Here is a 57,671-nt window from a genome sequence, read left to right on the forward strand (position 1 = left end):
GGGTGGTGTTGAGTCCGCGCGAGCAGTTCGCCTATCTGCAGCGCCGTGCTGCGGTGCCCAGGGTGGGTTGGCTTCGGCGGGCGGAGTTGTCGGCGGCGGTGCGAGAGGCCGGTTTTCATCGGCTCACCGACGATGAGTTCGCGGGTTTGGTGGCTGCGGTGCGGGATTGGGCGGGTAGCGGTTGGCGGGGCGTGTTCGGGGATACGTTTGCATTGTTGGTGGGTCATGCGATGGGGGTTCAGGTCCACCAAGTCGGTCATCTATCCCCTCAGGCGGGTCCGGAAGGTGCTGAGCGCAGTGTCACTGTGTTCTACAACGGGGACAATCATTACGACGCGTGGGCGCCAGTCCAGTGGTCCGACTCCCTCGGTGCGGTGGGGGTGGCAAACCTGGATTCGGACGAAAGCTCCGCGATTTCGAGAACCGACCCTCGGAACTCGGGTGGGACGGAGCCGTATCGGAGGCGCGAGTCGGCGAGGGTTGGACGTCATGACCATTTGCGGCAACACATTTCGAATCCGCTGGACGAGGCGCTGTCGGGCGACGCCGATCAAGTGGTGCATCCAATGCCGGGGAGTTGGACATTCGGTGATCGGGGCGGATCTGCTGTCGGTGCGTACGTGGGGGCGCGTGATTCGGTGACTGGACCGTCGTCGAACAATCGCGATGTTCGCGAGCGGGCCTTGGGCGCTGGGCATGGGATAATCGACGAAAGTTTCTTCACTACAGCAGATGTCGACGATGGCGGACCGGGATCGGCAGACGCGGATCTCCACTCGGAAGAGCCCGCAATGCCCGGAGCCTATCCGTTGGCGGCGGCGCATCGGTCAAGCGGGCAGGGCTCGGGCGATCGGGATTCATCGGCGTTGGCTTCGGTCGGTGATGTAGAGGCGCAGGAGCCGACGTCGATTGCGCGGTTCCCGGGCACCCTTGCGGGGATGGCCGAGGTGGCCAAGGCGTCCCGGGAGCGTCACATCGACCTCAACGCGATCGCTGCGCTGATCAACAAGCGGCCTTTTGGGCCGCGCGCCCTGCATGCCGGCGAGCAGGTCAGTAGCCACGATGAGGTGGCCAAGGTGTTCGACGGCGACGACGTAACGACTTTCATGCGGGCGGCGGGTTTGAGCGATCACGACATCGACGAGGTGAAGTCGACGAGCTACAAGTCTGGGGTGGTGTATCCGAGCGCTACATTGCTGGGCACTGTCTTGCAGTACGTCGTGGTTCCTGTCATCGGACTGACGCACGGGTCGACTGCCTCGTTCGGGGCCAGTGCGGGTTTCGTGGTGGTCCAGATCGGCAGTGCCGCGGCTGCCCAGCCGGCGGTGATCACCCTTTCCGAGCACCTCGCCAAGGGCAACGGCCCGTTCATTGAGGTCGATAAGGACACCATCAACTACAAAGTGCGGTTGACCCAGGCCGCCCGGGAGGCGCAGGAGGCCAGCGAGACCTACACCCTGAGGGTTGCGGAGTTTCAGCAGCTGACCGACGGGTTGGCGGCTATGTCTCCAACCCAACTCGCGGACTATCTGGCGAGCGTATCGGCCCAGAAGCGTGAGGAGCTGCGGCAAGCCAGTACCGCAGTGACCACCGGCAGGTCGACCGTGCATGCCAAGCAGCAGCAGCTTTTTACCGTCCAGGGCGGGCTGCAGCGGCAGCAGGAGGGCGCGTTTTGGCAGATGCCGGTACGGGTCTTCAGGGCACCGATATCGACGCTGCTAGGCCTGTTCTCCGGTGTTTCATCGCAATCGGCTGCCGATACGGGGTTGCGCGCCCAGACGTTGTCGCCGCTGAATCTCTTCGGGCTCCAGGCCGGGGTCAACATGCTGCTGCAGGGCTTGGGGCATGGCGGGGCCTCATGGGACGAATACAACAAGGTCAGGTTCAAGACTCAGCTCAACGTCATGTACGCCGATCTGTTCAACGACATCGGTCGCGACCAGTGGGGGCGTGGAGAGCCGGTCACCGCGGCCGGGATCGACGCGGGCAAGGTTCGAGGCTTGTTTTCTTCACCGCCCGAGGCCATCGGCAAGGTGGTGCGTAACTTGTACAAAACCGATGTCAAGACGCTGCCTGCCGAGCAGGGTGAAGTTCTGCAACGCGAATTGGACCTGCTGCAAACGGGCCAGTTCGACCAGTTGGACCCCCGGGGTGCGGTCGCGCGAACCATGATCGCTGCCAGCGGCCGTTGGGGTTGGCTGCATGTGGTGGCACGCGAAGCGCTGAGCAAGTACACATGGCCTGAGTTGAAAGCTCAACTCGTACAGCGCTTCAACCAGACCTTTCATGGCGGCGTATTCGGATCAGGAGTGGCCACGTTGTTGCCCCGCGGGGTGGCCGCGCACTTCGGTGGCTCCTCTCACCTCACCACCCCTGCGATCAGTGGATTGGCCGTGGCATCAACCGCTTTGGCCGCCGTCGGGGCTATTTCGCAGTCCAAGAGCACAGTGCAGAAAAACAACAACAAGGAGGGTGAACCCGCCTACAGCCTGAGCAGACAAATCGGGGAGGGCATGAGTGCCGGCTATCTGATGGTTGCGGAAAACCGTCAAGCCACCAGCGCTGGCCAACTAGCCGCTGCAGCCCTGATCGAACACCGAACCACAGCCCAATACGCCCAAGACCTGGTCGACCACCTCGACAACCTCGAACAAACCATAAGACACTTCCAAGAACTCCCATACGCAATCGAAGACCTCCGCGCCGCGGGATTCCATGGCGGCCAGGCGTCACGTGACGAGGCTGCGTCGCATGTTGCAGGCCAAGCCCGTCAACGGGTTTCGAGCACACGACACGACGTTGCGGGACAGCGCCCACCGTCCGCGTCGGAACCGCCGCCGAGTCGCGACGCAGCGAAGACAACCGGCGAAAGCGATGGCCGCAGTTCGGGGGCAAAACAACCCGACCACGGGGGTAGTCGCGAATCAACCAGTGATAGCAACCTCATTGGTGGTCCGGGGCAGCCGGACGGGGCGGGATTAGAGGCATCGTTTGGTCCAAGGGCGTGGATTTCGGAACTGGCGGGTGGCGTGCCGCAACGTATCGCTTTGCCCGTTGCGCGGAGCGTCGAGGCCCTGCGCGATGCGCAGGACGCGCAACTTCGGGATGAGTTCTCCCCGCGGGGACGCCGCTGGTCGCGATGACATCGCCAATTCGATTCCTCGTCGAGCGTATGACGTGAGAGCGAGACCGGCGCGTGTCTCTGCGTGAGCGGCGCCTCAAAGCGCGCCGCCCGACAGGTTCAAGAACGGGCCGCAGCCGTCCACAGACTAAGGATTTAACTTCTGCGACAGCCCAGGACATGAATAGAAGCGAAGCGGGTCACGAGAGCTTCGGTGGTTCACCGCCACCAGAAAGGCATATCCGATGTTACGAAATCTGGATCTGGTTCAGCCGTGCCTAAAGTGACCCGCTCCGGCTGTTCATCGACGACGGCTTCGTCGAGTCTGCGGGTGGCGATTACCTCGACGCCACCAACCCAGCGACGGGCCGGGTGTTCACACAAATTCCGGATGCCTTGGCGCCGACACCGACCGGACCGGACCGCTTCGCGGATGGCCTTCGAAGGGGAGTGGGCCAACGGCGCGCGTCTGCTCCGACGTCGAAGCCCATCGTTTCAGTGAGGGTCGGTTGGTGCGCGCAGCCGCGAAAATTTCTCGGATACGGCGCCGGCGAGGTCCAGAAAGGCCTGCAGTGTGGCCGGTCTAAGCAGACTGAAGTCGAAGTCGGCGCCTTCGGCGAGATGGGGCTCGAACGGAATCACGTGGATCGATCCGCACCGGGTCTCGAAGTGCTCGTAAACCTTGTCGAGTTTCACGGTCGCCGAACTCGGGTGTGACTCGCTGAGCACCACGTGCGCTTCGCGGACCAGATCGGCGTGATCGTGCTGGTCGAGCCAGTCCAATGTGGCGGACGCGCTTCGTGCGGCATCGATCGCCGGCGAACTCACCAACACAATGGCATGCGCCAGATCCAGCACACCGGCCATCGCGGAATGCATGATTCCGGTGCCGCAATCGGTGAGGATGACGTTGTAGTAGCTGCGGAGGATCTCCACCGTGCGTCGGTAGTCTTCTTCACCGAAGATCTCTGCCACCGCGGGATCCTGTTCACTCGCCAGCACCTCGAGCCTGCTCGTCGCCAGTCGGGTGTGATGGCGCACATCGGCGTAGCGCCTGATGCTCGGATCGCGAAGTAGGTCGCGCACGGTCGACATCGTTGACGTGTCCGCCACGCGTTCGGCGAGGGTTCCGCGGTCGGGATTGGCGTCGATCGCGATCACACGATCAGCGCGAACCATCGCCAAAGCCGAGCCCAAACCCAGAGTGGTCGTGGTCTTTCCGACGCCGCCCTTGATGGAGAGCACCGCGATCCGGAAATCGCCTACTATAGGCTGCCGGATCTGCTCGAGCAGGTCCTGAAAGTCACCCTCCTTGCGCGACACACCGGGATTGAGCCGCCCACCGGTGGCTCTGTGCACGAAGCGCCGCCAACCGGATTTCGGTACGTAGTGATCGCGACTGAGGATCTCGGCGTCATCGAGTGACGATGGTTCCTCAAACATCTCCGGCATAGAGAAATCATCGGGAGGCGGATAAGGCTGCGCGCCCGGCTGATGGACGGAGTGGCGACCTCCAGCGAGTGCGTCCCCGGCCTCCCGTGGACCGTATTCGGCGCCCGGTTGCGGCATACGGCGTGGTGAAAGGCCTGGCCAGCCCTGTCCCGGCGGCGGAGGCATCCACGGCGGCGGTCCCTGCCAACCGGGCGGCATGGGAGGCGGAGGCATCATCGGCGGCCAACCTGGTTGTGGCGCTTGCCAACCAACGGGTGGCGGCTGCATCCCGGCCGGCCACCCCGGCCGTGCCGACGCCGCGGGACCGGGTGCTTGCTCGGTGCCGGCCTCTGATTCCTCACCGTCATCCCCGGAGTCGGCGTCGTTCAGTCTTTCGACAAAGTCAGGACTGGCGTGGACGGGCCGGCTCATCGAGGTGCCCGCGGACTGCCACGGGGGCGTTGCCATGCGGCGTGTCGAACGATGCCGACCCCGGGTCTCCGATATCGCGTCATCATCACGCTGCGGCGTCTCAGGAATGATCGATTCGTCGGCTTCGGTGCCAGTGCTATCGGCAACGACCGATTCGCTGGGGTCGAGATCGACCGCCTCGAAACTCAATTCGTCGTCCGCGGCGCGCGGGTACTCGAACTCGGACTGTTCATCCGTGTGGATAGCTTCATCCGGTTCGGCCGGCGGTTCAGCGACCGGCCTGCGCGCCCGTCGCGACGCCATCTGGGCCATCAATCGCGCCGCCCTGCTGTCGATGTCGTCAAGTTCTCGTCGCACGACTTGCGAATCTTCCTCGGGCCACTCATGTGTCGCCACTGTCGTACTCCTTCTCCGCCATCATCATTGAGCCGGTTTCTTGATCACCGCGACGGCGATGGCTGCCAGTGCCACACATGTACTCACTGCGACGAGCACGATATTGCGGAAGCGGGAACTGCTCGGATCCTGCCTCGGCGACCCGGAAATCGGCTGCCCCCCAGGGGGAGCGTCCATGCTGGCCGCGGGCGGTAGCTGATATGTCAACGCCGCGACCGGGTCGACGACGCCGTATCCGGTCTCCGCGTTGGGGCCTGCCTGCGGTGTGTGCGCGGTTCGCTTGATGAGGTTCATCACCTGCGCTGCCGACAGTTCCGGGAACCGGGAGCGAACCAGGGCGACCACTCCGGAGACAAGGGGCGCGGCGAACCCCGTGCCATTGAGCGGCACCATCCCGCCCTTTCCGTCTGGGAAGGCGTTGACAAGCCCGACACCGTTGGGGTCCAGCGAGGAAACTTTCTCCCCCGGCGCGGCGACATCGACCCACGGGCCATGGAGGGAGAACTCACTGGGCCTGGCATCGGGCGTAACAGCACCGACGGCGAGAACATAGTCGCCGAACCACGCGGGGCTGGCGATGGTGCGCGCCGTGCGCCAACCGTCTGCGAGGGGAAGGTTCGGATCGCGGACTTCATTTTGCGCGCTGCACAATCCTTCGGAGGCGAGATCGCCTGTGGCGGCGACGACGACGACATTCCTCTCGAACGCGTAACGCACGGCTTGGCCGACTGCGGCGTCATCCATACCAGCGCCGACCGCTGCGCAAGCCACGTCGGAAATGTTGATGACCGTCGCCCCCAGATCGACGGCATGCACTATCGCCAGCGCAAGCGTCTGCGTACTGCCGTAGCCAGGCGAGGTGGCGTTCGGGTCATTCTGCCGCGCACCGGTTCCCTGCGCCCCGTAGGCGCCGCTGGCCTGCCGGATCGACAGAATGGTGGCGTCGGGTGCCACTCCTGCGAACGCATCGTCGGTGCTTGGGGCCGCGGCGATGAGTCCGGCTACCAGCGTGCCGTGCGCGTCGCAGTCCACCAACCCGTTCGACGCTGACACGTAGTCGCCGCCGGGCTGAAGTCCTGGAAGCCGGGGATTCGGCATCACTCCAGTGTCGATGACCGCGACCTTCTGCCCGGCGCCGCGCGAAAAACGCCATGCCGCCTTGTAATCGAGCAGTGTGTCGGCAATCGTCCGGTTTCTGAATTGGGTATTCGGGAACACCGTCCCCATCCCGCAAACCGCCTTCTGCTCGGTCGGTCCCGGGGGGGCTACCGGACCAGCCGGGGGTGGACCCGGGGGTACCTGGGGAGGCTCGATCGCCACCGCGCACGCGGGCGCCATCGCCCCGCCTACGACGAGCAGCATGACGAGCAGCAGCGATACCCAGCGCGTCACGAGATGCCCAAACCTGCGAAAGCGCCCACCGCCCAGAGAGCCAACGGAATCACGGCGGCCGTCGCGAGATACGTCATGTAATCAACGGCTTGCCGAGTCCGCCTGGCCAATCGCTCGGTCGGCGGCTTCACCGCGATGAAGGCGGATGCGACCGTCGAGACGAGCAGAACCGCGAACGCGACAGGCGGCATGGGCTGACGACCCGACTGAGCAACCGCACAAGTCATCACGGTGACGGCGAAGGCGGGTACTGCCAGGGCCGCCCGCTCGACCGCCGTCGTGGCCCGTTGAGCGTAGATCCCCAGTGCTGCCGCGCAGGCCGAAGTGAACGCCACACTCGGCCAGTCGGTTTGAGGCGACGACGTCAGGATGGTTGAAGCCCCGACAACGGCAGAGCTGGCCAGGCCGGCATAGATTCCTGCGCGAGTCAAGGTTGTCGTCCGCACGCGCTCCCAAACATTCGTCGTAACCGCAGGTGAGTCTGCAACGGCCTGTTCGGGTACGTCCTGTTCGTCTGGCAAGAAGGGGTCAGCGGACTGTCGATTGCCTCGCGGCTCGCCGACCGATGGGCCGAGACGTGCTGATCGCGTTTTCAGCATGGGCACGGCAAGGCAGCTCAGCGTGGCGATGGCCGCGGTCGCAGCGCCGACGACGGGCGCACCCACACCGACGGCGTGCGCGGCAAGCGCCCCTGAACTGGCTGCGAAGAACAGGCCGGCACCGAGGTAGCCCCAGTGGCCAGTGCCGATCGCCCTGAACACCGCATAGCAGACACCCACCATGCCCGCGCTGCCAGCCGCCAACCCGTAACCGCCGACCCCCGACAGTCCAGCCCAGACGACACCGGAGAATATCGGGATCGAAGCCCATCCCATCGCTGCTCCGACGTCCGACCGCCCGTACGAACGGCATGCCAATGCGCCGACGCCAACCAAGGCGACGGCCACCACGACCGAGAGACCTACCAAAGCTGGACGATTCGGGCGCAGCGCCCGAGCGACCAGAAAATACACCCACATTGCGGATGCCAGGTAGACACCGGCGAAAGCCATCCATCGCGCGGCCGTAGCGTTCCAACTCGGATATCCAGTTTTGTTCAAACGGGCGGCCGCATCCACGACATCGTCGTAGAGCGTGGGCGCTGACAGGGCCCGCTCAGATGTCAGACGCAGCAGCTCACCGTCTACAATTTTCTCCTGGCGCAGGGTATTTGACAGTTGCAGGGGCGTTCGTTCCCGAAGGCGGATCAGCGACCAGACGATCCGATTGGCGTCTTTGGGGAATTCTCTCTCGGAGACAGGGGCGTCGATTGTTTCGCGAGACCGCACCAGCCTCATCAGGTCCGGCAAGAGGAGGCCGATTGGCACATCCTGCGGCAGCGAAACGTCCACCTGGGTACGAGCGCCCAACACGGACAGGCGCACTCGATCCGGGACAGCGGAGACTGTCCGGGAATCGTTCAGGTCGACCACTTCTCGTATGCCAGTCATTGGTCGGGCATGTAGCTGAGTTGAATCACGTCACTTGCCAAGGTCCGGGAGATGAGCATGCCGCGTCCGACAGGCATTGGTTGAGCTCGATAGCCGAAGATCGACCCTTCTTCCTTCGATCCATTCATCACCAGGCCGTTGCACGAAAGATCCTTGAGTCGCCCGATGATTGGATCCATCAAAGCCCGTCCTGCACCGCCGATTCGGCGGGCGATGACCACGCGTAAGCCGATATCCCGCGCCTGTGGGAGGTATTCGATCAACGGCTGAAGCGGGTTGCTGAGCGAGCCTCCGGAAACCAAGTCATAGTCATCGATCAACACATACAGATCCGGCCCGCTCCACCACGATCTTTCCTTGAGCTGCTGCTGTGTGATGTCGCTCGGTGGGAGGCGCCCCTTCAACGCTTCTGCGAGCGAGGTCATCAGTTCGGTGCATGACGGTGCTGCGGTGGCGTAGCCGCCGAGATAGTCGTTGTCCACGACTCCAAGTAGGGTGCGGCGAAAGTCGACCAGGATGATCTTGCAGTCTTGCGAGGAGTTGTTCTCCATCAAGCCGGCGGTGATGTTGCGCAGCAGGCCGGTCTTGCCGCATTCGGTGTCACCGAACACCACCAGGTGGGGTTGGATGTCAAAATCGATCACCACAGGCGCCAGATCCGCCTCACCGATGCCGATCGCGACCTTCGCGCTTCCGATGGTGCCCGACTCGCGGGCAGTCTCGACGACGACGGTCCGGTCGACCTTGTGTGGCAGCATCCTGACAGGCGCTGCTCGGCGGTCACCATATTTCTCTCGCACCGCCTCGCAGGCGGCCGCCACACCCGTCGGGAGACTCTCGATATCGGAATTCGAATCCAGGCGCGGTAACCCGATCAGGATGTGCAGATGTTGTGGGTTCATTCCGCGGCCGGGCCGTCCGACGGGGACGAGTTCGGCGAACCTACGCCCGATTTCGCTGTCGATGGGGTCTCCCATCCGCAGCTCGATACGGCTACCGAGCATGTCTTTCACCGCGGGGCGAATCTCCATCCAGCGACTGGCCGTCACAGCGAGGTGGATGCCATAGGAGAGGCCACCGATAGCGATAGCCTGCAACGCGGGCTCGAGCATGTCGAAATCACTTTTGATCGATGCCCATCCGTCGACGACCAGCACGACATCGCCGAACCTGTCCTCGCTCAACGGGTCTCGGGCCGCCTCGTCCGGTGGCATCGTGGCCAACCTGGCCTTGCGCTGACGGAAGTCGCGCATCGATTCGATCGCCAGGTCGCGAAATCGGAGTTCACGTTCGCGCATCAGGCCGGTGACCTCGGCCACGGTTCGACGAATCCTGTCAGCATCCATACGTCCGGCGACACTGCCGACGTGGGGCAGGTTCGTCAGGCTGGCGAGCGTACCGCCACCGAAGTCCAGGCAGTAGAACTGTAGCTGTTCGGGCGTGTGGGTAGCGGCCGCAGCCATGATCAGTGTTCGAATCGTGGTGGACTTACCCGACTGCGGACCTCCGACTACCGCGACGTTGCCACTGGCCCCGGACAGATCGACCATCAGCACATCTCGACGCTGATCGTACGGGCGATCGACCACGCCGATCGGAAGTCGCAAACCCCAGTTGAGAATGTCTTGATTCTGCCAATTTTCCTCCGGCAGGAGAGAATTGACTGCCGGGCTGGCATCCAGCGGCGGCAACCACACTTCATGGGCACCCCTGCCGTGTCCGCGTAACCGACCGGCAACCACATCGAGCAGCGTGGTCTTTGTCGGTGAAGACGAGACCTCGGGCTCTTCGACCTCGTCGTCGTCGATGGTCGGCACGACCGGTGCGGAATCCTTTTCTACAGGAGTGGCGGTGAACAGTTTGGGCGCCAAAACACCTAACTGCGAGGTCCGGCCCGTACGCGGCGCCACCCTGGGTTTGACGTACTCCCCGGAGACGTAGGACGCGTTGAAGCGGATGGGTTCGTCGGCGTCACATTTCAAAAATGCGGAGCCAGGAATGCTCGGCAAGTGGTATGCATCAGGAACGCCGAGCACGCTGCGGGACTCGCCGGCTGAGAAAGTCTTGAGGCCTATCCGGTACGACAGATGCGAGTCGAGACCGCGGAGCTTGCCCTCCTCCAGCCGTTGGGACGCAAGCAACAGATGGATGTGCAGTGAGCGGCCGAGCCTGCCGATCATGACGAACAGCTCAGCGAAATCAGGCTTTTGCGAAAGCAACTCGGAAAACTCGTCGACGACAATGAAAAGTGCGGGAAGAGGATCCAGGGCCGCCCCGTTGGCGCGAGCACGTTCGTACTCGGTCACGTTCGGAAAGTTGCCCGCCGCGCGCAGCAGCTCCTGTCGGCGGTTCATTTCACCCGCGAGTGCGTCCCGCATACGGTCGACCATCGTCAACTCGTCTTCGAGGTTGGTGATGATCGCGGCGATGTGGGGCACACCTTCCAAACCGAGGAACGTCGCGCCACCCTTGAAATCGACCAGCACCAGGTTCAGCATCTCCGGTGAATGTGACGTGATCATCGCCAACACCAGGGTGCGGAGAAACTCTGACTTCCCCGAGCCGGTCGCTCCGATGCACAGACCGTGCGGACCCATGCCGCCCTCAGCCGATTCCTTGATATCCAGTTCCAGGGGCTGACCGGACGGGGTGTAGCCGACCGGGACCCGCAGCCGGCTACGCGGGCTGGGTTTGCGCCATACTGTCTCAGGAACGATCTCGGCAGCATCGGGGATCTTCAGCAACGCCATCAAACCTGGATCACTGGCGCGGGTTTCAGATTCCAGGTTCATGATATGCGCGGCACCACCGGGACGAAAACGACTGAAGGCCCGTGCGGTCGCCTCGGCCTCGACAAGTGTCATGCGATCAGGGCTGGCGAAACGCTCGGTACCCGCAGCGGTGCGTGCCCCGATGTCATCGCCTTCGACCACGAGTTGGAGACCGCGGCCCGCCGCTGTGGCCGCCGGCGTGCCATTGAGATCGAGGACTGTGACGCTGTCCAATCCCGCGTCGGTGACGAGTCGTTCGCTGCCGGTGACGTAACCGTCGTCGATGACGACGACGAGTTGCTTGACTCCCTGCGTCGGCTGGGCGTTGCGGGCGAACCGGCCGCGTTCGGCGAGATCCGCTGCCAACGAATTCTCCAGTAGCTCCAGCGATGGGTAGAGCATGCGCATAGTCCCGCAACCGTCCTGCGTCGACGCGTGCTGAGCGTGTGGCAGCCACTTGACCCAATTCCAACTCTCCCCGTCGGGGTCTGCCGTCACCAGCGCGACCTGGAGGTGGTCCGGACCGTGAAATGCGCACAGCTCCAGAATCATCGACCGAACCAGTTGCTGACTCAGGTCACGGTCACCGTTGAGCCAGATCGCTGGAAACGCACGTAGTGACACCGCCGTAGGAAGGGCATGGACCACCGAATGTGCCGTGACGAACCGCCGTAATGCGACGGTCGATACTGGCTCCAAGTCTTCCGGTGGACCGGTCTCAGGCGCCATGAGCCGGGTAGCGAGCCGATGAGTCCCGACGCCGACCCGGACATGGCAGAAGTCGTGGTCCGTCGGTCGGCGCTCCCACATTCGGCGGGTCGCCGCTACTTCGATCAGGGTTCGTGGATCTGGGTGGCTCCACTCCAGGGCCGCGCGTTGCGCTTCGGCGGTGTCGTTGGCGTCGCTACGCAAGGTGGCCAAGTAGCTGAAGAAATCCTTGCGCTCTTCGTCCAGTTCGGCTGCGGCTTTGCCGCCTCTGCCACCGCCTTGGGCGAACATACCTGCCAGGGACATCACCATCATCATGGGGAAGATGAGAAAAGTGGGGTTACGCGTGACGTCGCGGCCTCCCACCGTGAGCATCAGAGCGACCATGCCGACGACGGCGACCAGCATGACAATCGGCAACAACTTGCCCAAGAGGTTGCCCGGAATGATGCGCGGCACTTCGGGAGGAGATTGCAGCGTTACTTCGCCACCGGGCATGCGTGGCGGTGCTACTCGAAGCCGCCGGGCGAATCCCTGCCTAGCCAAGGCGCCTCCCGCGTTGATGTGGACTTCGATGTCGAACCGATATGGCCCTCCGCATCAAATGCAAACTCATTCGACTGCGCGAGTGGTCGATCACAGAAATGTGATCCTGGTCATACTTGCGATGTAACACGGAGATGCGCCCGCGTGCATCCCTCATCGCCGAACGGTCAACTCGGACAACGGTACTGTCGCATCGTGGCAATTGCGAAGAGGATGGGCGAGGTCTGGTGACGGCACCCGCAGCCCGCCCGGGAATTGATGCCGAGCCCGATGACGAACTCGAGTTGAGCAGGATCACCGTTCTGGTAGGGGGGGTGCTGGTCGACGTCGGGGTGCCATCGCGGGTGCGTATCTCGGCAGTCGTCAACGATGTCATCGATCTGGCAAACCAGCAGCTGGCCGCGCGGGAAGATGAGCCTGAGTTCGAGAATGCCGAAGGCCGAATGACTTTCGCCCGATTGACCGGAGCCGCGCTCGACCCTGGTCGGTCCCTCGCCGAACTGGGCGTATACGACGGTGAGCTGTTGGTCATTCACGAGATCGGCGCGAATGAATCGTCGGTTCTCATTGACGAATTGAAAGGCACGGCGAGTGCTGCCGACCGCCACTTGCAGTGTTTCACCGGAAACGGTTGGACGGCGGGATGGTTCGCACTCGGCATCGCGTTATCCGTCGCAGCGGCGGTACTACTGCCACGCGTCGCGGTCGCGTCCGTGGCGGGTATTTCCAGCGCCGCGATCGCCGCTCTCCTCGTCGCGCTCGGTTGTGTTGCTGCAGCATGCATCATTCCGTACCGATCCGGTAATTCCGGTGTTGCGGCCCTGCTCGCAGGCATTTCGCTACCGTTGAGCTTCGGGGGGGTACTGGACATCTTGCCCGGTGGACATGAGTTGCAAGCACTCCCGATGGCCTTTGCCGTTGTGGCCCTTGTTGCGCTTGTTCAGCTATTGATCACCGGTCGGGGCCGAACGCTGTACAGCGGAGTGATCGCCGTAGCGCTTCTCGGCGGATCGGGCGCCTTGGCGCATGGGGTGTTCGGAGTGAGCGGGCGCTCGGTTGCGGTGGTCCTGACGACCGCTTCGGTGATCGTCGTCTATTTGGCACCAAGGGTCACCATCTTGCTGTCCAGCGTGCCTGTACCTCGGGTTCCGACGGCCGGTGAACCTCTGGGCGATATCGAAACCCAAGGCGGCACGGCCGTGGAGGGGGTGAGTGCGATCGGCAAGCAGGTAATTCCCAACGAAGAGGCGATGACCGACCGGGTGTGGCAGGCGACGGAGTATCTGACCGGGATCATGGCTGCGGCTGGGCTGACGGCGGCTGCGGGTTGTTATCTCGTGGCGGATGTCGACAACGGCTTCTATTGGCAGGGAACAGCGTTCGCGTTCGCTGTCGCAACGGTGTTGTGTCTGCGTGGGCGTAGCCACCACGGGCTGGTTCAGTCGGCCGCGCTGATCGGATGTGGTTTGGCGGTTCCATTGTCGGTAATCGCCAAGACGGCCACATTCGTGACCAGTTGGCAGGTCAACGCCGCGGTGACGTTGATTGCCCTGACCGTTGTCGTCGTCCTTTGCGGCATCGTCGCGCCCGCTCTGGACTTCTCGCCGACGATTCGGCGCCGTGTCGAGATCGCTGAATACATCGCGGTTGGTTTGGTGTTTCCTTTGGCTTGCTGGATTCTCGGTGTGTACGCGTACTTCCGAGGTCTACGTATCTGATGTCAGCTCGCCGGGACCACAACCTTCGCTCCGCCAGGGTCAGCCGGCATCCCGTCATGGGCGATCATCGCAGCTTCCTGCGACAGCTTTGGCCCCGCGGGCAACAGGGACAACACCGGCCACGGAGCGGCCTGGGGAGCGTCGTTCTCCCCGGGTCTGCGAACTCCGACGACACCGAGCGTCGCCGCGGTGGGGAGATCGCTGATCTGGTAACGCAGACCGACGTCACTGACGTAGAACAGCTGGCCTGCGGCACGGCTATCCGGCGCGTCGCCGGTTGCCTGAACGAACTCTCCCGTGCCAGGCTTCACGTACACATTGTCGAGCCGTGGACCGCTGCCGTCTGCGGATGCCAACTTCACGGGTTCGGCATCGCTCGGTATCGGAAGACGGTGACCTACCACGAGGCGGCTATCCGCTTCAGCGGCGGAGCTGCCTCGTAGCCATGACATGCACACCACCTCATTGGATTCCGGTCGAACGAAGCTCAGTGAGGTGGTGGGGTAATGATCAACCGGCAACAAGTGCACGATGGGGGCGGCGCTGATAACCGTAGGAGCGACGTTCATCGGCCCTGCAGTGCTGGCCGAACGTGGGTCACCGTACCGAATGATGTCCGCTGTAGCTTCGGAAACAGGCTGCAATCCGGTCTGTAGTACGACATACGTGTGGCTGCCACGCGAATCGACGGTTTTCAACAGCGAACCGACTGGATACATGGACGGAAGGTAGTCTGTGGGCACGCCGGTTCCCTGAATCTGGATCGGCACAATCGGGTCGACCATCGGGAATGAGTTCAGCAGGCCCGGCGACATTTCACGGACCTCGCCGTCATCGAGTTGCAAAGCGCCTCGCAAGACTGGATCGGCCGGATTGATCGGGGCGCGCACTCCGTTGTAGAGGAGGTACACCGTGCCACCACCGCTCGTCGCGAGGACAGCTTGGTCGGGTGATGCGGCATGCATATCGTTGCCGAGTACAGGGTCGTTGGCCAAGACCGTTGTCTCGATGCCGGGATCGCCGGCCTGGGGGTCACCGGATGGCTGGCGTGTGGTGTCGCAAACCGTCCACGAGGACATCGACATGTCGTCTCCGCCGTCGATATTGTTCGGAGCTCCGACGATGCCGACGGTAGGGCCGAGGGGGACGGTGTTGAGAAACTTGTCATCGACCTGCTGTGGAGGATCGGCCTTTCCGGCGACCAATCGTGCCGATGCCAGGTTGAGCGCAGGGTGCAGATGGTCGCCGATCCGCACGAAGAGGCCGCCGTTGGTCTTGCTCGTCATGATCGCCGAATGGCCGAAATCAGGGGCGGGCTTGAAGAATGCAAGTATTGTCGCACCACCCGCAACGAGCATCGAGATGACCACCCCCACGAGAAGCGCGCGAATCTGACCGCGCATCGGGTCATGAATCATCCGCGAGTCACCCCGGATGAGTGCATGTTCCAGTCGACGGATGAGAAAACGGTACCCGTTGACCTGTGCGCGCGTTGTCACTTGCGCTGGCATGCTTGCCCCCTATCGACGTCCGATGGATGGACACGGCCACAATCAGCGTAACTGTTAGTAGGCAGGTGAAAACTCACCCGAATGAACGATATGCATTTCCGACCGCGAAAGGGCGGTAGCGTTGACTCGTCGTGGAAGTGCCCGGCTTCTAACGTCTTCCGCGTCTGCGGCATCTCCTGGATTTTCTAAGACGGCCGCCATCCTTCCGCAGCGCGCGGTACCGATCGCCGGTCTTCTCGCGTTGGAATGTCTTGGAACCAGTGGACTGGCGATTGCGTTGTCGCTTGGCCGGCGCGGGTGGTACGGCGTCGTAGCCGGCATCTGCGTGGCGTTGACCTTTGTGCTGCGTGTCCGCGGCCGGACAATCGCGACGCTGCTAGTGAGCCGGTTTCGCTTCTGGTGGACACGGCGCCAGCGCACCCACACGGCGCAACACTTCGAGCCGTTCGACTTCCAGCTCAGCGACGGGTCGTTGATGGGGTTTCATTGGGACGGCAGGGTTCTCACGGCGTCGATGCGCATACAGGAGAAGCCACACGCCCTGACTGTGATGGATCGAGCGGGAATAGTGTCCGGCGAGGTGATATCGGTGCGGATGCTCGCGGACTGCCTCCGGCAGTTCGACATAACACTCGATTCCATCGACATCATCAGTCAGGGAGCCAGATCGCGCGGCCACGGCCAGCTCGCTGCGACCTACGATGCGCTGCTGGGGCCGCTGCCCGCCATCGCGGTCCGGTCGGTGTTGGTGACGGTGCGGCTGGACCCGACGCTGTGCCCGGAAGCAGTGCGCAATCGTGGCGGTGGATGGGACGGCATCCTACGAACTGCGGTCATCGCCACCAGGCGGGTGGCGAACAAGCTTTCGGACACCGGGCTTCGACCTCAGATTCTCCCGGCACGCGAGGTGAGCCTGGCCACGGATGAACTACTAGACGGATTGGGGCTTGCCGCTCTCGAAGAGAAGTGGTTGGTTTGTCGGAGGGGGCGGTTCCAGGTTCGCTCGTTCGCCCTCAGGCCGGCGTTGTTCACAACAGCAGGTCTGGCTCGCTTATGGGCGGTGCCGAGTTACTCAACAACCCTGTGTGTTTCGCTACGCCGGGATGAACACAGCGGTTTCGTCGCACTTCGTGGGCTGACGCGGTTCAGCAGGCATGGACGAGTTCGAGTGCCGTTGCGAGGACTCAGTGAATTGCGGGGCGCACAGTATGCGGCACTGGTGTGCAGTCTGCCAGTGCCGTCGCCGCGACGATCTATCCAACAATGGTTCGTCGGCAAGACCGAGGACGCAGTCGAAGGCCTTGTGTTGCCCGCCTATGGATGCGGTCAGTTGCTGGGTGCCGACGAGCACGACCGAGCGGTTGCGCTGACGCTGTTCGGGCCGAATATCGGCCGCGTGGAGATGTACGGCACGTTGCATCTGGCGCAGCAGGTGGTGTTGCGAGCGTTAGCGCTTGGCGCTCGAATTCGGGTTCACACCAACCGAATAGACGGATGGTCTGCGATGGTCAGGCAGGTCGGCGACGAGAGTTTCCTGCGAATCGGTGCCGGCGGCCGCAGCGCCTCGTCTGAATATTCGGTGGAGATGTTCGACGGCGTCGCTGAACACTCTGTCAGGCCCGGGGTCACCACGATGGTCATCAATCCATCGCAGGCCAGACCGTCACAGCAGCCAGATGTCACCATGCGTCTGCTGGACGAGGACCGCGACACTGTGCACGTCGAGACAAACTCCGGATCTACCATAGTGACTATGGTCACGACTGACGACGAAATGCGTTATTTGCGACCATCATTCACCATGGGTGATTGAGATCTTGTTCTTGCTCGCAAGTATATCCGGGCGGGAATCACGCGGACGATCAGGGAGCAGCCATGTCAGCAGATCTAAATCACACACATAATCCCGACTACGGTATGCCGGCCGACAGCTACAACTGGTACGCGCCCTCGGTCGAAGGTTCCACCGAAGCGACGAACCGGGTCGGCCGTTCGTTGTGGGGAATCGTAGCCATCTTTGGCGCGGCCACCTTCGGGGTCAGTGTCGGCTCACCTTTGGGCACAGGGTTTTTGGTCCGCCTGGCCGTGCTCGCAGCGGTGATTGCCGCCGTCGGACTACTGCCGCGGCAACCCGGCCGGGGTTGGATCGTGGTGGCCTTCGCGGTCACCGGCTTCCTTGACGCTCTGGCCACCTGGCTTTCGGCGAGCAATTCGGGTTGGATGCTGCCCGTAATTGCCGTTCTCAACGCGTTGCAATCCTTGGCCGCGGTGGGAGCGCTACTCAGCGAGACGGGCACGATCCGCTCGCGGGAGGAAAGCACGCAGACGTATTCGGCGTATGCCGATTTCGTCGCTGCCTATCAGGGCTATGTGGCCCACTACCAACAGGCGCCCACGCAGTACTACGCGTCCGGGCAGGCGGAGCCTGCTGCCCACGCCGGGGCGGAACAATCGGCTGAGCGCTTCTCCGACGCAGATCAGAAGGCAGAGGCGTTGCGCGCCAAATACGCCCAGTACGACCCACTCTCCGCTGAAGCGACCGGCGCCGGTGGGTTACGCGATGGATCGATATCGCAGACACCTGGCGATCCTCGTGTGCCAGGGGCGATCCGCGCGAAGCCGAGAAATCACGCTCAGCGTCGTCAGCAGGGACGCTCCGACGGGAGGTCATCGACAGAGCCGGGCCGCTGACTTCCGGAATCAGTGAAGGCCAGTATCGCTGTCGCCGAACGCACCCGCCACTGACGAGGCAAGGGTCATGTACGCCTGACGCGCTTTCCGGCTGATCAGCTCGAGTGAGATCTCGCCGCCTTCTGCGAGGTGACCGTCGTAGGGAATGACGACGACCGACCGGACACGCTCCTGAAAGTAGCCTGCCATCTTGTCGATGTTGATCGACGCCCCGCCTGGGCGAGCTGAACTGACAACGACTGATGCCGTAGAGGCCAGTCGGGCGTGCCCGTGATGCCGCAGCCAGTCGAGTGTCGCCAGCGCACTACGTGCAGAGTCCACCGCGGGTGCCGCGACCACAACCAGCGCGTCAGCGGTGTCGAGGACGCCGTTCATCGCCGAATGCGTCAGCCCCGTACCGCAGTCGGTCAGGATAATGTTGTAGAAGCGGTCAAGGATCTTGTGGACAGCAAGGTAGTCGGTTTCCGAGAATGCTTCAGAAACCGCAGGATCGCGCTCCGAGGCGAGTAACTCGAGCCGACTGGAACTCTGCGACGTATGCCTGCGGATGTCGGAGTAGCGATCGATGTGTTGATCAGCGAGCAGATCACGGACTGTCGAACGAGTTTCATTCGGCCCTCGCTGAGCAAGCGTACCGAAGTCCGGGTTGGCGTCTACCGCGATCACGCGGTCACCTCTCCAAGAGGCGAACGTGGCTCCCAATCCGATTGTCGTCGTTGTCTTACCCACTCCACCCTTGAGCGACATCACGGCGATGCATTTCGCTCCGCCACCATGTCTGTTGGTTCGGTCGGCGAAAGACACGTCGATCGGCTCTGACGTCGACGATGGCATGGTGCCACCGCTGAGGTTCTTAAGCGTCTTACGCCAGCGCTGGCGTGCGAGCGGCTTCGAACGGCGTTGCAGGCCCAGTTCCTTCGCCGTGGGCGTGTTCAGCAGTTGCTGCCAGTTTGGCGTACCAGGTTCTGTCGTGGTGAAGCTTGTGTCGGCTGGCACCGAGGTCGTCGACGGCGTTGGACGCAGTGCGCGGATGGGCCTCGTGATCGGCTCACTTGACACGTCGGCTTCTTCGAAAATGCTCATACGGCCTCAACTCCTGATGGCAGGCTGTGGGTGGTAAGAATCCGCGTCAAGTCAAGTTGAGTGTCTGCAAGATACTACTCAGTGCCGCCTTCACATCGCTGGCTTCGATGAGTCTCAACGCATCATCGTCGAGACTGTTCAGTGATTCCCCGTTGGTCTCTGTGAGTCGGAATGCGCGTTCCTCCTCGGCGGCTTCAATCACGTTGCGCACAAAACGGCCATTACCGGCGAGGTCGATACTGCTGCGGACATTGCCCTCCCGGTCTTCCGACTTGTCGTCGCAGAGTCGTGTACACACGCCGACGAGGGTGTCATAGGCGTCAGACGTGAGTTCGGAATCGCGGTACCTAGCCGTCAACCGGGCGATATCGCCGAGCTCAGCTGGTGTGTAGGAGGGAAAGCGAATTCGCTTGGTGAACCGCGACGAGAGGCCTTCGTTCGATGAGAGAAAGCGATCGATCTCGGCGTCGTAACCGGCGATGATCACCACCAGCCGATCACGGTCGTTCTCCATCCTCGCCAGCAGAGTGTCAACAGCCTCACGACCAAATGCGTCACCACCGGACAACCCGGTCTGGATCAAGGTGTACGCCTCATCGATGAACAACACCCCGCCAAGGGCGGTGTCGATCAACGCGTCGGTCTTGATTGCCGTGCTACCAAGGTGCTGACCGACGAAATCCTGCCGTTTCGCTTCGACGACGTTTAGCGTTTCCAAAAGTCCCAGGCCGCAATAGGTCTGCGCAACGATACGAGCGATGGTTGTCTTACCGGTTCCCGGCGGTCCGGTGAACGCCAGATGTAGACTTCTCGACGCCGTACTGAATCCCTTGTCTTCGCGGAGTTTCGCCAACCGAACCGCCGAGCGCAGTTTTGCCACCTGCATCTTGACGTCCACGAGGCCGACCTGGCGGTCGAGTTGCTCTTGAGCGGCGCGTAGGTGCTCGTTTCCTCGCTCGGCCGCACTGACTGCGTCGACGCTCGCCGACGTCGGTGCACTGGCTGGATCCCATTTGTCTAAACGGGATTCGATGACTTCCTTAGTGGTGACAACGAGCCGGTAGTTGAGGTCGCGCAATGCCGAGTAATTGGCTTCGAAACCTGGGTCTTCGCTGTAGATACGTTCGAAGATGCTACGGGCTTCGTCTTCGTTGCCCATTTCCCGCAAGGTCAGCCCCTTGCAGAACTCGGCTGCTCGGCGAGCGGCCGGGATCGGGCCCGTGAGGGCCTGGTCAAGTCGGCGCAGCCCCTCACCGAATAAGCCCATCTGCGCGCAGGCAGAGCCCACCATGAGATGCGCACCCGCTGCGATGTACGGATCCACGAAAGATGCGGAATTGGCCAGTGCCGTAAGCACATCAGGCCAGCGCTGGGTGGTGAAGTGCAAGATGCCCCGAACGTATGCGCAGATCTCCTCGCCGGCCGCGTCGCCGCCCTCGGCCGCCAAGTCGTCAAGGATCCGTTCACTTTCGTCGTAATCCTGGCCTTGGATCAGGCTGGCTGCGTACGCCAACCTGATCTCAGTGCTCGAGCTGAGGGTGTAGTCCAGATAGAGACCGGTTTCGAAACGGCCCGTGAGTGAACGTGGGGGTAGCCCCAGTCGCCGCTGCTCGCGGCCGAGAAACTTGCTGGTCCGGTACAGGTGGTGCACAACCTCGGAGGTGTTCTCACCCGCGGCAGCGCGACCGAGCCATGCATCACACATGTCTGGGTCATACTCAGTTGCTCGCCTGAAGGCCATTCCGGCGTAGTCGATGTCGCGTTCGACCTCCAACCCGTCGAGCGGAATCCCCAGAGAGAGTACACCAGCGTCGAATACGTCCTGCGCATCCACGTTGACAACACCCATCAAGCAGTCAACCTCTTCCATCGGGTATCGACCGCTGGGGCTTTGTCGCTCAAGCGGTTCTTGCCGGGCCGATCACTAGAGCCGGATTCTCTGCATTGTATTAAGTTCGGAATCAGACATTTTCGTTCGTTTGGTGAGGATTGATCTTGGAAGGAACGCTACGCTCCCGCGACGCGGGTATATACGTTCGGGCGACAGAACGTGGTCTACCGATCGGCCTCGAACTGCACCAGAGTGAGTTATCCAAGGCGCCAACAGAACTAGCGCGTGAGATCCTGTTGATGTGTCAGCTGATCGCCAAACGTGCGCAGGTCGCCAGGCGGAAGGATCTGGTTGCTCGCGGCTTCAGCGCTCAGGTCATACGTGGCTTGAATCTGAGTACTGAAGAAGAAGTGGCAGAATTGGAGGCAGAACTGAACGGCCGCGACCCGAGCGGGCTCCCTGATACGTGGATGAGGCCAGTGTGAATGGCGGCCTGGCCGATTCGGTGGTTGCGCGCATGGCACTGCAGCGTGATTTGCTGGCGGCAATGCACGAGCATTGTCAGTCCATTTCCGCGCGTGTGACGACTCGGGACAGGTCGGTGAGTGTCGAGGTGAACGGCCTCGGGGCGATGACCGGATTATGGTTGGGCGACTCTGCGTACCGCAACGGCGCAGATGCACTGTCGAAGCTGATCGTCGACACCGCCGATGCGGCGGCGAAGGTTGCGGTGGCGCGGCAGAGCTTCTTGGTCAAAGAATTCAACGAGCGTTTGACCGCGTTGCAACAAAATCCGCTGACGGATCAGCGCACTCAGGATTCCGCGAGCGCCGACAACTCCGGTCCTGACACCCGGTAGGTGATCCACTCGCTCTGCTGTCGCCCACCGACGGCGTCGTAGAGCGCGATGGCGTTGACGTTCCAGTCCAGCACCGCCCACGACAGCCGGCTGTAGCCGTTTTCGACGCATTCACGGGCCAGCGTCGACAGCATCTTGCGGGCCAGTCCGCGGCGGCGGAACTGCGGGCGCACGTAGAGGTCCTCGAGGTAGATGCCCGCGACGCCGTCCCATGTGGAGAAGTTGAGGAACCACAACGCGCCCGCCGCGGCCCGGCCGTCGACCTCCGCGATGTGGCCGTATACCGTCGGGTGGGCGCCGAAAAGTGCGTCCGCCAACTGCTTTTCGGTCACCGTGCAGTCGTCGCTGGCGCGTTCGAACTCGGCCAGTTCGTGGATCATCGCGGTCAGTTCGGTCTCGTCGCCCGGCCGGACGCGCCGGATGGTCTCGCTCATGGCTGCACTCCCAGCGCCGACAGGATTGTCTTGAATTTCGTTGTGGTTTCCGCGACTTCGTCATCAGGATCGGACTCGGCGACGATGCCACCGCCGGAGTGCGCGTCGGCGGTGCGGCGGTCCGCGGACAGTTGCGCGCCCCGGATCGACACCACCCATCGGCCGTCGCCGCGCTGATCGCACCAACCCACCGCGCCGGCGTAGAAGCCGCGGTCGCCTTCCAGTTCGTTGATCAGTTCGGCCGCGCCGCTGGCGGGCACGCCGCCCACCGCGGGCGTCGGATGCAGCGCAATCGCCAAATCCAAAGCAGTAGTCGCCTTTTCGCGCAACATGCCGGTGATCGGGGTGTACAGGTGCCACACCGCCGCAGTCTTGCTCAGCTGCGGCTCCGGTGCGATCTGCAGTTCGGTGCACAGCGGGTCCAATGCCTCGCGCATCGCGTCCACCACCAGCCGGTGTTCGTGACGGTCCTTGGCCGACGCAGCCAGGGCCGCGCCGCTGGCCTCGTCGGCGGCGGGGTCAGCGAGCCGGGGTGCCGACCCGGCGAACGGGCGGCAGCTCACCTGATCGCCGCGCCTGGCGACCAGCAATTCCGGGCTGGCGCCCACCAGTGCGGTACCGGAGTAGCCGCCGCCCGCGGCGGTCAGGTCGACAAGGTATGCGTTGGCGGTGGGATCGTTGGCCACCAGCCGCGACACGATCGTGCGGGCGTCCAGCGGTCCGTCGGCGATCAGTCGCAGCGCCCTGGCCAGCACCACCTTGTGCAGGTCGCTACCGGGGTCCTGCAACCGGCGCAACGCGGCGCCGATGCGGGCCCGGTGCTCCTCGGGATCGGGCATGGTCTGGGCGATCTGCGTCGTCGGCAACTCGCGCACCGGCCAGTCCGGCAGCGTTTCGGTGAACTGCACCGTCTGCGGACGGATCAGCGCTGCGGGCTTCGTGACATCAAAAGGCAACGCGCCCAGGATGATCGGCGCACTATGCGAGGCAAGGGCGGCGCGGGCGTCACCGAGCCGGGGGAAGGCGGTGTGCACGCCCTCGGCGACCACCACGCCGGTGCGCCCGGCGAGCACGAAGGCCGGTTCGCGGGTCACGTCGGAAGGCACGGGTGGCGGTGACCCGTGAGGCCCAATGCGCTGATCTGGCGCTCGCCGTGCTCGAAGCCGCACACCGCGATGGATGCGGCCACCATCGCGAACCTGATGCCCTCGGAGATGTCGAGTTCGACCCAGCGGGTCACCACTGCGCGGGAGAAGTGCCCATGCCCGACGAACAGCACATCGCGCGACTCCATCTGCGTCAGCGCGTAGCCGATCACCTCGTCGGCCCTGTCGCTGACCTGCTGCAGGCTTTCCCCACCAGGGCAGCCGTGCGTCCACACCAGCCAGTCGGGCACCTGTTCGCGGATCTGCTGGGTGGTCAGTCCTTCGTAGTCGCCGTAATCCCATTCAGTCAGAAGGGGAGACACCTCGTCGACTTTCAAGCCTGCCAGTTTGGCGGTGTCAAGGGCGCGTTGCCGCGGGCTGGACACCACCAGCGGGTTGTGCAAAGTCAGAACCGAGAGCGCGTCGGCAGCCAGCTTGGCCTGCTCGCGTCCGGTTTCGGTCAGTTCGAGTTCGGTCCGGCTGGTGTGCTGGCCGGACTTCGACCACTCGGTTTCGCCGTGACGGAGCAGAAACAGCCGGTGCTGCAGAAGGCTCACGCAGAAAGATTGTGCCGCACGTCGGCTGTCGCGTGGGTACCCGTGCAACGATGAACACCGTGACGCGGGTACTTGCGGTCGCCAATCAAAAGGGTGGGGTCGCCAAAACGACGACGGTGGCGTCGCTGGGCGCGGCGATGACGGAGAAGGGCAATCGGGTCCTGCTGGTAGACCTGGACCCCCAGGGGTGCCTGACGTTTTCGCTGGGCCAGGATCCCGACAAGCTGGCCGTGTCGGTCCACGAGGTGCTGTTGGGTGAGGTCGAACCCGACGCAGCGCTGGTCGACACGTCGGAGGGGATGACGCTGCTGCCTGCCAACATCGACCTGGCGGGCGCCGAGGCGATGCTGCTGATGCGGGCGGGCCGCGAGTACGCGCTGAAGCGGGCGCTGGCCAAGATTCGCGACCGCTACGACGTGGTGATCATCGACTGCCCACCGTCGCTGGGCGTGCTCACCCTCAACGGGTTGACCGCCGCCGACGACGTTATCGTGCCGCTGCAGTGCGAAACGCTGGCGCATCGCGGTGTCGGGCAATTCCTGCGCACGATCACCGATGTACAGCAGATCACCAACTCCGACCTCAAGCTGCTGGGCGCGCTGCCGACGCTCTACGACTCGCGCACCACGCACAGCCGCGATGTCCTGCTCGACGTGGCCGACCGCTACGAGCTGCCGGTGCTGGCGCCGCCGATCCCGCGCACGGTGCGCTTCGCCGAAGCCAGTGCGTCGGGGTGCTCGGTGTTGGCGGGGCGCAAGAACAAGGGCGCACACGCCTACCGCGAGTTCGCCAGCGCGCTGCTGAAGCACTGGAAGAACGGCAAGGCGCTGGCCACCTTCACCCCGGAGCTCTAGCGATTGATGTGCGTTTCGGAGCGCTCGCCGCTCTCGCACGCACACAAATCGCCACTTAACCGAGCGCGACGAGTTGGTCGCCACGCTGCTCGACGATCATCGAACCCGCGACCCCTGGCACCACCGCCACAGAACCCGGTGGACGTTGCACCGGAATGTGTTCGATGCCCGCGCCTGTCGCCGGGTCGAAGACGTCATAGCCGCCGGTGACGGGCACCAGCAACTTGCCCGCCATCATCGTCGCGGGCCCGAGCGGCCTGTTGGCGCCCGCCGAGCTGACGCTGTAGCGATAGCGAAGTCCGTTGGCGGAGAACACCATTACGGTGTCGCCCGTCCACCATGTGATCAGGTCGCCTGCCCGCGACATCACCGCGTCGGGCGACGGCGGCGTCGGCACCAGCGTGCTCGCGACAGTGGCACCGGTCTCGTCGACGATGTTCACCGTCGGCTTCGGGACGGGGACGTACACCGCGGTGGTGGTGTCCGACACCGCTACGACGCGAGCCCCGGAGTTGTCGGTCACCCCTGGCTGCGGAACGTATTTCAGCTCCGGGGTGTCCTCTTCGTCGGAGGGCCGCAGCAGCGTCAGTCGCAGGTCGGCGTGTTTCGGGCAGGCCTCCAGCACCGACACTGCCGTCGAACTCGACTGTGCATCCACCAGTCGGCAGAGCGGGTACGTCGGCACGCCCGGCTTGATCCGCGCGTCGAGCTGGCCGTAGGACAGCATCCGCACCATGTCCGAGCGCCACAATTCCAGTCGGCTGTCGCCGGCCGACAGCACGACGGTGCCGTCGGACGACAACCGCACCCGGGGATCGGCGTAGGCGCTGCGACTGGGCCCGCGCTCGCCGGTCTTGGCGTCGATGGTGCTGACCTGTCCGCAGCCGCGGACGTCCGGATACACCGCGACGGCGTAGTTGTAAACGTAAGTGACACCGCACAATTCGAGGTCACGGGCGTAGCTCCACCGCGTCTGTCCGGTAACTGGATCCCGGCCGTCGACCTCGCGGCCGTCACCGGTGACGACATTGCCGCCGATCACCAACGGCATGGCGGTCTTCGGGCTGGCCGCCGTCCACAGCTGACGCAGCGTCTTCGGCACCGCCTTGGCGGTGGGCAGCGCCTGCGCCGGCGCTGCGGCGGGCTGGCTGAGCGTGGCCCTGGCATCGCTGGTCCACCAGATCAGGGCCGCGACGATGACGACCACTGCCGCGATCACCGCGGCCGCCACCATGTCGCCCCTGGTGCGGCGTTCGGGTTTGACCATCTCCGTCGGAGGTGACCCTCGGCTAGCCGGCGTTTGCGGCCGCGGTCTTGCGCGGGCGGCGGCGGCGACGGCGCTTGGCCGGCGACGCCCCGTCTGCGGGGGTGTCGTCCGACGCAGGTTCGGGCTCGGTCGCCGACGCGGGATGCCCGGTGGTCGGCTTGCCGCCACGGGTCCGCCGACGGGTCCGCGTGCGGGCGGGACGTTCGGCCTTCTTCGCGGGGGCGCGCTTGACCGGCGCCTTGGGCGGCTCGCCGACCGCGCCGCCGGCATCGGTCGGAATGTCGAGCTCCTCGTAGAGATGCGGCGAGCTGGAATACGTCTCCGCGGGATCCGGGCAACCGAGGCCCAGCGCCTTGTCGATCATCTCCCAGCGGGTCAGTTCGTCCCAGTCCACCAACGTGATGGCGACGCCGGTCTTGCCCGCGCGCCCGGTACGGCCGATGCGGTGCACGTAGGCCTGCTCGTCCTCGGGGATCTGGTAGTTGACGACGTGGGTGACGTCGTCGATGTCGATACCGCGCGCGGCGACGTCGGTGGCGACCAGGACATCGATGGCGCCGGTGCGGAATGCCTTGAGCGCCTTCTCGCGGGCACCCTGGCCGAGATCACCGTGCACGGCGCCGACCTTGAAGCCGCGCTCGGCCAGTTCGTCGGACACCTTCTGGGCGGTGCGCTTGGTACGGGTGAAGATCATGGTCGCGCCGCGTCCCTTGGCCTGCAGTACCCGGCTGACCAGTTCCACCTTGTCCAGCGCGTGGGCGCGGTAGACGAACTGCTCGGTGGTGTCGTGGGTGGCCGCCGAATGCGGGGCCTCGGCCCTGATGTGCGTCGGCTGGTTCATGAAAGTGCGGGCCAGCGTGATGATCGGGTCCGGCATCGTCGCCGAGAACAGCATCGCCTGCCGCTCGTCGGGGATCTGCTTGAGGATCCGCTCGATGTCGGGCAGGAAGCCAAGGTCGAGCATCTCGTCGGCCTCATCGAGCACCAGCATCGACAGCCCGCCAAGCTGCAGGTGGCCCTGCTGCGCCAGGTCGAGCAGGCGGCCGGGCGTTCCGACGACTACGTCGACGCCCTTGGCCAGCGCCTCGATCTGCGGCTCGTAGGGCCTGCCACCGTAGATCGACGTCACGGTCAGCTTGCGGTCCACTGCGGTCAGGTATTTCCCCGCCATCGCCAGGTCGCCGTAGACCTGCAGGCACAGTTCGCGGGTAGGGACCACGACCAACGCGCGGGGGATGCCGGTCAGCGGGCGCGACTCGTCGGTCGTGATGCGCTGCAACAGCGGCACACCAAAGGCAAGCGTCTTGCCCATACCGGTGCGCGCCTGACCGATCAGGTCGTCGCCTGCGAGGGCGAGCGGCAGTGTCAGTTCCTGAATGGCAAAGGGATGCTCCTTGCCGTCTTCGGCCAATGCGCGCACTATTTCGTCGCGGACGCCGAGTTCGGCAAACTTCGGATTGAGATGAGTCATGCTTGTGGTAGGTAGCCTTTCTGGGTCGAACCTCGTATGACCTCGCGGATTCCACACGCGCGCACGAGTTCGACGGAGCTACGGCCGAGGGCCCGGCGTTGAGGTCGCGGGCCGACTGCGTGCACGCACATTTCTTCGGTAGCGGCTGTCTCGAAATGCCGCTGCCGGTACCCATGGTACCTGGTCGGGTTTGCCCGGCGGTTCACGCCGCGGTCGGCGTCTAGAGTTGGGCCATGACTTCGACGCCCCACGCCACTTCTCCCGAACAGAGCACCTCGGGCGTGTCGGCCAACCATCCCGGCGTCAACGAACTCTTCGCACTGTTGGCCTACGGCGAGGTCGCGGCGTTCTACCGGCTCACCGACGAGGCGCGGATGGCGCCCAACCTCCGCGGCCGGATCAACATGGCCAGCATGGCCGCCGCCGAGATGAACCACTACGAAGTGCTTCGGGATGCGTTGGAGCGCAGGGGCGTCGACGTCGTGCCCGCAATGACGAAGTACGCGTCGGCGCTGGAGAACTATCACCGGCTGACAACGCCGAGCACCTGGCTGGAGGCACTGGTGAAGACGTATGTCGGCGACGCGCTGGCCGCCGACTTCTACCTCGAGATCGCCGACGCGCTGCCCGACGCGGTCGCCGACGTGGTGCGCGCGGTGCTGTCGGAGACCGGGCATTCACAGTTCGTCGTCGCCGAGGTGCAGGCCGCGGTGACGGCGAGCGAGAAGCAGCGCCACCGGCTGGCACTGTGGTCGCGCCGACTGCTCGGCGAGGCCATCACGCAGGCCCAGTACGTGATGGCCGACCACGACGAACTCGTCGACCTGGTGATGGCCAGCGGCGAGGGGCTGTCGCAGATGACCGAGTTCTTCGACCGGCTGCAGCAGACGCACAGCACGCGGATGCGTGAGCTCGGCCTGGCCTGAGCCGGCACCCCTACTTCGTGCAGTTCGCGATCATCGTGTTGTTGTTCTGCACGGCGACCAGCGTGCCCGCCGCATCGGTGATGCTGCAGTTCAGCTGACCCGTCACGCTCGTCGCGGTGACCGAACCCAACGTCACACCGGGATCCAGCGTCACGGTCTTGGCCCACGGCAGCGCGACGTTCACGTCGGTCTGCAGTGCACCCTGCGAATCGGTGTAGATGACCGTCACCAGGTCGAGCAGGCTGCGTTGACCGGTGACCCGGTAGGTGATGGTGTTCGGCGCCGCAGCGGGCGCGGGAGCCGCCTGGGCGGGCGTATCAGTCGGTGTGGCGACGGCCGTGGGCGTCGGCGTCACCGTCGTCACGGTCTCCGGCGGCAGCGTGGCAGCGGGCGGCGGCGCCGCTGAAGTGGTGACCGGCGGCGCCGACGTGGTGGCGGCCGGCTGGCTGGTGGTCACGGGCGGAGCGACCGTGGTCGACACCGAGCCACTGTCCCCGCCGCCCAGGATGACGACAGTGCAGATCACCGCGACGAGCAGGATCACGCCTGCGACGGCGGCGATCCAGATCCACCGCCGATCGATGGGCTCGTAGTACTCCTCGATGTCCTCGTACTCGTCGGGCCCCTCGTCGTCGTCGTAGCGATCGCGGTCGAGATCGACCGTCTCGCTGCCGTCGTCCCACTGACTCGGAATCCGTTCGGTCGGAGTCAGGGAGTACGGCGAATATGCGGTATATGGCCTGTTCATGCAGCTGTCCCGGGTCGTTTCGTCCAATGCCTGCCTGATGCTATCGAGACTGGTGTGACGAATGAGGTTGACCCGCTGGCCCTTTGGTCACGGTCCGGACTCGGTTCGGTCGCGGTCGTTTCGCTATTCGCGAAGGGGCGCGCGCGGCGTCGGCCCGCAGTCGTCCACTAGCCTTCTTGGCGAGGAACACACGAACGGAAAGGGTCAGCGTGGAGGTCAAGATCGGTGTCACCGACAGCCCGCGTGAGCTGAGCTTCAACAGTGCGCAGACACCCAGCGAGGTGGAGAAGTTGATCGCCGACGCGTTGGAGAAGGATGCGGGCGTGCTGGCCCTGACCGACGAGAAGGGCCGCCGTTTTCTGGTGCAGGCGAAGAAGATCGCTTACGTCGAGATCGGCGCCGCCGATGTGCGCCGCGTCGGGTTCGGTGTGGGCGTGGTCGGTTCGGAGGCCGTCAAGAGCGGGTGAGCGGCACGTGGGACAGGCCGCCCCAGATGAACTGCACCGTGCCCTCGACCGCATCCTCCTTGGAGATCGGCCGGTCGTTGTTCAGCCAGTATCGGGCTGAATCGACGCTGATGGCGACGAGACCGACGGCGATCATCCTGGCGCGGTGCGGTTCCAGCCCCGAGTCGTGGCTGATCAGGTCGAACACGGCGTCGGTGCATGCTTCGGTGGCGACCTTGACCTGCGCCGATACCTGCGGCTCGGTCACGTAGTCGTTCTCGAAGATCAGCCGGTAGCCCTGACCGTCGTGCTCGATGAAGTCGAAGAAGGCATCCACCGCGGCCCGCACCCGCTGACGGTTGTCGGTGGTAGTGCGCAGCGCTTGGCGCACACCGGAGACCAGGTTGTCGGCGTGCCGTTGCAACACGGCCAGGTACAGCTCGAGCTTCGACGTAAAGTGTTGATACAGAACGGGTTTGCTCACACCCGCCCGGTCGGCGATTTCATCCATTCCGGCCGCGTGATAGCCACGGTCGACGAAAACTTCGCTGGCAGCGGCTAGTAGCTGCCCGCGGCGTTCGTCGCGCGGAAGCCGGTTTCCGCGCCGACCCGCACCGCCGTTGGCCACTTTCCTGGCGGCGGAGTTGGCGAGATCGCTCATCACGTCCTTCGTCCGAGTGGGTTTCGCAACGACATTACTACCGTTGGTCAGGCGTTTGCGGATCCACGGCTTCACGCCGAGGTGGTGGCGCGCCGGAAGTGCAGGCCCAGCAGACTATGCCATCCTGTTCCGGTGACCTACGACTCCCGCGCGCGAGGAGGATCGACGGGTCAGGGGCGTCGCGAGAGCGGCCGCGTACCCGTGTTGCGTGACGAGTGGCGAGAGCCTCTGCGCGCGCAGCGTGACCCGATCGCCGAGGATTCCGGTCGGGTCAGGTCCAATCGCGACGAACATCGCCGCGCCCGCAAGCAGACCTGGCTGGGCCGCTTCGTCTCCACCTACGGCTGGCGCGCCTATGCGCTGCCGGTGCTGATCGCGCTGACGGCCGTGGTGGTCTATCAAACGATCGCGGGCACCAGCGCGCCCGCGCCCAAGCAGGCCGAAGGTCCGGTGCAGGGGCCTCCGACCATCGGCGTGGCGAGCACGCAGATCATCGGCGCCCCGCCCAAGGGGCTGACCCAGTTCGATGTGAACCTGCCGACCGGCATCCTGCCCGACGGCGGACCGTTCACCGAGGCGGGCGCCAAGACCTGGCACGTGGTGCCGGGCGCCACGCCGAAGGTCGGGGAGGGCACCGCCAAGACATTCACCTACACCGTCGAAGTGGAAGACGGTGTCGACACCACAGGCTTCGGCGGCGACGACGGGTTCGCCAGGATGGTCAGCGAAACTCTCGCCAATCCGAAGAGCTGGACCCACAATCCGCAATTCGCGTTCACCCGCATCGATTCCGGTGCGCCGGATTTCCGGGTGTCGCTGAGCTCGCCGATGACCGTGCGCGAGGGCTGCGGCTACGACATTCAGCTCGAGGCGTCCTGCTACAACCCGGCCTACGACGGCCAGCCGCGCGTGTTCATCAACGAGGCCCGCTGGGTGCGCGGCGCCGTGCCGTTCCAGGGCGACGTCGGCTCCTACCGGCAGTACCTGATCAACCATGAGGTCGGCCACGCGATCGGCTATCAACGCCACGAGCCGTGCGGCGACAACGGCGCACTGGCGCCGGTGATGATGCAGCAGACGTTCTCCACCAACAACAGCGACGCCGCCCGGTTCGACCCGCAGTCGGTCAAGCCCGACGGCAAGACGTGTCGGTTCAACCCCTGGCCGTATCCGATCGCCTGACACGTCGTCGGGAAGCATCGGGACCGGACTACCGTTGTGCTGGGTACTGCAGTGACCGTCAAATAAGGAGCAGTTCGGTGCCGACACCGTTGCCGCCGCTGGTAGAACCGGCGGCCGAGCTCACTCGTGAAGAAGTTCAGCGCTACAGCCGCCACCTCATCATCCCGGACGTGGGGTTGGCCGGACAGAAGCGGCTGAAAAACGCCAAGGTGCTGGTCATCGGCGCGGGCGGACTGGGTTCGCCGACGCTGCTGTACCTGGCCGCCGCGGGCGTGGGCACCATCGGCATCGTCGAGTTCGACGTGGTCGATGAGTCGAACCTGCAGCGCCAGATCATTCACGGCCAGTCCGACATCGGCCGGTCCAAGGCCGAGAGCGCGCGCGACTCCATCCTCGAGGTCAATCCGCTTGTCGAGGTCCGCCTGCACGAGTTCCGCCTGGAACCGGACAACGCCGTCGACCTGTTCAAGCAGTACGACCTGATCCTGGACGGCACCGACAACTTCGCGACCCGCTATCTGGTCAACGACGCCGCCGTGCTGGCAGGCAAGCCGTACGTGTGGGGGTCGATCTACCGCTTCGAGGGCCAGGTGTCGGTGTTCTGGGAAGACGCGCCGGCCGATGAGGTCGGCAATGAGCGGGGCCTGAACTACCGCGATCTCTACCCGGAACCGCCGCCACCTGGAATGGTGCCGTCATGCGCCGAGGGCGGTGTGCTCGGCATTCTGTGCGCGTCGATCGCGTCGGTGATGGGCACCGAAGCCATCAAGCTGATCACCGGCATCGGGGAGCCCCTGCTGGGCCGGTTGATGGTGTACGACGCACTGGACATGAGCTATCGCACCATCAAGATCCGCAAGGATCCGGCGACGCCCAAGATCACCGAACTGATCGACTACGAGGAGTTCTGCGGCGTGGTGTCCGAGGCGGCCGCTGAGGCCGCGGCGGATTCCACCATCACCCCGCGGGAACTGCGCGAGTTGATGGACTCCGGTAAGCCGTTGGCGTTGATCGACGTTCGCGAGCCCGTCGAATGGGACATCAACCACATCGAAGGCGCCGAACTGATTCCGAAGGGCGCGTTCGAGTCCGGCGAGGCGTTGGCCAAGCTCCAGGTGGACAAAACCCCGGTGTTCTACTGCAAGACCGGCGTTCGCTCGGCCGAGGTGTTGGCCATCGTGAAGAAGGCAGGCTTCTCCGACGCCGTACATGTGCAGGGCGGGATCGTCGCATGGGGCACGCAACTCGAACCCGACATGGTGATGTACTAACGGCGTCTTTGCCGCACTTCGCTTTAGGCTGAGGTGGTGACTGTCGAACGGCCGCCGGACCATGTGCTGGCGGCGTTCGGCTTGACGGGTGTGCGCCCGGTCGCGCTCGGCTCCAGCTGGGAGGGTGGCTGGCGCTGTGGCGAGGTCGTGCTGTCGATGGTGGCCGATCACGCCCGCGCCGCATGGTCGGCCAAGGTTCGCGAGACGTTGTTCGTCGACGGAGTGCGGCTGGCCCGCCCGGTGCGCTCGACCGACGGCCGCTATGTGGTGGCCGGTTGGCGCGCCGACACCTACGTCGCGGGAACGCCCGAACCGCGCCACGACGAAGTGGTCTCGGCGGCGGTGCGGCTTCACGAAGCGACGGCGAAGCTCGAACGGCCGCGCTTCCTGACGCAGCCGCCCGTCGCGCCGTGGGCCGACGTGGACGTGTTCATCGCGGCCGACCGCGCCGCGTGGGAGGAGCGCCCGCTGCACAACCTGCCCCCGGGTGCGCGGGTGTCGCCGGGCACCGCGGACGGCCAACGTTCGGTGGAGCTGATCAATCAACTGGCTGCGCTGCGCCGACCGACCAAGAGCCCGAACCAACTTGTACACGGCGACCTCTACGGCACAGTACTTTTCGCGGGCACAGCGGCGCCCGGCATCACCGACATCACGCCGTACTGGCGGCCGGCGTCGTGGGCGGCGGGCGTGGTGGTCGTCGACGCGCTGTCGTGGGGTGAGGCCGACGACGGGCTGATCGAGCGCTGGAGCCCGCTGCCGGAGTGGCCGCAGATGCTGTTGCGGGCGTTGATGTTCCGGCTCGCCGTGCATGCACTGCATCCGCGGTCGACGGCCGCGGCGTTTCCCGGTCTGGCCCGGACGGCGGCCCTGGTGCGTTTGGTGCTGTAGCGCTCAGGCGCGCCGAACGTGGGTTACCCGCACGCAAAACGGGCCTGCGGCGTGTCACGACCCCACACTCGGCGCGATGGCTTCAGAACTCGTGGCGCACCGCGGCCAGGTCGACGCGGCCGTCGCTGGCCAGCACGCCCTCGGCGCGCAGCAGTTCCAGTTGCCGAGTGGTCAGATGCGGCGCGGGCCTGCCCGACGCCCGGATGACCCGGTGCCACGGCAGATCCGACGAGTCGGTGCGCATGATCCACCCGACGATGCGCGGGCTGGACAGCCCCGCGGCGTCGGCGATGTCGCCGTAGGTCGACACCCGGCCTGCCGGGATGGCAGCGACGAGTGCGCGTACCGCCTCGACCTGCTCGTCGGTGATCGCGGCCATTTCAGCCGCCCGCCAACTGTTCGATCACCGCCGCGGTCTCGGCGGGCCGCGCCTGGGGCACCATGTGATCGCAATCGAACTCCACCAGCGTGAAGTCGGACCGCTCGGCCAGTCGGGTCCGCAGTTCCTCGGTCACATACGGCGGCCGGGTCTTGGTGGCGACCACCAGGGTGATCGGTATGCCGTTGCGGGGCAGACGGATTGGTCTGGCCAGCTCACTCCAGTACGACAACATCGCCGGGATGCTGATCCGCCAGCCGACCCGGCCACCGGGCAGGTCGATCAGGTGCTCGTCGAGTTCGCGGTCCAGTTCGCCCGCATCGACCTCGCCCCACGAGCCGTTGACCTTCTCCGAGCGGGCCTCCGCACGGTCGGTGTAGTCGGGCGAGGCGAACATGTCGTCGGCGATTTCGCGCATCCAGTCGCCGTCGAGACCGACGGCGGGGTCGAGCAGCACCAGCGACGCCACCAGATCCGGCCGTGCCGCAGCCAGATTCAGCGCCACCGCCCCGCCGAACGAATGCCCGACCACGACCACCGGGCCCTCGGCTTCGGCGTCGAGCACGTCGGCCAGTGCGGCGACATTAGCGTCGATGTTCCACGGCGCGGCCCACGACGACCGCCCGTGCCCGATCAGGTCCGGTGCGACGATCGCGTAGTCGGGCAGGTGCCGGGTGGCCAGCGTCTGCCATCGCAGGCCGTGGCCCGTCAAACCGTGCACGGCCAATATCTGCGGTGGGCGGGACGGTCCGAAGCGGTGTACGTGCAGCAGATCGGTCACGGAGTCGATGCTGCCAGCAGCCGAAGAGGGCCGCTTGTCGGACCCCCGTGGTGTCATGCCAACATGTCCGCACCGCAGACCGAACTGACGCCGGCCTCCTTGACCGAACCTGGCTTGCGCGGCGTGGTGCGCGTGCTCGGCGGAGCCGGTACGGGCAAGAGCAGCTTGCTGATTCGCGCCGCCACGGCCCACATCGGCGCCGGCAGCGATCCGGAATCGGTTCTGCTGCTGACGGGTTCGGCCCGGCTCGGCGCCAAGGCGCGCGCAGCCATCACGTCGGCGCTGTTGTCGGCGGGCAGCCGCGCGGTGGTCCGCGAACCGCTGGTCCGCACCGTGCACTCCTACGCGTTCGCGGTGCTGCGGCTGGCCGCGCAGCGCAACGGCGATCCGCCGCCGCGCCTGATCACCAGCGCCGAGCAGGACGGCATCATCCGTGAACTGCTAGCAGGCGACCTCGAGGACGGCGACGCCTCTCCGGTGGCGTGGCCCAGCCAGCTCCGCCCGGCGTTGAGCACCGTCGGGTTCGCAGCGGAACTGCGTGACCTGTTGGCGCGCTGCACCGAGCGCGGCGTGGATCCCCTTGCGCTGCAACGCATCGGACGCAGCTACGGCAGGCCGGAATGGCTCGCCGCAGGACAGTTCGCGCAAGCCTACGAACAGATCATGCTGTTGCGCTCCGCCGTCGGCATGGCCGCACCGCAGGCCACTGTGCCCGCACTGGGCGCCGCCGAACTGGTCGGCGCCGCGCTCGAAGCGCTGGCCACCGACGCCGACCTGCTTGCCGCCGAGCGCAATCGGATCAAGCTGCTTCTGGTCGACGACGCGCAGCACCTCGATCCACAGGCAGCCCGCCTCGTCCGCGTGCTGTCGGCAGGCGCCGAGCTGACCATCGTCGCCGGCGACGTCACCCAATCGGTGTTCAGCTACCGCGGGGCCGACCCCTCCCTGCTGCGCGGCGACGAGCCCGCCATCACGCTCACCCGGTCACTCCGGTGCGCACCCGTCATCGCCGACGCCATCACCGCGGTCACCCGGCGGCTGCCAGGCGCCGAGCCCGGGGTGACCGGTGCCGAGCGCGGCCCCGGCTCCTTGCACGTCCGCATTGCCGCGACACCGCACGCCGAGTCGGCTCTGATCGCGGATGCGCTGCGCCGCGCGCACCTGGTCGATGGCGTGCCGTGGTCGCAGATGGCGGTGATCGTGCGTTCGGTGCCGCGGACGGGTGCGCCGCTGGCCCGTGCGCTCCTCTCGGCGGGTGTGCCGGTGGACGCCCCGTCTTCAAACACGCCGTTGGCCGAGCAGCCCGCGGTGCGCGCGCTGCTGACGGTGCTCGACGCCACGACGCACGGGCTGGACGGCGAACGGGCGCTGTCGCTGCTGACCGGGCCCATCGGCCGGGTGGATCCGGTCTCGCTGCGCCAGGTGCGCCGGGCGCTGCGCCGCGTCGACGGCAGTCAGCCGCCGCGCGAGTTCACCGATCTGCTCGTCGACGCCCTCGACGCCGACTCCGACGGGCTCTCCGCCGAACTCGGCCGTCCGCTGCGCCGCGTGCGCACGGTGCTCGCCGCCGCGCGCGGCGCAGCGCAGGACGGTCTGGATCCCCGCTACATCCTCTGGCAGGCCTGGCATCGGTCCGGTCTGCAGCGGCGCTGGCTCGCGGCCAGCGAGCGCGGCGGCCTCGGCGGCGCGCAGGCCGACCGCGACCTCGACGCGGTGACCGCGCTGTTCGATGTGGCCGAGCAGTACGTGAGCCGGACGACGGGCGCGTCGCTGCGCGGCCTCATCGACCACGTCCAGGCGATGGGGGCGCCCGCGGCTTCGCGTGATCAGCGCCCGCAGCCCGATGCGGTCGCCGTCGTCAGCGCCCATGCCGCGCTGGGCCGGGAGTGGGAGTTCGTCGTCATCGCGGGTCTGCAGGAAGGGCTGTGGCCCAACACGACTCCGCGCGGCGGCGTGCTGGGCACCCAGCGCCTCGTCGACGTGATGGACGGCGTCGTGACGGAGGCCGACCGCGGACTGTCCAGTCGCGCGCCGCTGCTCGCCGAGGAACGCAGGTTGTTGATCGCCGCGATGGGCCGCGCACGTACCCGCCTGCTGGTGACCGCCGTCGACAGCGACGGCGGGGACGAGGCGATGCTGCCGTCGCCGTTCTGCTACGAGTTGTCGGCGCTGGCGACCGACGCCGACACCGACCCGCCCGCACCCATCCAGGCGCCGCCGGTGCTGTCCCCGCCCGACCTGGTCGGTCGGCTACGTGCGGTGGTGTGCGCAGCGCCGAGAATGGTCGACGACGCCGCACGAGCCTGCGCGGCAACGCAATTGGCGCGCCTCGCGCTGGCGGGTGTCACCGGTGCCGACCCGCAGCAGTGGTACGGCATGACGTCGCTGTCCAGCGACGCGCCGTTGTGGGAAGGCGACGATCACGTGGTCACGGTGTCACCGTCGACGCTGCAGACCCTGACCGACTGCCCGTTGCGGTGGTTGCTCGAACGTCACGGCGGCACCGACGGGCGAGACGTCAGGTCCGCGGTCGGCACACTGCTGCACGCGTTGGTCGCCGAGCCGGGTAAGGCCGAGAACCAGATGCTCAACGAGCTCGAAAAGCTATGGAGCAAGCTGCCGTTCGACGCACAGTGGTATTCGGACAACGAACTCGCGCGCCACCGCGCGATGCTCTCGGCGTTCGCGGAGTGGCGGGCGCAGACCCGCCGAGAGCTCACCGAAGTCGGCACCGAGATCGACGTCGACGGGGTAGTCGGGCATGGGGTGCGGGTACGCGGGCGGCTGGACCGGCTGGAGCGTGACGCGGCGGGCCGGTTGGTGGTCGTCGACATCAAGACCGGCAAGACCCCAGTCAGCAAGGACGAAGCCAAACGCCACGCTCAGCTGGCGCTGTACCAGTTGGCGGTCGCCGAAGGGCTGCTGCCGCAGGGTGAAACACCCGGCGGGGGAAGGCTGGTTTATCTCGGCAAGACGTCGGCGGGGGGCGCCACCGAACGGGTGCAGGATCCACAGAACGCCGACTCCCGCGCGGAATGGCTCGAGTTGGTGCAGCACGCGGCGGCCGCCACGAAGGGCCCGCAGTTCATCGCGCGGATCAACGACGGCTGCACGCATTGTCCGGTGCGCGCCATGTGCCCGGCCCAACACGCAGCAGGAGGACGAGCATGACCGCGCGCTACAGCCCGGCCGAATTGGCCTCAGCGCTAGGTCTTTTCGCGCCCACCGACGAGCAGGCCGCGGTGATCGCCGCACCGCCGGGTCCACTGGTCGTCATCGCCGGTGCGGGCGCGGGCAAGACCGAGACCATGGCGGCCAGGGTGGTATGGCTGGTCGCCAACGGGTACGCCCGCCCCGGCCAGGTGCTCGGGTTGACGTTCACCCGCAAGGCCGCGGGCCAACTGCTGCGCCGGGTCCGCACCCGGCTGGCCAGGCTGGCGGGTGCAGGCCTCGTCCCCCCTGCAGACGTCACCGACGACCCGGCCACCGTCAGCACCTATCACGCGTTCGCAGGCACCCTGCTACGCGAGCACGGCCTGCTGCTGCCGGTCGAGCCGGACACCAGGCTGCTCAGCGAAACCGAATTGTGGCAGTTGGCGTTTCGGGTGGTTTGCGAGCACCCGCAGCACCTCGACACGGAGAAGAGCCCAGCCGCTATCACCGCGATGATGCTGCGGCTGTCGGGACAGCTCGCCGAGCACCTCGTCGACACCGCACAACTGCGCGACACCCACGTCGAGCTGGAACGGCTGGTGCACACGCTGCCCGCCGGGCCCTACCAGCGCGACCGCGGGCCCAGCCAATGGCTGCTGCGCATGTTGGCCACTCAGACCGAGCGCACCGAACTGGTGCCGCTGATCGACGCGCTGCACGCGCGCATGCGAGCCGAGAAGGTGATGGACTTCGGCATGCAGATGGCCTCGGCCGCCCAGCTGGCGTCGACGTTCCCACAAGTCGGCGCGCAACTGCGGGACCGCTACCGGGTGGTGTTGCTCGACGAATACCAGGACACCGGGCACGCCCAGCGGGTGGCGTTGTCGTCGCTGTTCGGCCGCGGCGTCGACGACGGTCTGGCGCTGACGGCCGTCGGCGATCCGATCCAGTCGATCTACGGCTGGCGTGGCGCGTCGGCGACCAACTTGCCGCGCTTCACCACCGACTTCCCCCTCGCCGACGGCACACCCGCTCCCACTTTGGAATTGCGGACCAGCTGGCGCAATCCGCCGCGGGCGCTGCACTTGGCCAACGCGGTGTCCGCCGAAGCCCGGCGCCGATCCGTCGCGGTGCGGTCCCTGCGGCCCCGGCCGGACGCCCAGCCAGGCGTCATTCGTTGCGCTCTGTTTAATGACGTTGCCGCCGAACGTGATTGGCTGGCAGACCACTTGGCGGGCAGCTATCACGGCGCACGTGAGAACGGCGTCGCCGCACCTACCGCGGCAGTGCTCGTACGGCGCAACGCCGATGCCGCTCCGATGGCCGACGCGCTGACCGCACGCGGCGTCCCGGTGGAGGTCGTCGGCCTGGCCGGGCTGCTGGCGGTGCCCGAGGTCGCGGACCTGGTGGCCATGCTGCGCCTGGTGGCCGATCCCACCGCGGGGTCGGCGGCGATGCGGGTGCTCACCGGACCCCGGTGGCGGCTCGGCGGTCGCGACGTCGCCGCGCTGTGGCGCCGCGCGGTCGAACTGGACGACCGGCCGACACGTGAGGTCAGCACCGAGCAGATCGTCGCGCAGGCCGCCGCGGACGCGGACGCGGCGTGTCTGGCCGACGCGATCTGCGATCCGGGACCGGCGGACGCCTACTCCGAGGCCGGGTATCGCCGCATCGTCGCGCTCGGCCGCGAGTTGACCGCGTTGCGAGCACATTTGACGCACCCGCTGCCCGACCTCGTCGCCGAGGTGCGTCGGGTGCTCGGCCTCGACGCCGAGGTCCGCGCCGCCGTGCCGGTCAGCGCCGGGTGGTCCGGCGCCGAACACCTCGACGCGTTCGCCGACGTGGTCGCCGACGTGGCCGCGCGACCGGGTGCCACCGTGCTCGGCCTGCTCGCCTACCTCGACGCCGCCGAACAGGTGGAAAACGGCCTCGCGCCCGCCGAGATCAGCGTCGCCAACGACCGCGTCCAGATCCTGACCGTGCACGCCGCCAAGGGGCTGGAATGGCAGGTCGTCGCGGTGCCGCACTTGAGCGGCCGGGTGTTTCCCTCCACGGCGTCGGCGCGCACCTGGCTCACCGACGCCGGTGATCTGCCGCCGCTGCTGCGTGGTGACAGGGCCACCGTGTCGGAGCACGGCGTCCCGGTACTCGACACGTCGGACGTCAACGACCGAAAGAGGTTGTCGGACAAGATATCCGACCACAAGCGCAGCCTGGAGCAGCGGCGTACCGACGAGGAGCGCAGGCTGCTCTACGTCGCGCTGACCCGCGCCGAGGATACGCTGCTGCTGTCGGGCCATCACTGGGGCGCCTCGGAGGCCAAACCGCGTGGCCCGTCCGCTTTCCTGTGTGAACTCAAGGACATCATCGAGGCGTCGGAGGCCGCAGGCGACCCGTGTGGCGTCATCGAACACTGGGCGCCGGCGCCACCTGACGGCACCCCGAACCCACTGCGCGACAAGGTCGTCGAAGCGCTGTGGCCCACCGATCCCGTCGGTGTGCAGCGACCGCACGTTGACACCGGGGCGGCGATGGTGGCGCAGGCAATGTCAGGTGGCTTGGAAGTCGACGCCGACAACGGTTGGGTCGCCGACGTCGACGCACTGCTGGCCGAGCGTGACCGCGCCCAAGAAAAGCCCGCGCCGCCGTTGCCCGGTCAACTTTCGGTCAGCACGCTGGTCGAGTTGGGGCGTGAGCCGGATGCGGTCGTCCAGCGGATGCGCCGCCGCCTGCCCACCCGCCCCGATCCACATGCTCTGCTGGGCACCGCATTTCACGACTGGGTGCAAAGGTTCTTCCACGCCGAGCGGCTATTCGACCTCGACGACCTGCCCGGCGCGATGGATCGCGACGCCGGAGACGCCGAGGAACTCGCCGAACTGCAGGCGGCGTTCGCGCTCTCGCCGTGGGCGGCCCGCACACCGATCGACGTCGAGGTGCCGTTCGACATGGTGCTAGCGGGGCGCGTCGTGCGGGGCCGGATCGACGCGGTCTTCGCCGACGACGACGGCGGCGCCACCGTGGTGGACTGGAAGACCGGCGATCCGCCCGGCACACCAGAAGCCATGCAGCAGGCGGCGATTCAGCTCGCGGTGTACCGGCTGGCGTGGGCGCAACTGGACGATTGTCCGCCCGACAAGGTCCGCGCGGTCTTCCATTACGTCCGATCCGGGCGGACCGTCACCCCCGACGCGCTGCCCGGCGCCGACGACCTCGTGGCGCTGCTGGACGCCGCTTAGGAGCTGCGGTAGATCTTCAGCGCCGAAGCGATCATCGGGATCTGCAGTGGCAGCCGGGCGAACGCGCCAAGCCGCATGAACAGCGGCTTGTCCTTCCACAGCCGGCACATGTTGAAGTTCGCAGGCCACACCGCCAGGAACAGCGCGACCGCCGCCAATGCGCCCAGCTTGCGGGTGCGCGGCGAGAGCAGCAGCGCGCCGGTGGTCAACTCCGCCACCCCCGAGGCATAGGTGTAGAACCGCTGGCTGCCAGGAAGCTCGGCCGGGACGATGTCGTCGAATGGCTTGGGCGCAACGAAATGCAACGCGCCGATGCCGAACAGCATCGCGGCTATCCGCAAGGCCGGTGCCGGGTTGGCGATCTGCTGCAGTTCGGGTGGGGGAGAGGTCATGGTTACATTGTGGCGTGCGCCCACTCGGATCGATGGCGGGTACCCGTGGCTAAAGGCAGGTTGCGACGCCGCCTCGAGGCGATCGACGAGAACCTGTCCTCACGACCGGACGCCGCGCTCGTCGACATCCTCCGCATCCCCGAACCATTTGTCAGTCCTGGTCAGCGCATTTTCCGCCGGATCATCTACGCGACGTTGGCGCTGTTCGCGGCGGTGATGATCGTGTACCTCGACCGTGACGGCTACCGCGACGTCCAGGACAACCGGCTGTCGTTTCTGGACTGCCTGTACTACGCGACAGTCTCGTTGTCGACCACCGGATACGGCGACATCACGCCGTTCACGCCGGGCGCTCGACTGGTCAACGTGCTGGTGATCACACCGCTGCGGATCGCCTTCCTGATCGTCCTCATCGGTACCACTGTGGAGACGCTGACCACCCAGTCGCGCCAGGCGTTGAAGATCCAGCGATGGAGGAGCAGAGTGCGCAACCACACCGTCGTCATCGGTTACGGCACCAAAGGCAGAACGGCGGTGGCCGCGATGGTCGGCGACGAGGTGGCGCCCGCCGACATCGTCGTCGTCGACGAGAACGTCACGGCGCTCGAACGGGCGAGAAGCGCGGGCCTTGTCACCGTGCACGGTGACGCGACCAAGTCCGAGGTGCTGCGGTTGGCCAGCGCCCAGCACGCCAAGTCGATCATCGTCGCGACAGACGACGACGCGAGTGCGGTGCTGGTGACCTTGACCGCCCGCGAGTTGGCGCCCAAGGCCAAGATCATCGCCGCCGCACGGGAAGCCGAGAATCAGCACCTGCTGCAGCAGTCCGGCGCGGATTCGACGGTGGTGTCGTCCGAGACCGCGGGCCGGCTGCTCGGAATCGCCACGCAGACACCGAGCGTTGTCGAGATGATGGAAGACCTACTGACGCCCGACGCGGGGTTCGCATTGGCCGAACGCGAAGTCAGCCCCAAGGAGGCGGGCGGTTCGCCGCGGCACCTTTCCGACATCGTGCTCGGCGTCGTGCGGGGCGGCGAGCTGTTGCGCGTCGACGCCCCTGAGGTGGACGCCCTCGAGCTCGGCGACCGGCTGCTCTACATCCGCAGCGCGGAAGCCGAGCGATGACAAGGAGTTTCGAGCTTCGCAACGTCCCGCTGTTGTCCCGTGTCGGGGCGGACCGTGCCGACGCATTGCGCACCGACATCGACGCGGCCATCGCGGGCTGGTCGGACGCCCTGCTGCTGCGGGTCGACCGCCGCAACCAGGTGCTGATCTCCGGTGGCCAAGTGGTGCTGAGCAACGCCGCCAAGCTCGGTGACAAGCCACCGGAGAGCGCCGTGTTCCTCGGGCGCCTCCCCGACGGCCGCCACGTGTGGGGGATCCGGTCAGCCCTGGAAGGCCCCGAGGACCCGCACGCCGAGACCGAGGTGCTCGACCTGCGCCGCGCCGGGCAGATCTTCGACGACGTCAGCGCACAACTCGTCGCCACCGCCACCGCACTGCTGAACTGGCACGACCATGCGCGGTTCAGCGCGATCGACGGCGCACCCACCAAGCCGATCAAGGGCGGTTGGGCGCGCGTCAACGCCGCCAACGGCCACGAGGAGTTTCCCCGAATCGACCCCGCCGTGATCTGCCTGGTCCACGACGGCCACGACCGCGCCGTGCTGGCCCGCCAGACCGTGTGGCCCGAGCGGCTGTTCTCTCTGCTGGCCGGTTTCGTCGAGGCGGGCGAGTCGTTCGAGGCCTGCGTCGCGCGCGAGATCGCCGAGGAGATCGGGCTGACGGTGTCCGACGTCCGCTACCTGGGCAGCCAGCCGTGGCCGTTTCCGCGGTCGCTGATGGTCGGCTTCCACGCGATCGGCGACCCGGAGCAGGAGTTCTCGTTCAACGACGGCGAAATCGCCGAGGCGGCGTGGTTCACACGCGCCGAGATCCGCGAAGCGCTCGCCCACGGCGACTGGAACAGCGACTCACCGTCGCGGTTGCTACTGCCCGGATCGATCTCCATCGCCAGGGAGATCATCGAATCCTGGGCTGCGCAAGACTGATTGACTCGGCGCGGATGTCGCTGGTCACCATCAGGTCGACGAGTTCCTCGAACGACATCTCGGGTTTCCAGTCCAACGCCGCATGCGCCTTCGACGCGTCGCCGATGAGCACGTCCACCTCGGCCGGTCGCATGCGTGCCTGGTCGACGCGGACATACGGCGTCCAGTCGGAGACGCCGATCGCGGCGAAGGCCAAGTCGACGAACTCCGAAACCGAATGCGCTTCGCCGGTGGCGAGCACGTAGTCATCCGGTTGGTCCTGCTGCAGCATCAGATGCATGGCCTGCACGTAGTCGCCGGCGAAACCCCAGTCCCGCAACGCCTCCAAGTTGCCGAGCGACACGCTGTCCTGAAGCCCGAGCGAGATCCGCGCCACCGCCCTCGAGATCCGTCGCGTCACGAATTCCGTTCCGCGCCGCGGGGATTCGTGATTGAACAGGATCGCCGAGCTGGCATGCATGCCATAGGACTCGCGGTAGTTGACGGTTATGTAGTGGCCATACGCCTTGGCGACGCCGTACGGCGAGCGGGGATGGAACGCAGACGTCTCGGACAGCGGGATCTCGCGTGCCTTGCCGTACATCTCCGCGCTGGACGCCTGGTAGAACCGCACCTCGTGCCCGGTGGCCTGCTGGTACGCCCGCACCGCTTCCAGCATGTTCAACACGCCGCCACCGGTGACGTCGCGCGTCAGATGCGCCGTCTTCCAGGAATAACCGACGTACGTTATGGCGGCCAGGTTGTACACCTCGTCGGGTCGCGCGTCGTCGAGGGCTTGGCGCAGGCTCGACACGTCGAGCACATCGCCGTACAGCAGATGCAGTTGCGGGATCTCCTCGTACAGCGACGGTTCCTTCGGGTTGTTCTGCCCGCGAATCAACCCGTAGACGCGGTAGCCCTTGGAGATCAACAACTCGGCGAGATATCTGCCGTCCTGACCGGTGATGCCAGTGATGAGTGCTGTTCTCTGTGTGGCCACATGCACCCCCGATGGTTCGCCCCGCGAGAAAAGCGTGCTTAGCTATTTGCCACTTTCCTTCGCAACCAAACCTTCACAGGTGACGTACAGAAAAGCCCACACCAGCGGCGTCCGTGGCCGAATACGGCGAGGCCGCCCCGAGGCGGTTATCGCTTCAGCTTTGCCTTGACCTCGGCACCACTCGGGTTGGTCAGGGTCGACCCGTCGGCGAACTTCAGCGTCGGCACCGTCTGATTGCCGCCGTTGACCGAGGCCACGAAGTCCGCCGCCGCGGGATCGGTCTCGATGTCGACCTCGGTGAACGCGATGCCTTCGTTCTTCAACACCTTCTTCAGGCGGAAGCAGTAGCCACACCACGAGGTGGTGTACATGGTCAGGGAGGAGCTCATAAGACTGTCAACGTATCGGATCGCGCCAACATGCCCGCGCTGTGTCCCGCATATGTCACAGCCCCCTGCCAAGATGGACCGCATGTCGGTCGAGGCGCCTTCGTCGCGCGACGAGCTCATCGCTGACCTCGACGACGAACAGCGCGAAGCCGTCCTCGCCGCCCGCGGCCCGGTGTGCGTGCTGGCGGGGGCGGGCACCGGCAAGACACGAACCATCACCCGCCGCATCGCCCACCTCGTCGCGGCCGGACACGTCGCCCCGCAACAGGTGCTGGCGGTGACCTTCACGTCGCGCGCGGCGGGGGAGATGCGCGGCCGGTTGCGGGCGTTGGACGACGGGGTCGGCACCGGTTCGGTGCAGGCGATGACGTTCCATGCCGCGGCCCGCCGTCAGCTGTCCTACTTCTGGCCGCGCGTCGTCGGCGACACCGGATGGCAGCTGCTGGACACCAAGTTCGCCGTCGTCGCGCAGGCCGCCAACCGCATCGGACTGCCCACAAGCACCGACGACGTGCGCGACCTCGCAAGCGAAATCGAATGGGCCAAGGCGTCTTTGATCAGCCCCGAGGGCTATGCCGGCGCGGTCGCGACGGCGGGGCGCGACATCCCGTTCGACGCCGCGAAGATCGCCGACGTCTACGCCGCGTACGAGAAGCTCAAGGCACGCCACGAGGACATGGCACTGCTCGACTTCGACGATCTGCTGCTGCACACCGCGGCCGCCATCGAGAACGACGCGGGCGTGGCGCAGGAATTCCGCGACCGTTACCGCTGCTTCGTCGTCGACGAATACCAGGACGTCACCCCGTTGCAGCAGCGGGTGCTCGACGCGTGGCTCGGCAACCGCGACGACCTCACGGTGGTCGGCGACGCGAACCAGACCATCTACTCGTTCACCGGCGCCACACCCCGATACCTGCTCGACTTTTCGCGGCGCTTCCCCGACGCCGCCGTGGTGCGCCTCGAGCGTGACTACCGGTCCACACCGCAGGTGGTGTCGCTGGCGAACCGGGTGATCGCTGCGGCCCGCGGCCGAATGGCGGGCAGCAAGCTGCACCTGGTCGGCCAACGCGATCCGGGTTCGAATCCCACCTTCAGCGAGCATCCCGACGAGGTGGCAGAGGCCGCCGCGGTCGCCAAGAAGATCAAGAACCTGATCGAGTCGGGCACCCCCGCCTCCGAAATCGCGGTGCTCTACCGCATCAACGCCCAGTCCGAGGTCTACGAAGAGGCGCTCACCGCGGCCGGTGTCGCGTTCCAGGTGCGCGGCGGGGAAGGGTTCTTCAGCCGCCAGGAGATCCGCCAGGCGCTGCTGGCGCTGCAACGGGCCGCCGAGCGTGAGGCCGAGGGCGCCCTGCCCGACGTGGTACGCGTCGTGCTCGAACCGCTGGGGTTGACCGCAGAACCGCCCGCCGGAACCCGGGCCCGCGAGCGGTGGGAGGCGCTGACCGCGTTGGCCGAACTCGTCGACGAAGAGGTGGCGCTGCGGCCGACGCTGGATCTTCGCTCGCTGCTCGCCGAACTGCGGCAGCGTGCCGACGCCCGTCACCCCCCGACAGTGCAGGGCGTCACCTTGGCGTCGCTGCACGCCGCCAAGGGCCTGGAGTGGGACGCCGTGTTCCTGGTCGGCCTCGCCGACAACACCTTGCCCATCTCGCATGCGTTGGCGCACGGACCCGACAGTGAGCCGGTCGAAGAGGAACGTCGGCTCCTTTACGTCGGAATCACAAGGGCCAGAGTGTATTTGGCGCTCAGCTGGGCGTTGGCGCGAGCTCCGGGCGGTCGGCAGAGTCGACGGCCGTCGCGGTTTCTCAACGGCATCGCACCGCAGTCGCCCAGCGACGGCGGCCCCAGCAAGCCCCGCCGTCCCCGCGGTGCCACACCGCGCTGCCGGGTCTGCAACAGTGCGCTGACCACTCCGCCTGCCATCATGTTGCGTCGTTGTGAGACATGTCCATCCGACATCGACGAGGATTTGCTCGTCGAACTCAAGGAGTGGCGTCTACGCATCTCCAAAGAGATGAGCGTGCCCGCCTATGTGGTGTTCACCGACAACACCCTGATCGCGATCGCCGAGACGCTGCCCACCGACGACGCCGCGCTGGTCGCCATCCCCGGCATCGGCGCACGCAAGCTGGAGCAGTACGGCCCGGATGTGCTGGCGATGGTCAGACACCGCCAAAAGTCGTAAACATCGTGCCAAAACCGCTGGTGAGAAAATCGATTGAGTTCTCAAGCTGATACGCTTAGCCTCAAGATCACACCGCGAGTCGAAAGGAGGGTGCCCGAACAATGTTGAGCAAGGAAGCGTTCACCGGCGTAGGCAGTGGTGTTTTGGCTGCCGGCATGTCGCGCACCCTTCATGTCGCCGAGGCTGCTGCCCCGGCGCATCCCGCTTTTTGGGCGTACCCAGGCGCGGGAACCGCGGCCGCCATTACCCCGCAGCGTAAGCGCCGCAACGCCGCCGCGACTGGACAGTCCGTGGATCGAGGCACCACTTAGGGAGCGCCTCGAACGAAGCCGAAAGGCCACGGACCCGCAGTCAAGGATCCGTGGCCATTTTTATCGGAACACCTGGTCAGGGATCCATCAGAAGACAGATGGCCGACGAGAAGTAACGACCAGGAAGCAGAGGACTGGACATGTCAGTCGAGACATGCCGTGAGAGATCGATGCTGTCGGTGCCGTGTCATGTCGGGGACCCCGATTTGTGGTTCGCCGAGAACCCGCTTGACCTCGAGCAGGCCAAGGCGCTGTGCGCGGATTGCCCGATCCGCCGCGAGTGTTTGGCCGCGGCGCTGGAACGCCAGGAGCCGTGGGGTGTTTGGGGTGGCGAGATCCTCGAGCGCGGCTCGATCATCGCGCGCAAGCGCCCGCGTGGACGGCCGCGCAAGAACACTGTGGCCGCGCACGCCGGCAGCACGAACGGCGACAACTCGGCAGCCGCGTAAGCGCTGCCGGGTTGTCCCCGCGCCGACCTAGGCCGCCTCCTCGGCGAAGCCGGGAATCAATTCGGTGGCAAGACGCCTGGCGGGCACGTGCGCGTCGAGTTGGCATGCGATCGCGACGTTGGAGGCGATCACCCGCATCGGGATGGCCAGTTTCGCCGGGATGTCCATCTGCCGGGCCGCCTTGATCTGACCCGCTGCGCGATCCGGCTTCATGTTCGCGGCGGTGATGCGCTGCAACCATTTCCGTGTGTAGTGGAAGACCTCGACCTCGAGCGGCTCCACGTATTGCCGCATCAGTTCGTCCATTTCGCGTTTGGACACCTGCTCGCCCTTTTGCACGAACCCGATGGCCTGCATGGTGGTCAGCAGGTTGTCGTAGTCATCGTTGAGGGCATACCGCGTAGCCAGTCCGATCTCGGCTGGGATCCCGCCCGGCATCGGTGCCACCGCGCCGAAGTCGATGACACCCATCTTGCCGTCAGGCAACAGCATGAAGTTCCCCGGATGCGCATCGCCGTGCATCATCTCCAGCCGCCGCGGCGCATCGTAGGTCAGTTCAAAAAGCCTGCTGCCCATTAGGTCTCGCTGCTCGGTGGTGCCCTCGCGGATGATCACCGACAACGGAATGCCTTCGATCCATTCCTGGATCACCACCTTCGGCGCGCTCGCCACGATGCGCGGGACGGCGAAATGCGGATGCCCCTCATAGGCTTTCGCGAACGCGCGCTGGTTATCGGCCTCGAGCCGGTAATCGAGCTCCATCTCGGTGCGCTCGATCAGCTCGTCAACGACGCCCTGGACGTCGGCGCCGGGGGAGAGCTGCTTGAGCACACTGACCATCCGCTGCATGGTCTTCAGGTCCGCCCGTAGCGCTTCGTCGGCACCCGGGTACTGGATCTTGACCGCGACTTCGCGGCCGTCCGACCACACCGCCTTGTGGACCTGGCCGATGCTGGCCGACGCGACGGGGGTGTCGTCGAATGAGGAGAACCGTTCGCGCCATTTGGTGCCCAGCTGGCCGTCGAGCACGCGGTGCACCTTCGCCGCGGCCAACGGCGGCGCCTCCCGCTGCAACTTCGTCAACGCCTCGCGGTACGGCTTGCCGTACTGCTCGGGAATGGCGGCCTCCATCACCGACAGCGCTTGCCCGACTTTCATCGCCCCGCCCTTGAGCTCACCGAGCACGGTGAACAACTGCTGGGCGGCCTTGTCCATCAGTTCCGCGTTGACCTCGTCTTTCGACTTACCGGTCAGCCGTTTGCCGAAGCCCAACGCGGCCCGACCCGCCATGCCGACTGGCAAGCTTGCCAGCTTGGCGTTGCGCGCGGCTCGACCCCGTTTGATGTCAGTCACCAAACCATCATCCCTGACGTTTCTGAGTGCCTCGCACCGACTTGGCAACAAAGGTTTTCAACACCAGCACCGGGGATGGCGCGACCACCTGCGCGCCACGATCGCACCGGCGTCGACGTTGAACTCCAGCGTGGTGTCAAGCGTCGGCGGCGGTTCCGCCGAAGCCGCGACGGCATGGCCGTCTCGCACCGCGCGGATCACCCGGTCGACCTGATTGAGCGCCAGCGCGGCGGTGCCAAGCACCGTGGCTCGGTCGGCGCTGCCGACCACATTGCGCAACTGCGATGCGACCGCGGGCCACGCGGCGTCGCGGTCGGTGCGGTGCAGATCCGCACACTGCAGACAGCTCGTCACCCCGGGAATCACCAGCGGGCCGACGAGGCCCGCGCCGTCGCGCAGTCGCACCGGCAGGTGCGCCACCCGTGCGGTGTGCAGGTCGCGGACCACTCGCGGCTCGGCGACCAGGAAATCGGCCAGCACCACCAGGTCGGTCGTCCCGGGCGGGGCCGCTTGCGTGATGCTCGACCGGGTCACCCTGGCGCCCGAGCACCGCAGCCCGCGGGCGACCAGATCCGACAGCGGCCCGCGTCCGTGCACCCGGACGGACGGGCAGCGCCTCCGTTCGGGCGCAACCGACACCACGCCCGCCTCGATCAGCGAGGTGACGAGGTCGCCGGCGTCCACCTCGAAGCGCTCCTGCAGGCCGGCCAGTGTCGCGCCGGCCTGCAATGCGCGCAGCAGGTCGGCCAGGCCTGCCGCGGTCAACCCGGCGGGCGGGTGTACCAGCACCCCGCGCCGCGGGTCCCACCCCACCTGCACGGCGCCGTCGGGGCGCAGCAGCACCGGCATCGCCGGATCCAGTGTGTAGCGCTCCATGCGCCGACTCTGCCACGGACCGCGCTGCGCCCCGACCAGTTATCCACAGGCCTAGGCGGCGACCGCCTCGATCACGCTTTGTGGAGTGTCCGCCGTCAGCACCGCGGTGCGGCGCAGTCCCGCCCGCTTTAGCAGCGCGTCGAACTCCGGCAGTGTGCGCTCGCGGCCGTTGACGACGGCGAGCATGTTCAGGTCCATCATGGCGCCCAGCCTGTTCTCACCGGCGTCATCGACGATGAATTCGAAGATCGCGATCCGGCCGCCGGGTTCCATCGCCTTGCGGCAACTGCGCAGGATCTTCACGCTGTCCTCGTCGTCCCAGTCGTGCAGGATGAACTTCAGCAGGTACAGGTCACCCGCGGGCACGGACTCGAAGAAGTCGCCGCCGACCACCTCGGTGCGTTCGGCGTAGCCGTGCGCTGCGATGTGCGCCTTCGCGTCCTGGGCGATGTTCGGCCGGTCGAACAGTACGCCCTGCAGTTCCGGGTTGGCGCGCTGCAGCAATGTCAGCAGTGCGCCGTTGGCGCCGCCGATGTCGACGGCGCGACGCACGTTGCTGGTGTCGATCAGTCCGGCGAGTTCAGGCGCCCACACCGATGTGCCGCTGCTCATGGCCGCGCTGAATTCCTCTGCAAGCAAGGGGTTCTGCCCGAGATAGTCGAAGAAGTCCATGCCGAGCGCGTTGTGTGCATGGCTGTGCCCACTGCGCACCGATGCGGCGATATTCGCCCACGGCAGCCACGACGCCTTGTTGGTGATGCCCCTGGCGAATGCATTCAACGAGCGCGGCGCGTCGGAGCGCAGGGTGTCCAGCAGTGCGGTGCCGTGAAATCGACCGGCGTCGTCGACGGTGACCATGCCGAACGCGGCGCAAGCCCGCAGCAACCGCAAAGTCGTTGCGGGTGCACTTGTTTCGCGCTCGGCGATCTCGTCGGCCGTTAGCGGACCTGCGGCCAGATGGTCGGCGAGCGAGAGATCGGCTGCGGTGCGGACGATTCCGCTGACGCAGTACCCGAAGATCATCTCGATCATCTGCTGGTGCACGTCAACGACAGGTTCAGACAACGACATCAGGGTCCTCTCGACGGTGGGCCTGCAGGTTCGGCCCGTCGATCAGACAAACGGCCAACGTCTCCGATACCGTTCAATTCCAAACGGAATTCTCAGTTTTCGGTGTCGTCGTCCTTGTCGGATTCCTTCTGCAGATCGGCGATCGCCTGGTCGATCGCTGCGTCCATATCGCTGGTGTCCCCGCCGATCATCCGGTCGATGAAGCCCGCGGGGGCGTCGAGGTCCTCGGCGGTGGGCAGCAGGTCAGGGTGCTGCCATACCGCGTCACGCGCGTCGGAGCCGACGGCCTGCGTGAGGCGCTCCCACAGCACCGCGGCTTCCCGCATCTTGCGCGGCCGCAACTCCAGCCCGACCAGGGTCGCGAAGGTCTGCTCGGCAGGGCCGCCGGTGGCGCGGCGCCTGCGCAGCGTCTCGCTCAATGCGGGCGTGCCGGGGATCCGGTCGCCCAGCGCATCGGAGACGACGGTCTGCACCCAGCCTTCGATCAACGCCAGCATCGTCTCCAGCCGCTCCAGCGCGGCCGTCTGCTCCGGCGTCGCCTTGGGCTCGAAGATGCCCTGATTGAGCAGCTGCTCCATCTGCGAGGGATCGGTCAGCGCCGCCGGGTTGAAGCCCTGCGCGAAGTCCTCGATGCCGCTCATGTCGATCTTCATGCCCTTGGCGAACGCCTCGACCGCGTTGAGCAGCTGGCTGGACAGCCACGGCACGTGGCTGAACAACCGGTGGTGCGCGGCCTCACGGGCGGCCAGGAATGTGATGACCTCGCTGCGCGGCTGTTCGAGCCCCTCCGACAGCGATTCGATGGCCTCGGGCATCAACGCCGCCACACCCTTGGGGCCCAGCGGCAGCCCGATGTCGGTGGACGTCAGCACTTCGCGGCTCAACTTGCCCAGCGCCTGACCGAGCTGCGAGCCGAACGCCATGCCACCCATCTGCGACATCATCGCCAGCAGCGGCGCCGCCATGCTCTTCGCTTCTTCGGGCAACGCCGAAGCCCACACCGTCGAGATCTGTTCGGCGACCGGATCGCATAACCGCTTCCAGGTGTCCAGCGTGTTGTCGATCCAGTCGTTCGGGGTCCACGCGGCCGCTTTGGTGGTGCCGGCAGGCAGCGCGGTCGCGCCGTCCAGCCACGTCTCTGCCAGATGCACCGCATCGGAGATCGCGGTCGTGGTCTTCTCCGGCACCGGCGCGACGAACCCGATGGCGCTGGACGCCAGTTGCCGGGCAAGGTCGTAGTTCACCGGACCGGTCTGCTTGCCGCCGGTCATCACGTTGCCGGCGCCGCTGAACATCTCGCCGAGTCTGCTGAAGATCTGGCCGAGCTGTGACATGTCGAATTCGGACCCGCCCAGCCCGAAGGGATCCCCACCGGCGTCGGGGTCTTTCTTGGGCTTATCGCGGTCGGGGTCGTCCCCGGAGGAAAAGCCGAAAGGCAGGTCAGCCATGCCCTCAACGGTACTCACCGGCTTGCGGTCATGTGGCTCGGCGGGTCACGCCGAGAGCGAACCGTACATTGGTCGCCGTGAACAGGCGGATTTCTACGCTGCTGGTCGCCTTGGTGCCTATCTTGGCGTTCGGGGTGCTGCTCTCGCTGGTGACGGTGCCGTATGTGTCGCTCGGGCCGGGCCCGACGTTCGACACGCTAGGCGCTGTCGACGGCAAACAGGTCGTCGACATCGAGGGCGCCGACGTCAAGAAAACGTCCGGACACCTCAACATGACCACGGTGTCCCAGCGCGACGACCTCACCCTCGGGCAGGCGTTGACGCTGTGGATGTCGGGCCGCGAGCAGCTGGTCCCGCGTGATCTTGTGTATCCGCCGGACAAGTCGAAGGACGAGATCGACCAGGCCAACAACACCGATTTCAAGCGTTCCGAGGACAGCGCCGAGTATGCGGCCCTGAGCTTTTTGAAGTACCCGTCGGCGGTGACGGTGGAGAACGTCAGCGACCCCGGTCCGTCGGTCGGCAAGCTGCAGCGCGGGGACGCCATCGACGGCTTCAACGGCAAGCCGGTTGCCAACCTCGACCAGTTCACCAGCCTGCTCAAGGCCACCAAGCCCGGCGACGCCATCGTCTTGGATTACCGCCGTAAGAACGCGCCGGCGGGCGTCGCCACCATCACGCTGGGTTCCAACCCGGACCGCGACTACGGATACCTCGGCGTCGGTGTGCTGGACGCGCCGTGGGCGCCGTTCGCGATCGATTTCAACCTCGCCAACATCGGCGGCCCGTCGGCGGGCCTGATGTTCTCGCTAGCCGTGGTCGACAAGCTGACCACGGGCGATCTCAACGACGGGAAGTTCGTCGCGGGTACCGGGACCATCGACAGCGAGGGCAAAGTCGGGTCGATCGGCGGCATCACCCACAAGATGCTGGCGGCCAAGGAAGCGGGCGCCACGGTCTTCCTGGTGCCCGCCGACAACTGTGACGAGGCCAAATCGGCGCACGAGGACGGGCTCGAGTTGATCAAGGTGGACAACCTGCCGCAGGCCGTGGATGCGTTACATGCGCTTTCTGCCGGTGGCGAACCTCCCCGTTGCTGAGAATCTGCCGTGCAGCGAATGCGTAAAGTTGGGACCACATCGTCGGTCGACGTTCACAAATCCCAAGACTGGAGTTGACGAGTGGGTATGCGGCCCGCGGCGCGAATGCCGAAGCTGACACGACGTAGCCGGATTCTGATCGGGGTCGCCCTGGCGATCGTGCTGCTGTTGTTGTTTGGACCGCGGCTGGTCGACGCCTACGTCGACTGGCTGTGGTTCGGCGAACTCGGGTACCGCTCGGTGTTCACCACTAAGTTGCTCACCCGGCTCGTCGTCGGTCTGGTGGCGGGCCTGGTGATGGCCGCCATCGTCTTCGGTGCGCTCGCGCTGGCCTACCGCACTCGGCCCGTGTTCGTCCCGACCGCGGGCCCGAACGATCCGGTGGCCCGGTACCGGACCGCGGTGATGACACGGCTGCGGCTGATCGGCATCGGGGTGCCGGTGGTCATCGGCGTCTTCACCGGCTTCTTCCTCCAGACGTACTGGGATCGCGTTCAGCTGTTCCTGCACGGGGGCAGCTTCGGGGTGGCCGATCCGCAGTTCGGCAAGGACCTCGGCTTCTACGCGTTCGATCTGCCGTTCTACCGGCTGCTGCTCAGCTACCTCTTCGGTGCGGTGTTCATCGCGTTCATCGCCAACTTGGTGACGCATTACCTGTTCGGCGGCATCCGGCTGTCCGGACGTACCGGGGCGCTGAGCCGCTCGGCGCGCATCCAGCTGATCACGCTGGTCGGCATCCTGATGCTGCTCAAGGCGGTCGCGTACTGGTTCGACCGATACGAACTGCTGAGCCACGCCGACAGCCGCAAACCGTTCACCGGCGCCGGCTACACCGACATCAACGCGGTGCTGCCCGCCAAACTCATCATGATGACCATCGCGGTGATCTGCGCGGTCGCCGTGTTCTCCGCGATTGTGTTGCGGGACTTGCGCATCCCGGCGATCGGGGTGGTGCTGCTGCTGCTGAGTTCGCTGATCGTGGGCTGGGGCTGGCCGACGATTGTCGAGCAAATCAGCGTCAAACCCAATGCAGCACAAAAGGAAAGCGACTACATCAGTCGAAGTATCACGGCCACTAGACAGGCGTACGGGTTGACGGCGGACACCGTCACCTACCGTGACTACAGCGGCAACGCGCAGACCAACGCGCAGCAGGTCGCCGCCGACCGCGCGACGACGTCGAACATCCGACTGCTCGACCCGACCATCGTCAGCCCGGCGTTCACCCAGTTTCAGCAGGGCAAAAACTTCTACTACTTCCCGGATCAGCTGTCGATCGACCGCTACAACGGACCCGACGGCAACCTGCGCGACTTCGTGGTCGCGGCGCGAGAGCTCAACCCAGACAGGCTGATCGACAACCAGCGGGACTGGATCAACCGGCACTTCGTTTACACCCACGGCAACGGATTCATCGCCTCGCCGGCCAACACGGTCCGTGGCGTCGCCAACGACCCGAATCAGAACGGTGGCTATCCGGAGTTCCTCGCCAGTGTGGTGGGCGCCAACGGCAGCGTGATCTCGCCGGGGCCTGCGCCGCTGGACCAGCCGCGGATCTACTTCGGCCCGGTCATCGCCAGCACCTCGGACGACTACGCGATCGTCGGCAAGAACGGCAACGACCGCGAATACGACTACGAGACCAACACCGAAACCAAGAACTACACCTACAGCGGTAAGGGTGGCGTCCCGATCGGCAACTGGTTGGCGCGTGCCGTATTCGCCGCCAAGTTCTCCGAGCGAAAACTGGTGTTCCCCAACCCAATCGGGCCCGACAGCAAGATCCTGTTCAATCGTGATCCCGCGCAGCGGGTGAAGGCCGTTGCGCCGTGGTTGACCACTGACACCAGTGTGTACCCGGCGATCGTCAACAAGCGGATGGTGTGGATCGTCGACGGCTACACCACACTGGACAACTACCCGTACTCACAACTGACGTCGTTGTCGTCGGCCACTGCTGACTCCAACGAGGTGGCGGTCAACCGTCTTGCCCCCGACAAGATGGTGTCCTACATCCGCAACTCGGTGAAGGCCACCGTCGACGCCTACGACGGCACCGTCACGCTGTACGCACAGGACGAGAAGGACCCCGTGCTGCAGGCGTGGATGAAGGTGTTCCCGGGAACGGTGAAGCCCAAGAGCGACATCTCGCCGGAACTGCAGTCCCACCTGCGCTATCCCGAGGACCTGTTCAAGGTGCAGCGCAGTCTGTTGGCGAAGTATCACGTCAACGATCCGGTCACGTTCTTCTCGACGTCGGACTTCTGGGACGTGCCGCTGGACCCGAACCCGACCGCGAGCAGCTTCCAACCGCCGTACTACATCGTCGCCAAAGACCTTGCATCCGACGACAATTCGGCTTCTTTCCAGCTGACCAGCGCGATGAACCGGTTCAGGCGCGACTTCCTGGCCGCCTACATCAGCGCGAGTTCGGATCCGGCCACGTACGGCAAGATCACGGTGTTGACGATTCCGGGTCAGGTCAACGGGCCCAAGCTGGCCAACAACGCGATCACCACGGACACCGCGGTCAGCCAGGACCTCGGTGTGATCGGGCGCGACAACCAGAACCGGATCCGGTGGGGCAATCTGCTGACGTTGCCGGTCGCGCAGGGCGGCCTGCTCTACGTCGAGCCGGTGTACGCGTCACCGGGGGCCAGCGACGCGGCGTCGTCGTATCCGCGATTGATCCGCGTGGCGATGATGTACAACGACCGGGTTGGCTACGGCCCGACGGTCCGTGATGCGCTCACCGAGTTGTTCGGCCCCGGTGCCGATGCCACGGCGACCGGCCCGGCACCGGCCGGGCCGGTGAATGGACCCCCGCCTGCCTCCCCACCGCCGTCTGACGGCCAGCGGGCGGCAGCGCCGCCGCCCAGCCAAGGCCAGGCACCGGAGGTGCCCACTCCGATCGCGGTGCCGCCGAATGGCGGTGCGGCGCAGTTGTCAGCGGCCAAAGCCGCAGCGCTGCAAGAGGTCAACTCGGCGCTCGACAACATCCGGCAGGCGCAGCAGAGCGGTAACTTCGCCGACTACGGCCAGGCGCTGCAGCGCCTCGACGACGCGATGAAGCAGTACCAATCGGCCAAATGACCCGCCGGAATCTGCGTGTGCTGGCGGCGGATAGCAGGCGATTTGGAAGTGCGGCAGCGCCTTGGGTAACCTTGTGTTCACCGACGCGGGGTGGAGCAGCTCGGTAGCTCGCTGGGCTCATAACCCAGAGGTCGCAGGTTCGAATCCTGTCCCCGCTACTAAGTGGAACGGCCCCCGGAGATCACTCCGGGGGCCGTTCTCGTGCCATTTGGGAACGGATTTGTGAACATGAGGCTTGCTAACGACCTTTATGGTGTCTCGGGACATCGTTGACACTTTTGTCTCGGGACATCGCTGACAGTCATGATGCCGGTTTGGGTTCGCGTTTGCCGTGGTTCCTGGCTTGCGTTGACCGTTCTGGTATCGGCGGTTGGGGTTGGCGGTGAGTTCACGCACTACGTGGTTCCGCTGAAGACGACGACGTGGGTGCCGTCGCAGATCGTGTCGCAGGTGTGTCCGCTCCATCGGCGTCCGACGTTGATGACGTAGGGCCCGACGACCGCGGCCGCGGTCCGGCCCGGTGAACGCAGCGGCCGTCGCGACCGTTCTCCAAGTCCGGCCAGGCCGCTCTCACCGAAACGGC

General features: G+C 65.8%; 42 protein-coding genes, 1 tRNA gene and 2 pseudogenes (1 of these 45 running past the window's edge). 20 read left to right on the forward strand and 25 right to left on the reverse strand.

All coding sequences use genetic code 11. The features are described 5' to 3' along the window. The coding region (locus A5724_RS34600) for a hypothetical protein (protein WP_232004844.1) at positions 1-227 on the reverse strand (227 nt) is incomplete at its 3' end. Positions 228-620: 393 nt separating this feature from the next. Here A5724_RS34600 and A5724_RS14865 point away from each other — a divergent pair. Continuing rightward, complete coding sequence (locus A5724_RS14865; protein WP_156752289.1) at positions 621-3,143, forward strand: hypothetical protein; 2,523 nt, start codon at positions 621-623, stop codon at positions 3,141-3,143. Between the two features lie 473 nt (positions 3,144-3,616). On the opposite strand, the pseudogene A5724_RS33120 reads toward A5724_RS14865, so the two are convergent. The 4 genes and pseudogenes from A5724_RS33120 to eccCa all read right to left on the reverse strand — a co-directional run. Next, a pseudogene (locus A5724_RS33120) lies at positions 3,617-5,002 on the reverse strand (AAA family ATPase); the annotation flags it as partial. Between the two features lie 402 nt (positions 5,003-5,404). Continuing rightward, positions 5,405-6,742, reverse strand: coding sequence for a type VII secretion-associated serine protease mycosin (gene mycP, locus A5724_RS14875; protein ID WP_067803170.1), 1,338 nt, complete (start codon positions 6,740-6,742; stop codon positions 5,405-5,407). A gap of 26 nt (positions 6,743-6,768) precedes the next feature. Continuing rightward, the gene (gene eccD / locus A5724_RS14880) at positions 6,769-8,262 is read right to left on the reverse strand and encodes a type VII secretion integral membrane protein EccD (RefSeq protein WP_082965033.1); all 1,494 of its coding nucleotides are present in this window, start codon (positions 8,260-8,262) and stop codon (positions 6,769-6,771) included. Further along, the gene (eccCa, locus tag A5724_RS14885; protein ID WP_197518663.1) at positions 8,259-12,287 is read right to left on the reverse strand and encodes a type VII secretion protein EccCa; all 4,029 of its coding nucleotides are present in this window, start codon (positions 12,285-12,287) and stop codon (positions 8,259-8,261) included. The genes eccD (A5724_RS14880) and eccCa overlap by 4 nt, the downstream gene beginning before the upstream one ends. A gap of 227 nt (positions 12,288-12,514) precedes the next feature. Between eccCa and eccD (A5724_RS14890) the strand changes: the two genes are divergently transcribed. Beyond that, positions 12,515-14,005, forward strand: coding sequence for a type VII secretion integral membrane protein EccD (gene eccD / locus A5724_RS14890; RefSeq protein WP_067802960.1), 1,491 nt, complete (start codon positions 12,515-12,517; stop codon positions 14,003-14,005). 2 nt (positions 14,006-14,007) lie between these two features. Here eccD (A5724_RS14890) and eccB read toward each other — a convergent pair whose 3' ends face one another. Beyond that, entirely contained in the window at positions 14,008-15,516 is a 1,509-nt protein-coding gene (gene eccB / locus A5724_RS14895; protein ID WP_067802963.1) for a type VII secretion protein EccB, read from the reverse strand. Between the two features lie 241 nt (positions 15,517-15,757). On the opposite strand from eccB, the gene eccE reads away from it, so the two are divergent. Both eccE and A5724_RS14905 read left to right on the forward strand, forming a co-directional pair. Continuing rightward, a complete protein-coding gene (eccE, locus tag A5724_RS14900; protein WP_232004855.1) occupies positions 15,758-17,329 on the forward strand; it encodes a type VII secretion protein EccE in 1,572 nt (523 codons plus the stop codon). Positions 17,330-17,391: 62 nt separating this feature from the next. Continuing rightward, positions 17,392-18,207, forward strand: coding sequence for a DUF5336 domain-containing protein (locus tag A5724_RS14905; RefSeq protein ID WP_156752290.1), 816 nt, complete (start codon positions 17,392-17,394; stop codon positions 18,205-18,207). Between the two features lie 9 nt (positions 18,208-18,216). Here the strand turns inward: A5724_RS14905 and A5724_RS14910 are convergent, their stop codons facing one another. Further along, a complete protein-coding gene (locus tag A5724_RS14910; protein WP_232004847.1) occupies positions 18,217-19,203 on the reverse strand; it encodes a MinD/ParA family protein in 987 nt (328 codons plus the stop codon). A gap of 133 nt (positions 19,204-19,336) precedes the next feature. Beyond that, complete coding sequence (gene eccA, locus A5724_RS14915) at positions 19,337-21,160, reverse strand: type VII secretion AAA-ATPase EccA (RefSeq protein WP_232004848.1); 1,824 nt, start codon at positions 21,158-21,160, stop codon at positions 19,337-19,339. A gap of 427 nt (positions 21,161-21,587) precedes the next feature. On the opposite strand from eccA, the gene A5724_RS14920 reads away from it, so the two are divergent. Next, a complete protein-coding gene (locus A5724_RS14920; RefSeq protein ID WP_232004849.1) occupies positions 21,588-21,980 on the forward strand; it encodes a hypothetical protein in 393 nt (130 codons plus the stop codon). Here the strand turns inward: A5724_RS14920 and A5724_RS14925 are convergent. Genes A5724_RS14925 through A5724_RS14935 form a run of 3 tightly spaced genes read right to left on the reverse strand, consistent with a single transcriptional unit; the run spans position 21,935 to position 24,116 of the window. Continuing rightward, positions 21,935-22,414, reverse strand: coding sequence for a GNAT family N-acetyltransferase (locus A5724_RS14925; RefSeq protein WP_067802972.1), 480 nt, complete (start codon positions 22,412-22,414; stop codon positions 21,935-21,937). The two genes, A5724_RS14920 and A5724_RS14925, sit on opposite strands and share 46 nt — an antisense overlap. Further along, complete coding sequence (locus A5724_RS14930; RefSeq protein ID WP_067802977.1) at positions 22,411-23,508, reverse strand: isochorismate synthase MenF; 1,098 nt, start codon at positions 23,506-23,508, stop codon at positions 22,411-22,413. Before A5724_RS14930 ends, A5724_RS14925 begins: the two co-directional genes overlap by 4 nt. Next, entirely contained in the window at positions 23,505-24,116 is a 612-nt protein-coding gene (locus A5724_RS14935) for an acid phosphatase (protein WP_067802980.1), read from the reverse strand. The genes A5724_RS14930 and A5724_RS14935 overlap by 4 nt, the downstream gene beginning before the upstream one ends. A gap of 50 nt (positions 24,117-24,166) precedes the next feature. Between A5724_RS14935 and A5724_RS14940 the strand changes: the two genes are divergently transcribed. Beyond that, positions 24,167-24,970, forward strand: coding sequence for a ParA family protein (locus A5724_RS14940; RefSeq protein WP_067802983.1), 804 nt, complete (start codon positions 24,167-24,169; stop codon positions 24,968-24,970). Positions 24,971-25,025: 55 nt separating this feature from the next. On the opposite strand, the gene A5724_RS14945 is transcribed toward A5724_RS14940, so the two are convergent. Together A5724_RS14945 and A5724_RS14950 are read right to left on the reverse strand one after the other, a co-directional pair. After that, positions 25,026-26,237 carry a PQQ-binding-like beta-propeller repeat protein gene (locus A5724_RS14945; protein WP_067802985.1) on the reverse strand — a complete coding sequence of 404 codons (1,212 nt, stop codon included), beginning with the start codon at positions 26,235-26,237 and terminating at the stop codon, positions 25,026-25,028. Between the two features lie 22 nt (positions 26,238-26,259). Then, positions 26,260-27,708 carry a DEAD/DEAH box helicase gene (locus tag A5724_RS14950; protein ID WP_067802987.1) on the reverse strand — a complete coding sequence of 483 codons (1,449 nt, stop codon included), beginning with the start codon at positions 27,706-27,708 and terminating at the stop codon, positions 26,260-26,262. Positions 27,709-27,941: 233 nt separating this feature from the next. Here A5724_RS14950 and A5724_RS14955 point away from each other — a divergent pair, with 233 nt between their 5' ends. Further along, complete coding sequence (locus tag A5724_RS14955) at positions 27,942-28,634, forward strand: ferritin-like fold-containing protein (RefSeq protein ID WP_067802989.1); 693 nt, start codon at positions 27,942-27,944, stop codon at positions 28,632-28,634. A gap of 10 nt (positions 28,635-28,644) precedes the next feature. Here A5724_RS14955 and A5724_RS14960 read toward each other — a convergent pair whose 3' ends face one another. Next, complete coding sequence (locus A5724_RS14960) at positions 28,645-29,382, reverse strand: MmpS family transport accessory protein (RefSeq protein WP_067802991.1); 738 nt, start codon at positions 29,380-29,382, stop codon at positions 28,645-28,647. 209 nt (positions 29,383-29,591) lie between these two features. On the opposite strand from A5724_RS14960, the gene A5724_RS14965 reads away from it, so the two are divergent. Continuing rightward, positions 29,592-29,849 carry a DUF3107 domain-containing protein gene (locus A5724_RS14965; RefSeq protein ID WP_067802993.1) on the forward strand — a complete coding sequence of 86 codons (258 nt, stop codon included), beginning with the start codon at positions 29,592-29,594 and terminating at the stop codon, positions 29,847-29,849. Here A5724_RS14965 and A5724_RS14970 read toward each other — a convergent pair. Next, positions 29,836-30,489 carry a TetR/AcrR family transcriptional regulator gene (locus A5724_RS14970; protein ID WP_067802996.1) on the reverse strand — a complete coding sequence of 218 codons (654 nt, stop codon included), beginning with the start codon at positions 30,487-30,489 and terminating at the stop codon, positions 29,836-29,838. The genes A5724_RS14965 and A5724_RS14970 overlap by 14 nt on opposite strands. A gap of 132 nt (positions 30,490-30,621) precedes the next feature. On the opposite strand from A5724_RS14970, the gene A5724_RS14975 reads away from it, so the two are divergent. The 3 genes from A5724_RS14975 to A5724_RS14985 all read left to right on the forward strand — a co-directional run bounded on the left by A5724_RS14975 (position 30,622) and on the right by A5724_RS14985 (position 33,833). After that, positions 30,622-31,671 (forward strand): DUF3152 domain-containing protein, encoded by a 1,050-nt coding sequence (locus tag A5724_RS14975; RefSeq protein WP_067802999.1) that lies wholly within the window; start codon positions 30,622-30,624, stop codon positions 31,669-31,671. 77 nt (positions 31,672-31,748) lie between these two features. Beyond that, complete coding sequence (gene moeZ / locus A5724_RS14980; protein ID WP_067803002.1) at positions 31,749-32,942, forward strand: adenylyltransferase/sulfurtransferase MoeZ; 1,194 nt, start codon at positions 31,749-31,751, stop codon at positions 32,940-32,942. Positions 32,943-32,978: 36 nt separating this feature from the next. Next, positions 32,979-33,833: a TIGR02569 family protein gene (locus A5724_RS14985; RefSeq protein ID WP_067803179.1), complete on the forward strand. Its 855-nt coding sequence runs from the start codon at positions 32,979-32,981 to the stop codon at positions 33,831-33,833. Between the two features lie 82 nt (positions 33,834-33,915). Here A5724_RS14985 and A5724_RS14990 read toward each other — a convergent pair whose 3' ends face one another. After that, the gene (locus A5724_RS14990) at positions 33,916-34,212 is read right to left on the reverse strand and encodes an MGMT family protein (RefSeq protein WP_067803010.1); all 297 of its coding nucleotides are present in this window, start codon (positions 34,210-34,212) and stop codon (positions 33,916-33,918) included. Between the two features lies 1 nt (position 34,213). Continuing rightward, positions 34,214-34,993 (reverse strand): alpha/beta fold hydrolase, encoded by a 780-nt coding sequence (locus A5724_RS14995; RefSeq protein WP_067803012.1) that lies wholly within the window; start codon positions 34,991-34,993, stop codon positions 34,214-34,216. Between the two features lie 63 nt (positions 34,994-35,056). Between A5724_RS14995 and A5724_RS15000 the strand changes: the two genes are divergently transcribed. Both A5724_RS15000 and A5724_RS15005 read left to right on the forward strand, forming a co-directional pair. Continuing rightward, a complete protein-coding gene (locus A5724_RS15000; RefSeq protein ID WP_067803014.1) occupies positions 35,057-38,164 on the forward strand; it encodes an ATP-dependent DNA helicase in 3,108 nt (1,035 codons plus the stop codon). Next, complete coding sequence (locus tag A5724_RS15005; protein ID WP_067803017.1) at positions 38,161-41,385, forward strand: ATP-dependent DNA helicase; 3,225 nt, start codon at positions 38,161-38,163, stop codon at positions 41,383-41,385. Before A5724_RS15000 ends, A5724_RS15005 begins: the two co-directional genes overlap by 4 nt. On the opposite strand, the gene A5724_RS15010 is transcribed toward A5724_RS15005, so the two are convergent. Beyond that, positions 41,382-41,777: a hypothetical protein gene (locus A5724_RS15010; RefSeq protein WP_067803020.1), complete on the reverse strand. Its 396-nt coding sequence runs from the start codon at positions 41,775-41,777 to the stop codon at positions 41,382-41,384. The genes A5724_RS15005 and A5724_RS15010 overlap by 4 nt on opposite strands. 45 nt (positions 41,778-41,822) lie before the next feature. Between A5724_RS15010 and A5724_RS15015 the strand changes: the two genes are divergently transcribed. After that, complete coding sequence (locus tag A5724_RS15015; protein ID WP_067803023.1) at positions 41,823-42,902, forward strand: TrkA family potassium uptake protein; 1,080 nt, start codon at positions 41,823-41,825, stop codon at positions 42,900-42,902. Then, a complete protein-coding gene (gene nudC, locus A5724_RS15020; RefSeq protein ID WP_067803026.1) occupies positions 42,899-43,828 on the forward strand; it encodes an NAD(+) diphosphatase in 930 nt (309 codons plus the stop codon). The genes A5724_RS15015 and nudC overlap by 4 nt, the downstream gene beginning before the upstream one ends. Here the strand turns inward: nudC and A5724_RS15025 are convergent. Together A5724_RS15025 and mrx1 are read right to left on the reverse strand one after the other, a co-directional pair. Further along, entirely contained in the window at positions 43,800-44,807 is a 1,008-nt protein-coding gene (locus tag A5724_RS15025) for a GDP-mannose 4,6-dehydratase (RefSeq protein ID WP_067803182.1), read from the reverse strand. The two genes, nudC and A5724_RS15025, sit on opposite strands and share 29 nt — an antisense overlap. A 146-nt stretch (positions 44,808-44,953) precedes the next feature. After that, positions 44,954-45,196, reverse strand: coding sequence for a mycoredoxin Mrx1 (mrx1, locus tag A5724_RS15030; RefSeq protein WP_067803029.1), 243 nt, complete (start codon positions 45,194-45,196; stop codon positions 44,954-44,956). A gap of 82 nt (positions 45,197-45,278) precedes the next feature. Here mrx1 and A5724_RS15035 point away from each other — a divergent pair, with 82 nt between their 5' ends. Further along, a complete protein-coding gene (locus tag A5724_RS15035; RefSeq protein WP_197518665.1) occupies positions 45,279-47,387 on the forward strand; it encodes an ATP-dependent DNA helicase UvrD2 in 2,109 nt (702 codons plus the stop codon). Positions 47,388-47,838: 451 nt separating this feature from the next. Then, positions 47,839-48,147 carry a WhiB family transcriptional regulator gene (locus A5724_RS15040; RefSeq protein WP_067803032.1) on the forward strand — a complete coding sequence of 103 codons (309 nt, stop codon included), beginning with the start codon at positions 47,839-47,841 and terminating at the stop codon, positions 48,145-48,147. Positions 48,148-48,174: 27 nt separating this feature from the next. On the opposite strand, the gene A5724_RS15045 is transcribed toward A5724_RS15040, so the two are convergent. The 4 genes from A5724_RS15045 to A5724_RS15060 all read right to left on the reverse strand — a co-directional run bounded on the left by A5724_RS15045 (position 48,175) and on the right by A5724_RS15060 (position 52,913). Beyond that, entirely contained in the window at positions 48,175-49,548 is a 1,374-nt protein-coding gene (locus A5724_RS15045) for an AarF/ABC1/UbiB kinase family protein (RefSeq protein ID WP_067803188.1), read from the reverse strand. A gap of 9 nt (positions 49,549-49,557) precedes the next feature. Further along, positions 49,558-50,376 (reverse strand): cyclodehydratase, encoded by an 819-nt coding sequence (locus A5724_RS15050; RefSeq protein ID WP_067803035.1) that lies wholly within the window; start codon positions 50,374-50,376, stop codon positions 49,558-49,560. A gap of 51 nt (positions 50,377-50,427) precedes the next feature. Beyond that, positions 50,428-51,441, reverse strand: a complete 1,014-nt coding sequence (locus tag A5724_RS15055; RefSeq protein ID WP_197518666.1) for a methyltransferase — start codon at positions 51,439-51,441, stop codon at positions 50,428-50,430. Positions 51,442-51,539: 98 nt separating this feature from the next. Beyond that, positions 51,540-52,913 (reverse strand): zinc-dependent metalloprotease, encoded by a 1,374-nt coding sequence (locus A5724_RS15060; RefSeq protein WP_197518667.1) that lies wholly within the window; start codon positions 52,911-52,913, stop codon positions 51,540-51,542. Positions 52,914-52,972: 59 nt separating this feature from the next. Between A5724_RS15060 and A5724_RS15065 the strand changes: the two genes are divergently transcribed. From A5724_RS15065 to A5724_RS15075, 3 genes are all read left to right on the forward strand, one after another. Then, positions 52,973-53,995, forward strand: a complete 1,023-nt coding sequence (locus tag A5724_RS15065; protein WP_067803049.1) for a PDZ domain-containing protein — start codon at positions 52,973-52,975, stop codon at positions 53,993-53,995. Between the two features lie 81 nt (positions 53,996-54,076). Beyond that, entirely contained in the window at positions 54,077-57,088 is a 3,012-nt protein-coding gene (locus A5724_RS15070; protein ID WP_082965036.1) for a UPF0182 family protein, read from the forward strand. An 84-nt stretch (positions 57,089-57,172) separates the two neighbouring features. Beyond that, positions 57,173-57,246 (forward strand) — tRNA-Met (locus A5724_RS15075). A 237-nt stretch (positions 57,247-57,483) separates the two neighbouring features. Here A5724_RS15075 and A5724_RS33125 read toward each other — a convergent pair. After that, a pseudogene (locus A5724_RS33125) lies at positions 57,484-57,671 on the reverse strand (helix-turn-helix domain-containing protein); its annotated part runs 58 nt beyond the window's last position; the annotation flags it as partial.

The organism is Mycobacterium sp. ACS1612 (genome assembly GCF_001667505.1).
GTDB lineage: Bacteria > Actinomycetota > Actinomycetes > Mycobacteriales > Mycobacteriaceae > Mycobacterium.

Bases quoted from the DNA above. Each gene is read 5' to 3' on its own strand.
- mycP (WP_067803170.1), bottom strand. From the start codon at position 6,742: ATGCTGCTCGTCGTAGGCGGGGCGATGGCGCCCGCGTGCGCGGTGGCG.
- eccD (WP_082965033.1), bottom strand. From the start codon at position 8,262: ATGACTGGCATACGAGAAGTGGTCGACCTGAACGATTCCCGGACAGTC.
- eccB (WP_067802963.1), bottom strand. From the start codon at position 15,516: ATGCCAGCGCAAGTGACAACGCGCGCACAGGTCAACGGGTACCGTTTT.
- A5724_RS14905 (WP_156752290.1), top strand. From the start codon at position 17,392: ATGTCAGCAGATCTAAATCACACACATAATCCCGACTACGGTATGCCG.
- eccA (WP_232004848.1), bottom strand. From the start codon at position 21,160: ATGGAAGAGGTTGACTGCTTGATGGGTGTTGTCAACGTGGATGCGCAG.
- A5724_RS14925 (WP_067802972.1), bottom strand. From the start codon at position 22,414: ATGAGCGAGACCATCCGGCGCGTCCGGCCGGGCGACGAGACCGAACTG.
- A5724_RS14940 (WP_067802983.1), top strand. From the start codon at position 24,167: ATGAACACCGTGACGCGGGTACTTGCGGTCGCCAATCAAAAGGGTGGG.
- A5724_RS14945 (WP_067802985.1), bottom strand. From the start codon at position 26,237: ATGGTCAAACCCGAACGCCGCACCAGGGGCGACATGGTGGCGGCCGCG.
- A5724_RS14950 (WP_067802987.1), bottom strand. From the start codon at position 27,708: ATGACTCATCTCAATCCGAAGTTTGCCGAACTCGGCGTCCGCGACGAA.
- A5724_RS14955 (WP_067802989.1), top strand. From the start codon at position 27,942: ATGACTTCGACGCCCCACGCCACTTCTCCCGAACAGAGCACCTCGGGC.
- A5724_RS14960 (WP_067802991.1), bottom strand. From the start codon at position 29,382: ATGAACAGGCCATATACCGCATATTCGCCGTACTCCCTGACTCCGACC.
- A5724_RS14970 (WP_067802996.1), bottom strand. From the start codon at position 30,489: ATGAGCGATCTCGCCAACTCCGCCGCCAGGAAAGTGGCCAACGGCGGT.
- A5724_RS14990 (WP_067803010.1), bottom strand. From the start codon at position 34,212: ATGGCCGCGATCACCGACGAGCAGGTCGAGGCGGTACGCGCACTCGTC.
- A5724_RS15000 (WP_067803014.1), top strand. From the start codon at position 35,057: ATGTCCGCACCGCAGACCGAACTGACGCCGGCCTCCTTGACCGAACCT.
- A5724_RS15005 (WP_067803017.1), top strand. From the start codon at position 38,161: ATGACCGCGCGCTACAGCCCGGCCGAATTGGCCTCAGCGCTAGGTCTT.
- A5724_RS15010 (WP_067803020.1), bottom strand. From the start codon at position 41,777: ATGACCTCTCCCCCACCCGAACTGCAGCAGATCGCCAACCCGGCACCG.
- nudC (WP_067803026.1), top strand. From the start codon at position 42,899: ATGACAAGGAGTTTCGAGCTTCGCAACGTCCCGCTGTTGTCCCGTGTC.
- mrx1 (WP_067803029.1), bottom strand. From the start codon at position 45,196: ATGAGCTCCTCCCTGACCATGTACACCACCTCGTGGTGTGGCTACTGC.
- A5724_RS15035 (WP_197518665.1), top strand. From the start codon at position 45,279: ATGTCGGTCGAGGCGCCTTCGTCGCGCGACGAGCTCATCGCTGACCTC.
- A5724_RS15040 (WP_067803032.1), top strand. From the start codon at position 47,839: ATGTCAGTCGAGACATGCCGTGAGAGATCGATGCTGTCGGTGCCGTGT.
- A5724_RS15050 (WP_067803035.1), bottom strand. From the start codon at position 50,376: ATGGAGCGCTACACACTGGATCCGGCGATGCCGGTGCTGCTGCGCCCC.